The organism is Acinetobacter sp. DL27 (assembly GCF_055810995.1).
Genome location: NZ_CM147947.1, coordinates 2998919 through 3056589 on the forward strand (window position 1 = coordinate 2998919; position 57671 = coordinate 3056589).

The 57671-nt window shown below is 42.8% G+C and carries 55 protein-coding genes and 3 tRNA genes (2 of these 58 running past the window's edge); 31 read left to right on the plus strand and 27 right to left on the minus strand.

Going from position 1 to position 57671, the window contains the following annotated elements:
* Together AC0KVP_RS14450 and AC0KVP_RS14455 are read right to left on the minus strand one after the other, a co-directional pair.
* A protein-coding gene (locus tag AC0KVP_RS14450) for an MBL fold metallo-hydrolase (protein ID WP_473337542.1) crosses the window boundary here: on the minus strand, positions 1 to 623 show its 5' portion. Its footprint begins 433 nt before the window's first position; only the first 623 of its 1056 coding nucleotides appear in the window; the start codon lies at positions 621 to 623; the stop codon falls past the left edge of the window.
* A 70-nt stretch (positions 624 to 693) separates the two neighbouring features.
* Entirely contained in the window at positions 694 to 1632 is a 939-nt protein-coding gene (locus tag AC0KVP_RS14455) for a cation diffusion facilitator family transporter (protein ID WP_279739446.1), read from the minus strand.
* 319 nt (positions 1633 to 1951) lie between these two features.
* Between AC0KVP_RS14455 and hcaR the strand changes: the two genes are divergently transcribed.
* A complete protein-coding gene (hcaR, locus tag AC0KVP_RS14460) occupies positions 1952 to 2851 on the plus strand; it encodes a DNA-binding transcriptional regulator HcaR (RefSeq protein ID WP_473337543.1) in 900 nt (299 codons plus the stop codon).
* A gap of 322 nt (positions 2852 to 3173) precedes the next feature.
* Positions 3174 to 3851 (plus strand): DUF1345 domain-containing protein, encoded by a 678-nt coding sequence (locus AC0KVP_RS14465; RefSeq protein ID WP_114392485.1) that lies wholly within the window; start codon positions 3174 to 3176, stop codon positions 3849 to 3851.
* A gap of 262 nt (positions 3852 to 4113) precedes the next feature.
* Here the strand turns inward: AC0KVP_RS14465 and AC0KVP_RS14470 are convergent, their stop codons facing one another.
* Entirely contained in the window at positions 4114 to 4782 is a 669-nt protein-coding gene (locus AC0KVP_RS14470) for an HAD-IA family hydrolase (RefSeq protein ID WP_428869122.1), read from the minus strand.
* Positions 4783 to 5052: 270 nt separating this feature from the next.
* On the minus strand, positions 5053 to 5991 hold the full coding sequence (locus AC0KVP_RS14475; RefSeq protein ID WP_473337545.1) for an RluA family pseudouridine synthase: 939 nt from the start codon (positions 5989 to 5991) through the stop codon (positions 5053 to 5055).
* A 757-nt stretch (positions 5992 to 6748) separates the two neighbouring features.
* Here AC0KVP_RS14475 and AC0KVP_RS14480 point away from each other — a divergent pair.
* The 5 genes from AC0KVP_RS14480 to AC0KVP_RS14500 all read left to right on the plus strand — a co-directional run bounded on the left by AC0KVP_RS14480 (position 6749) and on the right by AC0KVP_RS14500 (position 12722).
* Positions 6749 to 10231, plus strand: coding sequence for an Rne/Rng family ribonuclease (locus AC0KVP_RS14480; protein WP_473337547.1), 3483 nt, complete (start codon positions 6749 to 6751; stop codon positions 10229 to 10231).
* Between the two features lie 170 nt (positions 10232 to 10401).
* Positions 10402 to 12243: a long-chain-acyl-CoA synthetase gene (locus AC0KVP_RS14485; RefSeq protein WP_473337549.1), complete on the plus strand. Its 1842-nt coding sequence runs from the start codon at positions 10402 to 10404 to the stop codon at positions 12241 to 12243.
* A 130-nt stretch (positions 12244 to 12373) separates the two neighbouring features.
* Positions 12374 to 12449: transfer RNA gene (locus AC0KVP_RS14490), tRNA-Lys, on the plus strand.
* Positions 12450 to 12468: 19 nt separating this feature from the next.
* Positions 12469 to 12544, plus strand: a tRNA-Lys gene (locus tag AC0KVP_RS14495).
* A 102-nt stretch (positions 12545 to 12646) separates the two neighbouring features.
* A tRNA-Lys gene (locus AC0KVP_RS14500) sits at positions 12647 to 12722 on the plus strand.
* Positions 12723 to 12865: 143 nt separating this feature from the next.
* On the opposite strand, the gene AC0KVP_RS14505 is transcribed toward AC0KVP_RS14500, so the two are convergent.
* Positions 12866 to 13510 (minus strand): hypothetical protein, encoded by a 645-nt coding sequence (locus tag AC0KVP_RS14505; protein ID WP_473337551.1) that lies wholly within the window; start codon positions 13508 to 13510, stop codon positions 12866 to 12868.
* Between the two features lie 281 nt (positions 13511 to 13791).
* On the opposite strand from AC0KVP_RS14505, the gene AC0KVP_RS14510 reads away from it, so the two are divergent.
* On the plus strand, positions 13792 to 14067 hold the full coding sequence (locus AC0KVP_RS14510) for a PspC domain-containing protein (protein ID WP_004692583.1): 276 nt from the start codon (positions 13792 to 13794) through the stop codon (positions 14065 to 14067).
* 95 nt (positions 14068 to 14162) lie between these two features.
* Here AC0KVP_RS14510 and AC0KVP_RS14515 read toward each other — a convergent pair whose 3' ends face one another.
* Complete coding sequence (locus AC0KVP_RS14515; protein ID WP_010325819.1) at positions 14163 to 15260, minus strand: HPP family protein; 1098 nt, start codon at positions 15258 to 15260, stop codon at positions 14163 to 14165.
* A gap of 172 nt (positions 15261 to 15432) precedes the next feature.
* Here AC0KVP_RS14515 and AC0KVP_RS14520 point away from each other — a divergent pair, with 172 nt between their 5' ends.
* The 8 genes from AC0KVP_RS14520 to AC0KVP_RS14555 all read left to right on the plus strand — a co-directional run bounded on the left by AC0KVP_RS14520 (position 15433) and on the right by AC0KVP_RS14555 (position 22588).
* Positions 15433 to 15723: a hypothetical protein gene (locus AC0KVP_RS14520; RefSeq protein WP_224467568.1), complete on the plus strand. Its 291-nt coding sequence runs from the start codon at positions 15433 to 15435 to the stop codon at positions 15721 to 15723.
* Between the two features lie 410 nt (positions 15724 to 16133).
* Entirely contained in the window at positions 16134 to 17123 is a 990-nt protein-coding gene (glyQ, locus tag AC0KVP_RS14525) for a glycine--tRNA ligase subunit alpha (protein ID WP_010325817.1), read from the plus strand.
* On the plus strand, positions 17123 to 19192 hold the full coding sequence (gene glyS / locus AC0KVP_RS14530; protein ID WP_473337554.1) for a glycine--tRNA ligase subunit beta: 2070 nt from the start codon (positions 17123 to 17125) through the stop codon (positions 19190 to 19192). The genes glyQ and glyS overlap by 1 nt, the downstream gene beginning before the upstream one ends.
* Before the next feature lie 70 nt (positions 19193 to 19262).
* Positions 19263 to 19982: an adenylate/guanylate cyclase domain-containing protein gene (locus AC0KVP_RS14535; protein WP_473337556.1), complete on the plus strand. Its 720-nt coding sequence runs from the start codon at positions 19263 to 19265 to the stop codon at positions 19980 to 19982.
* Positions 19975 to 20589, plus strand: a complete 615-nt coding sequence (locus AC0KVP_RS14540) for a Pycsar system effector family protein (protein WP_473337557.1) — start codon at positions 19975 to 19977, stop codon at positions 20587 to 20589. The genes AC0KVP_RS14535 and AC0KVP_RS14540 overlap by 8 nt, the downstream gene beginning before the upstream one ends.
* Positions 20590 to 20647: 58 nt before the next feature.
* Positions 20648 to 21037, plus strand: a complete 390-nt coding sequence (locus AC0KVP_RS14545; RefSeq protein ID WP_004978867.1) for a hypothetical protein — start codon at positions 20648 to 20650, stop codon at positions 21035 to 21037.
* 299 nt (positions 21038 to 21336) lie between these two features.
* A complete protein-coding gene (locus tag AC0KVP_RS14550; RefSeq protein ID WP_473337559.1) occupies positions 21337 to 21858 on the plus strand; it encodes a hypothetical protein in 522 nt (173 codons plus the stop codon).
* A 166-nt stretch (positions 21859 to 22024) separates the two neighbouring features.
* The gene (locus AC0KVP_RS14555) at positions 22025 to 22588 is read left to right on the plus strand and encodes a hypothetical protein (RefSeq protein ID WP_473337560.1); all 564 of its coding nucleotides are present in this window, start codon (positions 22025 to 22027) and stop codon (positions 22586 to 22588) included.
* Between the two features lie 50 nt (positions 22589 to 22638).
* Here AC0KVP_RS14555 and AC0KVP_RS14560 read toward each other — a convergent pair whose 3' ends face one another.
* The 3 genes from AC0KVP_RS14560 to AC0KVP_RS14570 form a co-directional block, all read right to left on the minus strand.
* On the minus strand, positions 22639 to 23595 hold the full coding sequence (locus AC0KVP_RS14560; protein WP_428854649.1) for a 2-hydroxyacid dehydrogenase: 957 nt from the start codon (positions 23593 to 23595) through the stop codon (positions 22639 to 22641).
* 124 nt (positions 23596 to 23719) lie between these two features.
* Positions 23720 to 23914 carry a hypothetical protein gene (locus AC0KVP_RS14565; RefSeq protein ID WP_004692607.1) on the minus strand — a complete coding sequence of 65 codons (195 nt, stop codon included), beginning with the start codon at positions 23912 to 23914 and terminating at the stop codon, positions 23720 to 23722.
* Between the two features lie 120 nt (positions 23915 to 24034).
* Positions 24035 to 25321, minus strand: coding sequence for a hypothetical protein (locus AC0KVP_RS14570; protein ID WP_473337563.1), 1287 nt, complete (start codon positions 25319 to 25321; stop codon positions 24035 to 24037).
* Positions 25322 to 25443: 122 nt separating this feature from the next.
* On the opposite strand from AC0KVP_RS14570, the gene AC0KVP_RS14575 reads away from it, so the two are divergent.
* The gene (locus tag AC0KVP_RS14575) at positions 25444 to 26223 is read left to right on the plus strand and encodes a class I SAM-dependent methyltransferase (protein WP_473337565.1); all 780 of its coding nucleotides are present in this window, start codon (positions 25444 to 25446) and stop codon (positions 26221 to 26223) included.
* A 12-nt stretch (positions 26224 to 26235) separates the two neighbouring features.
* Positions 26236 to 26796, plus strand: coding sequence for a hypothetical protein (locus AC0KVP_RS14580; protein WP_473337567.1), 561 nt, complete (start codon positions 26236 to 26238; stop codon positions 26794 to 26796).
* Between the two features lie 58 nt (positions 26797 to 26854).
* On the opposite strand, the gene AC0KVP_RS14585 is transcribed toward AC0KVP_RS14580, so the two are convergent.
* The 3 genes from AC0KVP_RS14585 to AC0KVP_RS14595 are packed head-to-tail and all read right to left on the minus strand — an operon-like array spanning position 26855 to position 29198.
* Entirely contained in the window at positions 26855 to 27265 is a 411-nt protein-coding gene (locus tag AC0KVP_RS14585) for a GFA family protein (protein ID WP_004978849.1), read from the minus strand.
* A 58-nt stretch (positions 27266 to 27323) separates the two neighbouring features.
* The gene (locus tag AC0KVP_RS14590; protein ID WP_473337569.1) at positions 27324 to 28535 is read right to left on the minus strand and encodes a TIGR03862 family flavoprotein; all 1212 of its coding nucleotides are present in this window, start codon (positions 28533 to 28535) and stop codon (positions 27324 to 27326) included.
* Positions 28536 to 28538: 3 nt separating this feature from the next.
* A complete protein-coding gene (locus AC0KVP_RS14595; protein ID WP_473340544.1) occupies positions 28539 to 29198 on the minus strand; it encodes a class I SAM-dependent methyltransferase in 660 nt (219 codons plus the stop codon).
* Between the two features lie 85 nt (positions 29199 to 29283).
* On the opposite strand from AC0KVP_RS14595, the gene AC0KVP_RS14600 reads away from it, so the two are divergent.
* Both AC0KVP_RS14600 and AC0KVP_RS14605 read left to right on the plus strand, forming a co-directional pair.
* Positions 29284 to 29457, plus strand: coding sequence for a DNA gyrase inhibitor YacG (locus tag AC0KVP_RS14600; RefSeq protein ID WP_004692619.1), 174 nt, complete (start codon positions 29284 to 29286; stop codon positions 29455 to 29457).
* A 164-nt stretch (positions 29458 to 29621) separates the two neighbouring features.
* Positions 29622 to 29801: a hypothetical protein gene (locus tag AC0KVP_RS14605; RefSeq protein WP_178927821.1), complete on the plus strand. Its 180-nt coding sequence runs from the start codon at positions 29622 to 29624 to the stop codon at positions 29799 to 29801.
* A gap of 51 nt (positions 29802 to 29852) precedes the next feature.
* Here the strand turns inward: AC0KVP_RS14605 and AC0KVP_RS14610 are convergent, their stop codons facing one another.
* From AC0KVP_RS14610 to AC0KVP_RS14630, 5 genes are all read right to left on the minus strand, one after another.
* A complete protein-coding gene (locus tag AC0KVP_RS14610) occupies positions 29853 to 30497 on the minus strand; it encodes an MBL fold metallo-hydrolase (protein ID WP_473337571.1) in 645 nt (214 codons plus the stop codon).
* 12 nt (positions 30498 to 30509) lie between these two features.
* A complete protein-coding gene (gene hemH, locus AC0KVP_RS14615; protein WP_473337573.1) occupies positions 30510 to 31532 on the minus strand; it encodes a ferrochelatase in 1023 nt (340 codons plus the stop codon).
* Positions 31533 to 31601: 69 nt separating this feature from the next.
* Entirely contained in the window at positions 31602 to 32627 is a 1026-nt protein-coding gene (locus AC0KVP_RS14620; protein ID WP_473337575.1) for a DUF4062 domain-containing protein, read from the minus strand.
* A gap of 131 nt (positions 32628 to 32758) precedes the next feature.
* Positions 32759 to 33628 carry a glutamate racemase gene (gene murI / locus AC0KVP_RS14625; RefSeq protein WP_058868829.1) on the minus strand — a complete coding sequence of 290 codons (870 nt, stop codon included), beginning with the start codon at positions 33626 to 33628 and terminating at the stop codon, positions 32759 to 32761.
* 47 nt (positions 33629 to 33675) lie between these two features.
* Complete coding sequence (locus tag AC0KVP_RS14630) at positions 33676 to 34287, minus strand: DUF1285 domain-containing protein (protein ID WP_159152971.1); 612 nt, start codon at positions 34285 to 34287, stop codon at positions 33676 to 33678.
* A 191-nt stretch (positions 34288 to 34478) separates the two neighbouring features.
* Here AC0KVP_RS14630 and AC0KVP_RS14635 point away from each other — a divergent pair, with 191 nt between their 5' ends.
* Positions 34479 to 36191 (plus strand): electron transfer flavoprotein-ubiquinone oxidoreductase, encoded by a 1713-nt coding sequence (locus AC0KVP_RS14635; RefSeq protein ID WP_004692627.1) that lies wholly within the window; start codon positions 34479 to 34481, stop codon positions 36189 to 36191.
* A 152-nt stretch (positions 36192 to 36343) separates the two neighbouring features.
* On the opposite strand, the gene AC0KVP_RS14640 is transcribed toward AC0KVP_RS14635, so the two are convergent.
* Positions 36344 to 36871, minus strand: a complete 528-nt coding sequence (locus AC0KVP_RS14640) for a hypothetical protein (protein ID WP_473337578.1) — start codon at positions 36869 to 36871, stop codon at positions 36344 to 36346.
* Positions 36872 to 36943: 72 nt separating this feature from the next.
* Positions 36944 to 37201, minus strand: coding sequence for a sulfurtransferase TusA (gene tusA, locus AC0KVP_RS14645; protein WP_004692640.1), 258 nt, complete (start codon positions 37199 to 37201; stop codon positions 36944 to 36946).
* Positions 37202 to 37413: 212 nt separating this feature from the next.
* Here tusA and AC0KVP_RS14650 point away from each other — a divergent pair, with 212 nt between their 5' ends.
* Together AC0KVP_RS14650 and lnt are read left to right on the plus strand one after the other, a co-directional pair.
* Entirely contained in the window at positions 37414 to 38253 is an 840-nt protein-coding gene (locus tag AC0KVP_RS14650) for an HlyC/CorC family transporter (RefSeq protein ID WP_004978829.1), read from the plus strand.
* Entirely contained in the window at positions 38250 to 39809 is a 1560-nt protein-coding gene (gene lnt / locus AC0KVP_RS14655; protein WP_473337582.1) for an apolipoprotein N-acyltransferase, read from the plus strand. Before AC0KVP_RS14650 ends, lnt begins: the two co-directional genes overlap by 4 nt.
* Before the next feature lie 66 nt (positions 39810 to 39875).
* Here lnt and AC0KVP_RS14660 read toward each other — a convergent pair whose 3' ends face one another.
* From AC0KVP_RS14660 to gspF, 4 genes are all read right to left on the minus strand, one after another.
* Positions 39876 to 40214 (minus strand): tRNA-binding protein, encoded by a 339-nt coding sequence (locus tag AC0KVP_RS14660; protein ID WP_004978826.1) that lies wholly within the window; start codon positions 40212 to 40214, stop codon positions 39876 to 39878.
* Between the two features lie 159 nt (positions 40215 to 40373).
* Complete coding sequence (locus AC0KVP_RS14665) at positions 40374 to 40709, minus strand: hypothetical protein (protein ID WP_473337585.1); 336 nt, start codon at positions 40707 to 40709, stop codon at positions 40374 to 40376.
* 283 nt (positions 40710 to 40992) lie between these two features.
* Positions 40993 to 41430: a type II secretion system major pseudopilin GspG gene (gspG, locus tag AC0KVP_RS14670; RefSeq protein WP_062035123.1), complete on the minus strand. Its 438-nt coding sequence runs from the start codon at positions 41428 to 41430 to the stop codon at positions 40993 to 40995.
* Positions 41431 to 41463: 33 nt separating this feature from the next.
* Positions 41464 to 42669, minus strand: a complete 1206-nt coding sequence (gene gspF, locus AC0KVP_RS14675) for a type II secretion system inner membrane protein GspF (protein WP_058868820.1) — start codon at positions 42667 to 42669, stop codon at positions 41464 to 41466.
* A 152-nt stretch (positions 42670 to 42821) separates the two neighbouring features.
* On the opposite strand from gspF, the gene AC0KVP_RS14680 reads away from it, so the two are divergent.
* The 7 genes from AC0KVP_RS14680 (at position 42822) to AC0KVP_RS14710 (ending at position 50345) form a co-directional block, all read left to right on the plus strand.
* On the plus strand, positions 42822 to 45044 hold the full coding sequence (locus AC0KVP_RS14680) for a primosomal protein N' (RefSeq protein ID WP_473337588.1): 2223 nt from the start codon (positions 42822 to 42824) through the stop codon (positions 45042 to 45044).
* Between the two features lie 82 nt (positions 45045 to 45126).
* Positions 45127 to 46968: a monovalent cation:proton antiporter-2 (CPA2) family protein gene (locus AC0KVP_RS14685; RefSeq protein WP_348924151.1), complete on the plus strand. Its 1842-nt coding sequence runs from the start codon at positions 45127 to 45129 to the stop codon at positions 46966 to 46968.
* A 50-nt stretch (positions 46969 to 47018) separates the two neighbouring features.
* Positions 47019 to 47894, plus strand: a complete 876-nt coding sequence (gene hslO / locus AC0KVP_RS14690; protein WP_004692657.1) for an Hsp33 family molecular chaperone HslO — start codon at positions 47019 to 47021, stop codon at positions 47892 to 47894.
* Positions 47895 to 48094: 200 nt separating this feature from the next.
* Positions 48095 to 48547 (plus strand): DUF2147 domain-containing protein, encoded by a 453-nt coding sequence (locus AC0KVP_RS14695; RefSeq protein WP_126038458.1) that lies wholly within the window; start codon positions 48095 to 48097, stop codon positions 48545 to 48547.
* Between the two features lie 143 nt (positions 48548 to 48690).
* Positions 48691 to 49644 (plus strand): DnaJ C-terminal domain-containing protein, encoded by a 954-nt coding sequence (locus AC0KVP_RS14700; protein WP_010325791.1) that lies wholly within the window; start codon positions 48691 to 48693, stop codon positions 49642 to 49644.
* Positions 49645 to 49654: 10 nt separating this feature from the next.
* Complete coding sequence (locus AC0KVP_RS14705) at positions 49655 to 50011, plus strand: chaperone modulator CbpM (protein ID WP_004978810.1); 357 nt, start codon at positions 49655 to 49657, stop codon at positions 50009 to 50011.
* A 73-nt stretch (positions 50012 to 50084) separates the two neighbouring features.
* Positions 50085 to 50345 (plus strand): HP1242/YdcH family protein, encoded by a 261-nt coding sequence (locus AC0KVP_RS14710; protein WP_004692664.1) that lies wholly within the window; start codon positions 50085 to 50087, stop codon positions 50343 to 50345.
* 120 nt (positions 50346 to 50465) lie between these two features.
* Here AC0KVP_RS14710 and AC0KVP_RS14715 read toward each other — a convergent pair whose 3' ends face one another.
* From AC0KVP_RS14715 to rpsO, 3 genes are all read right to left on the minus strand, one after another.
* On the minus strand, positions 50466 to 51701 hold the full coding sequence (locus AC0KVP_RS14715) for a magnesium transporter CorA family protein (RefSeq protein WP_473337594.1): 1236 nt from the start codon (positions 51699 to 51701) through the stop codon (positions 50466 to 50468).
* 142 nt (positions 51702 to 51843) lie between these two features.
* Positions 51844 to 53931: a polyribonucleotide nucleotidyltransferase gene (gene pnp, locus AC0KVP_RS14720; RefSeq protein ID WP_171057586.1), complete on the minus strand. Its 2088-nt coding sequence runs from the start codon at positions 53929 to 53931 to the stop codon at positions 51844 to 51846.
* Positions 53932 to 54191: 260 nt separating this feature from the next.
* Positions 54192 to 54461, minus strand: coding sequence for a 30S ribosomal protein S15 (rpsO, locus tag AC0KVP_RS14725; RefSeq protein WP_004692669.1), 270 nt, complete (start codon positions 54459 to 54461; stop codon positions 54192 to 54194).
* Between the two features lie 251 nt (positions 54462 to 54712).
* On the opposite strand from rpsO, the gene AC0KVP_RS14730 reads away from it, so the two are divergent.
* Positions 54713 to 56011: a serine hydrolase domain-containing protein gene (locus AC0KVP_RS14730; protein WP_473337597.1), complete on the plus strand. Its 1299-nt coding sequence runs from the start codon at positions 54713 to 54715 to the stop codon at positions 56009 to 56011.
* 688 nt (positions 56012 to 56699) lie between these two features.
* On the opposite strand, the gene recD is transcribed toward AC0KVP_RS14730, so the two are convergent.
* Positions 56700 to 57671, minus strand: partial view of an exodeoxyribonuclease V subunit alpha gene (recD, locus tag AC0KVP_RS14735; protein WP_473340548.1) — the 3' portion only. The gene runs 804 nt beyond the window's last position; the window shows 972 of its 1776 coding nt (coding positions 805-1776); the start codon falls outside the window, past its right edge — the gene reads right to left on this strand; the stop codon is at positions 56700 to 56702.

Here is a 57671-nt window from a genome sequence, read left to right on the forward strand (position 1 = left end):
TCATGCAGACGTGCCGACTGCCACCAATCCATTTCCAATACTTGTAAGTGCTTGGGTAAATACCATCCATTGCCCAAACCCGTATAAATGGGCATGGCGAAACGCTCATACAACCAGTTCAGACTGGCAATATCCATATGGTCATAGTGGTTGTGGCTCAAAAGCACTGCATGGATGGTCGGTAAATCTTCCAAGGCAATGCCAGCAGGCATAACACGGCGAGGTCCCCGCCCTTGCTTCGGACTGACATGTTCCGCCCACACAGGATCGGTCAACAAGTTATACGGCCCAATCTGCAGTAATACCGTGGCATGACCCACAAACCACACCTGCCAATCATTTAAATCGGCATGGGGCCGATCTTGCGGCAGGCTTTTTTTATCGGCATGAAAGTGCGCATACTCTTGCGCCACATCCACATTCCATGTCGAGGATTTACGCTTAATCAACCATTTCAGCAAGTCGCCTCGGCTACGGCCCTCAGGTCGACGAACCGAATTGACAAAGCGAGTCCCGTTATAATGGTCGGAGTGTAGAAACTGAAATTCGGGCTGCCGCCATGTATGGGACATGGTATTTTCAGTCGGAATTTGATAATGGAGTTCAGTTGATTTTGGCTTCATTTAACGTCGTTATCTTTATTGCAATACACCAGTAACAGGACCAGTTTTGAAAACTGACCTCTACCTTAACCTATTCCAAGCGTCCTTGCATTCGCTCTAACCACACTTTTTTTGATTGTGGCTTCACAAAGAGTGCCACAATCTCAGGATGATTTTGTTTAATTTTTGCTTCAATTCGATTGACACATGCTTCTATCTCATCGGTAGTGAGGTGATCTTCAAACTCCACACTCAACGAGGCTAAAACCTGTTTGGCGCCCATTTGCTCTGTCAGTAAACCGTTGGCCGACAATACACCTTCATCCTCTTGGGCAATTTTTAAGATATTTTGCCGTACATGCAGGTCTGCGGTTTCACCAAGCAATAAACCTTTGGTTTCTCGTGCCAGTAGAAAAGCAGATACCGCCAGAACCAGTCCAATCAGAATGGACGCCACCCCATCCAGTGCAGGCATATTTAAACGATGCGCCAAATAAATACCCAGAAAGGCAATCAATAGACCAATTAACGCAGCGGAATCTTCAAACAGAACGGTAAACGTGGTTGGGTCTTTACTGCGTCGAAAAGCTTCGAAATAACCCTGCTGACCTTTGGCTTTACGAAACACTTTCAGAGCAACACACCATGAAGTCCCTTCACTTATGAATGCAAAGCCAAGCACAACATAATTGATGGTCGGATTTAAAATCGGTTCAGGATGCAAAATGTGCATGATCCCATTGTACATAGACACCAATGCCCCTAAGGCAAAGACCATGAGGGACACAATGAAGGCCCAAAAATACAGCTCTCGCCCGTAGCCAAAAGGATGATTAAAATTGGCAGGTTTATTCGACTTCTTCAGTCCATATAACAGTAAAATTTCGTTTAAGGTATCTACAACAGAATGAATCGCTTCACTCAACATGGCAGAGCTGTTGGTCAGATAAGCCGCAATAAACTTTACCAGCGCAATGGCTAAATTACCCAACAGCGCGGCATAGACCACCAGCTTATTTGAATCTGCCATATCGATTTTTAGCCCATATGTTCAATTAAATTATATTTATGTTTTTTATCATATCCAATTTCAGCAAAACGCAATTGTATTTTTATGTAGTTCACCTCACCCGATTTTCAGGTGATTGGAATGAACTATTTTCAATATTTAATTAATACCTTTTAGCAATTATTAAACCAGTTATTTCATATACGAAAGTCTCAAAAACCAACCCAAGATCATTTATTTTCTAAATAATTGAATCATCTTCACGGCATCATTGTTTATCGATTATACTTTACCGCAGTCATGGTAAGACATTTTTTGGATTAGTCAGTGGGTTATTTATATGGAACTTAGACACCTTCGCTATTTCATTACTGTTGCTGAAGAACTGAACTTTAGTAAAGCAGCACTGAAACTTTATACCGCCCAACCCTCTTTAAGTCAGCAAATCAAAGACCTTGAAGAAGATGTCGGCGTACAGTTACTGTATCGAACCAAGCGAAAAGTTGAACTCACAGAAGAAGGCGCTGTTTTTCTTGAACAAGCGCGTCTCACCTTGGCTCAGGCAGATAAAGCGGTCGCTATGGCACGCCAAGTGTCGCAAGCCAAACAGCAGATGCTGCGCATTGGTTTTGTCCCTGTTGCGGAAATGAAAATCTTTCCTTATGTACTGCCCAATTTACGAGTACAAAACCCAGAGTTAAAAATTGAGTTATTCAGTATGAACAATACTGAGCAACTACGTTTGCTGAAAAAAGGTGAATTGGACATTAGCTTTACACGAAATAATGTCCATAGTGATGAAATCGAAAGCCAGTTTGTACTGCGTGAACCACTCATTTTCCTATTGCCGAAAGACCATCCTTTGGCCCAATACGAGCGAATTCCTGTTAAAGCATTAGATGGCATTGATTTTATTATTCCCGCAGCCGAGCAGTCACAGACTTTACACCAGACCATTTTAGAATTTGCCAAAACTCACAATATCAAATTCAACATTGTGCAAAAAGCCGACAATATTCTATTCAATATCAATGCGATTGGCTTGGGGCTCGGCTGTACAATTTTACCCGGTTATGTTGCGCCACTTAGCATGAACAACACGGTAATTCGCCCACTTGAGGTTGAGCTGCCGTATTTGGATCTCTATGTGAACTATCGTAAAAATAACAGCTCACTGGCAGTGACTAAATTTTTAGAATTACTAACTCGGGTATTTTATTTGGATATTAACCGCGAATAACTCCGCAGTGAGTTCTAATTACTCATCTCATTCGGCGCGCCACTATTTTCTGAATAAATAATTACGCGCCTTTCTCATAGAACTATACGTTGTAAGACAAGCGTATTTTCACCCTTTTGTTTTTAAGCGATGTCGATGACATCTCGCTTTTTCATTTGTATTCTTTTTAAGCTAGGATAGGCTAATAAAACTGGCTTTTGTCTGGTTCCCTACAACTGAAGTCCAAATACAAACTAATCCTGAAGAAGTAGGTACTGATACTTAAATAGGCACTGCAATTTTAGCTGCACAGAAAAACAATAAAACAGAGAAGGAGAAAATTATGCCAATGCCCACTTTGCAGCGTTTAAAAACAGCAATGAAATTTCGCCCCTTCTTTTTCATTAGTTTTTTGCTGACTGCTGTTTTTTATACGCTGCTGAATACATTTACCGACTGGTCTTGGTCGACCAATTTATTGATCAGTTGGAATATTGCCGTCTCAAGTTATTTAGTCAAAACCATGACTACCCTGTGGTCTGTTGACCATCGGCACATTCTGCAACATGCACAGCAGCAAGATGCCAGCAAATGGATCATTCTACTGTTGGTGATCATGACTTTGCTCATGTGCTTAATTGCGATTGTATTAGAGTTGACACATCTCCCGAATGACCCCACCATCAAATATGGGCATTTGGCGCTGTCCTTACTCACCATTATTAGCGCATGGTTCTTTATGCATACCGTGTTTGCCATTCATTATGCGCATGATTATTATCTGGCTCTCGCCGATCAACAAGATGCAGGCTTAGACTTTCCCAAAACGGCTCAACCGACCTATCCCGACTTTTTATATTTTAGTTATGTGATTGGCACTTCTGCACAAACCGCGGATGTTTCCATTACCTCACGTTCGATGCGTATTCTCAATATTCTGCACATTATTTTAGCTTATGGTTTTAACACCTCAATTCTCGCCATTAGTATCAATGTCGCGGCAGGTTTTATCACGCTTTAAACATCTTATTTTTCATTTCTTGGTCATCCTCTCAAATGACAACCATCCAATATGAAAGCGATGGTTGAAGTCATTTCGAGGAAAACATCACAACAAAAAAAGCCCCTTCAAAGAGCTTTTTCAAATCACAAACCCAACAATTAAATCAACCGTTCATCAGCCTTAAAGCATACTAAAAACAAAAGCTTTAAAGATGATCGCCCCAAAACAGGCCGGCTCACTCTTACCATCATCCACAGGCCATATGTTTAGACTACTCAAGTTAAATCACTTGTTTAAGGTCAACATATTGTAATAAATGCTGCTGCAAGCTCGGCACATCATCCGCGATGGCCAAAGGTTGATATTGTCTGAGCGTTTCAGATGTATGCACCCCGTAGCTCACCCCGATTCTTGGCATGGCAATATTACGTGCCATTTCCAAGTCATAACTGGTGTCACCCACCATAATCGCGCGTTCAGCAGATACACCCGTTTCAGTTAAAATTTCTTCCAACATCAAAGGATGCGGTTTAGATTTAGTTTCACTGGCTGCACGTGTTGTCACAAATAGTGCTTGGCTCTGTGTTTGCGCTAATACTCGATCTAAGCCTTTACGACTTTTACCTGTCGCCACCGCCAACTGTAAACCCGCTTCACGTAAGCCATTCAACATATCGGCTACGCCGTCGAACCAGACATCACCTTTCGAGTTCGCCACATAATGCTCGGCATAGCATTGCAAAATCTCAGTATGTAGCTCAGGCACTTGAGGAAATAATCGCTGCGCGACCTCTGGCAAACCTAAACCAATAATACTTTTTGCTGCATCAGCAGTTAAAGGTTGTGCAAATTGCTGCGCGGCAAACAATAAACTTGCCACAATCTGCCCCACAGAATCAAATAAAGTCCCATCCCAATCAAAGATAATCAGTTCTACAGGTTTGTTCATGCTGGGGTTCCAATATTTACTTTTATGAAGACAATTTACACGATGCATTTGCTACGCGATGGCGAAAAGGATGACGCCGTTGAGCTGACTTGCACTTCGCTTTAGAGCATTGCTTAAAGCACGTTCGGGATGTTCCATCAGCTCAACAAAAGATTTTTGTTACTTTGCATCTTTAAAAATAAAGATAACCAATACAGCATCATTTTAAATTAATCACAACCAACAAAAGTCATGGCTTTATCACCTCTCCTAAAATGAAAGGGAAAAGACTTAATCCTTCTTCTGCGCTCTTAACTGCGCCACAATACTCTGCATATCTTCAGGCAAAGGTGCTTCAATCGGCGCATAACCAGGGATGTCTAAACGCATTGCATGCAGACATAAACGACGTGGCTTCGGCCCTTTATATTCCGTTTCATGACCATATTTATCGTCACCTACCAGTGGATGACCGATGCTTAAACCATGTACACGAATTTGATGGGTACGCCCTGAAAGTGGCGATGCATAAACTAAGGTTGCATGCATAAAACGCTCAGCCACATTCCACTGCGTTTTAGACTCTTTACCTTCGCTCGATACACGCACACGACGCTCACCGTTAGCCAGTTCATAACGGTGCAAAGGTGCATCAATTAACTGCTTGTCTAAACTCACCACACCTTTGACTACAGCAGCGTAAGTTTTCTTAATTTTGTGTTCACGCAACATGTCTTGCAAACTTTTTAACACACTACGCTTTTTAGAAATCATCACCAAACCTGAGGTATCACGGTCAATACGATGAATCAGTTCTAAGTATTTTTTACCTGTTGCCGCACGTAAGCCTTCAATCAGACCATAAGCCACACCACTGCCGCCATGTACGGCAATGCCAGATGGTTTATTGACAACCATCAAGCCTTCATCTTCATACACCACACGGCTCAGTAAACTCTGTGCTACTTTGTCAGAAATAGGCGCCGCATTTTCATCTTTTTGTTCATAGCGAATTGGTGCCACACGAATCTGGTCACCAATGGACAGCTTAGTTTCTGCTTTTATACGCTTTTTATTCACGCGAACCTGACCTTCACGAATCAGGCGATAAATACGACTTTTAGGCACCCCTTTTAAACGGCTAAATAAAAAGTTATCAATCCGTTGCCCTGCTTGATGCTCGTCCACTTCAAACCACGTCACGTTTTGCCATTGTTGGGTAGAATTCATACAGTTACTGCGACCTAAAAAATACGGAATTTGAATAAAAAATGACCATTTAGGCTATGCTTTACACAAGAAAGACTAGCTTAGCCCATAGGCAGATGGTACAAGGTTTGATATAGTCAGCGCACGGATACCACCATAAGTGAGTCAAAAGCTTAATCATTTCAATTTTAAATTGAATAGTTAAGAAAATAACTCAACTCAGCTTGGAACGGTCCCAAAAGAATTATGCCGACGCCGAAGGCTTATTATATCGGCAAAACAGCAAACTGTTAGGTTTAATTGTGCATCTGCACATAAATCAGTTTGCCCCAAAAAAATATGTGACCAACGAAGGTTGGTTTTTAAACGTAAACTGATATACATCAGATTAGTCGCTCCCTGATGTCGTATTCAGGCCACAGCGTTGATGCATATGGATCTGTTCAGTTGTAAAGGTACGATGATAATTCCGTATCAAGACGCCCTATCCAAAAAGAAGGGTTGCTCTTCGAGCAAATGTGACAGTGAAAGTTACTTACATCCAATGCACCGCTTGTCCGCCAGTGAAACGCGCAGGAGACTTTAATCGTTTAAAGATTGAAGCCGTATTGCCATCATCAATATGTGAATCAAAACCGAAGCCGATCAAAAAGGCAGGTAATAAAACTCAGACCACAATCGGTTTATTTGAGATCTGAGCAAAATTGGTCCGTGATGTTTGATGTTCGCTACGTGTTTAGCGATAGTTTGCTGTGTATCACTATTAGGTGTTACACCCATGAAACGTATGTTGATTAATGCAACACATGCAGAAGAGATTCGCGTTGCACTTGTCACTGGGCAGCGTCTTTACGATTTTGACTTAGAGAATCGTACCCGTGAACAAAAAAAATCCAATATCTATAAAGGTCACGTGACTCGCGTTGAGCCTTCTTTAGAAGCCGTCTTTGTTGAATATGGTGCGGGACGTCAAGGCTTCTTGTCTATGCGCGAAATCGCAAATTCATATTACCAAGCAGACCCACGCCAAACTTCAAACATTCGCGAATTGATTACTGAAGGCACAGAGCTTTTGGTTCAAGTTGAAAAAGAAGAACGTGGTAACAAAGGCGCTGCCCTTTCTACCTTTATTTCGCTAGCTGGTCGCTATTTGGTGTTGATGCCAAATAACCCGAAAGGTGGTGGTATTAGCCGTCAAATTTCAGGTTCAGTACGTGAAGAATTGAAAGAAATGTTGGCGTCGTTAAATGTACCTCGTGGCATGAGCGTGATTGTACGTACTGCGGGTATCGGCCGCTCTCAAGAAGAATTACAACTCGACCTACAGCACTTACTTGATCTTTGGGCGCAAATCCAAAATACAGCAAGTTCTGGTCCATCACCAATGTTGGTTCACCAAGAAGCAGGCGTGGTGACGCGTGCGATTCGTGATTATTTACGTGATGATGTTGCTGAAATCTTAATTGATTCAGAGCAAGCCTATAACGAAGCCTATAACTTCGTAAAAGCAGTCATGCCTCGTCAAATCGACAAGCTAAAAACTTATACGCTAAATGAACCGTTATTTGCGCATTTTGGTATTGAAAGCCAAATTCAAACTGCTTATGAACGTGAAGTTAAACTTCCTTCAGGCGGTTCAATCGTTATTGACCAAACCGAAGCATTAGTGTCTATCGACATTAACTCTGCAAAATCAACCCGTGGTAGTGATGTTGAAGATACAGCGCTCAATACCAACCTTGAAGCGGCAGAAGAAATTGCACGTCAACTGCGTTTACGTGACATTGGTGGTTTGGTCGTGATCGACTTTATCGACATGACCAAAGACCGTAACCAACGTATGGTTGAGGCGAAACTTCGCGAAGCAACACAAAGCGACCGTGCCCGTATCCAATTCGGTCAATTGTCTCGTTTTGGCTTGATGGAAATGAGCCGTCAACGTCTACGTCCTTCACTTGAAGAAGCAACAGGTTATGTCTGCCCGCGCTGTCATGGCACAGGTATGGTTCGTGACTTACGCTCACTATCACTTTCAATCATGCGTAAAGTAGAAGAAATTGCGCTGCGTGAACGTCATGGTGAAGTTCAAGTACAGGTTCCAGTTGAAATTGCTGCATTCTTATTGAATGAAAAGCGTCACACGTTGGTTTACCTCGAACAAACCTCAGGTGTTCGTGTGACTGTGCTTCCGCACCCACACTTAGAAACCCCGCATTACGAAATTTCGTATAACCCTGAAGGCTTTGCACCAACCAGCTATGAACGCACAGAAGCAACACGTTCAAGCGAAAAAGAGTTGGGTTACGAGTCATCAGAATGGCATTTAGATGGCGCAGATCATGTGCATCAACATGCCGCTCCTGCGCCTGCACAACAAGAAAAAGGCAACAAAAAACCTCGTAACAACGCGCCACAACAACAAGTCGCTCAACAAGCCCCTGCTCAGACTGTACCTTCAAGCAGCCCATGTGCATGGTTAGAAAACTTGTTTGTACAAAAACAAGCTGCGACTGTCGATCAATCACGTTCTGCAAATAATGCTGCTGCTGCCATTGAGCAAATGGTAAATGGCGGTGCAGTGAGCCGTGGTCAGTTTGGTCAAGTTGGCACGCCTGCTGCGGCACCAGTTGCACCAAGCAACAATGTCTACATGAGCGCTGCACCTATTCATGCAAAATCTGAACACCGTGAAGATAAGCATGTAGAGAAAGAAGAACGTGGTACACGCCACAACAAAAAGCGCCCTAATAAGCACAAAGAGTCACGTGAGCAAAATGCGCAACATGACAACCAAGTTCATGAAGAAATTGTGCAGGTCTCTCGTCAAGACCAACAGCGCCAAGATCGTTATGAACAACGTCCTGAACGCAATGAACCACAACGCCAAGACCGTCATGAACAACGTTCTGAGCGCAGTGAACAACAACGTCAAGACCGTCCAGAGCGCAGTGAACAGCAACGTCAGGAACCGCGTGAAAACAAGCGTTCATCACGTCGCCAACACGGTGAGCAACAGCAAAACACTGATGTTCAAAACGAACAGCAAAATGCAATGCCACGTCGTGACCGTCGTAACCAACCTCGTCCAGAGCGCCCAAATCGCCACCGCGATCCAAGTGTACTGAATGAGCAAGCGACTGAAGCTGCGCCAGCTGTGGTTCAAGAACCTCAAGTTAAAGTTGAGTTGATTGAAGCACCGCGTCAAGAAATGATCACAACAGCCCATGTGGTCAATGTCGATCAAGCGCAAAGTGAAATCGTGGCATTAACTCCGCCTGCACACACTGCAACCGAAACCAAGCCTCAGCAAGCGGCTGTTGCGAAAGCAGAAGTTGAAGTAAAAGCTGAGAAAGTGGTACAGGAGAAAGCAACTGAAGTTGTAGCAGCACCTGCTGAACAACAAGCAGAGCAAAAACCACGTGAAAGCGTAAAACGTGCCAGCAATGACCCACGCCAACGCCGTCGCCAACAACGCGCTGCACACACACAGCAAACTGAAACACCTAAACTCACACCTTCACAGGTGCCAACTTTAGGTCAGTACACCATCAGCAGCTTGATTCGCCATGTCTATGGTGAAGACTGTTCAGTGCTGATTGAGCAGTTTGGTTTAATTCCAACCTTCAACCGTGCCCTTCAGAAATTTACTGAAGAGTATGCAGCAACGTTAAGCAAAACTGTGACAACGCCTGCTGTTGAAGCAGAGAAAAAACCGGTCACCCGTGATGTTGAAATCACAAAAGCGCAGCCTGAAGCAGAGCCAGTTCCAGTATTGGACCTGACACCGCCTGCACCTGTGTCTGAACAACGTGTTGCAAATGACCCGCGTGAGCGTCGTCGTCTAGCTAAACTTGCTGCTGAACAAGCTAAACAAGCACGTGAAACAGCACCTGTTGCTGAATCGTCTGCGCCTGAAACAGCGATTGTTGCAGAAACGCCTGCTGCTGAAGCTGCGCCTGCTGTAACTCCAGAGGAAAACGAGCCTGCTCTTGTAACAGAAAGCGAAGCGCCTATTGCCGTTGAAAGCAGTGACGTGAAAAGCTTGGCTGATGTAGCTGCGGTTGAAGAAGTGGAAGTTGTTGTTGCTCCAGTTCAAGCCAAAGCGCCTAGAGCGTCAAAGCAAGCTGAAAAAGTAGAAGTAACTGAAACTGTAGCGGAAACAGCTGCGGATGAGTCAGACAAATCAGACTCGGACAAGCCAGTTCGCCCACGTCGTCCACGTGGTCGTCCACCGAAAAAAGCGAGCCCGACTGAGTCGTAATTCGCCCTAGAGTTGTAAATTTTAAAAACCTAGTCATGTCAGTGGCTAGGTTTTTTTGTTATTTTCGTCAGATTAGGTTGATTGCACTAGACCGAAACGATTAAAAGAACAAGTGTAGAAACTGAGCACTATTCAAACGCATTGGATTGCATAAAATAATTAGGATTCATATGAGCCAACACCCATCACATGACCTCATTGGTATTACCGACGTTGCAGCAAAACTTCCTCAATTCATCAGTAAAGTTCCCAACTTACTCAGTGGATTAAAACAAGCATATTTACGGACCCCAAACACCCCAGCAGGTCTCGGGATTGCTTTTGAAAAAGCAGTGAAGCGCAACCCTCACGGTATGGCCTTGCTTTTTGAAGATCAAAAATTTAGTTACCAAGCCCTCAACGAATGGGCAAACCAAATCGGGCATTATTTTTTATCCATCGGGGCAAAAAAGGGGGATGTCATCACAGTGATGATTGAAAACCGTCCTGAATTGGTTGCAACCGTGATTGCACTTGCCAAAATTGGCGTTACTGCGGCTTTAGTCAACACCTCTCAAGTCGGTAAAGTGCTGGCGCATAGTATTAATCTAGTCAAGCCCATCGCAGTCATCGTGGGTGAAGAATGCCGTGCCGCAGTTGATGAAATCCGTCATGATTTAAATCTCTCTGCGGATCGTTTCTATTGGTTTGCTGACCAAGAAACCCAAAAAGATGCAGACCTTGCACCGCAAGGTTTTAGTAATCTTGCTGAAAAAATTGATGCCTTTGCCAAATTCAATACCCCAACCACACACAGTGTGTTGGGTAAAGATGGCTTATTTTATATTTATACCTCAGGCACAACCGGTCTACCTAAAGCCGTTATTTTCACACATAGCCGCTGGACGTTGGCTTATGGAACCTATGGGCATGTGCTGAACCTCGGTAAAGACGATGTAATGTATGTCACCCTGCCGCTGTACCATGCAACGGGCATTGTGGTGTGTTGGTGTGGCGTGATTGCGGGTGCGGGCACCTTGGCTTTGCGCCGTAAATACTCCACCTCTGCTTTTTGGAAAGATGTGCAAAAGTTCGATGCCTCTGCGATTGGCTATGTCGGTGAATTATGTCGCTACCTCATGGATGCATCACCTTCAACGTTAGAAAAAGGCCACCGTGTCACCAAAATGATTGGCAATGGCATGCGTCCGAATATTTGGGACAAATTCAAACAGCGGTTTGGTATTGAAGAAATTTTAGAGCTTTATGCATCGAGCGAAGGCAATGTCGGCTTTAGCAATGTATTTAACTTTGACAACACTGTCGGTTTTTCACCTACGCCTTATGCCATTATCCAGTTTGATAAAGAAAAAAATGCGCCTGTTTATGATGCCAAAGGTGGCTGTATCAAGGTCAAAAAAGGCGAAGTTGGTTTATTGATTGGTAAAATTACCCGCCGTTCTCCATTTGATGGCTATACCGATCCTGAAAAAAATAAATCAGTGATTCTTAAAGATGTCTTCAAATCCGGCGATGCTTATTTCAACACAGGGGACCTAGTCCGCGACATTGGCTTTCGTCATGCCCAATTCGTCGACCGCTTAGGCGATACCTTCCGCTGGAAAGGCGAAAATGTGTCCACGACTGAAGTTGAAAACATGGTTAGTGAATATGACAAAATCACCGAAGCTGTAGTGTATGGTGTTGAAATTCCAAACACCAATGGTCGTGCGGGAATGGCTGCGATTACACTGGCAGATGGCGCTGAACTGAATGAGCAGGATTTAGCTCAAATGCTCGTGAGCTTTAAAAAATGTCTGCCTGCCTATGCTGTACCCGTTTTCTTACGCGTACAAAAGCAAGTTGAAACTACGGGAACGTTTAAATACCAAAAGAACAAGCTCAAAGAACAAGCCTTTGACCCGAAAAAAACGGATGAACGCCTGCTGGTTCTGTTACCCAACAGCAGTGCCTATGCAGATTTAACGCAACAAGTCTTTGATAACATTCAAGCCTATCAATATCGCTTCTAAACTCGAATTGCTTGTTTTTTAGCTACCTAATCGCAAATTTGTTGTATTTATAATCAAACATCAACAAGTTTGCGATTTTTTACTTGCGCTCGATGCATATCTTGCTACAATACGCTCCATCAAATGATATGGGTCGTTAGCTCAGCTGGTAGAGCAGCGGACTTTTAATCCGTTGGTCCCGCGTTCGAATCGCGGACGACCCACCATTCCTTTGATACCCTTGATGGGTCGTTAGCTCAGCTGGTAGAGCAGCGGACTTTTAATCCGTTGGTCCCGCGTTCGAATCGCGGACGACCCACCATCTTTCTTGTAAAATCTAATTTTACAAACCTGCTCAGGTTCGAATGCTTTAAAAATTTCTTTTTTAAACTTTCAGCGAATACTCTTTCGCACACCTTGCTCAGGGTCGTTAGCTCAGCTGGTAGAGCAGCGGACTTTTAATCCGTTGGTCCCGCGTTCGAATCGCGGACGACCCACCATTTATTTAAATCCTCTTTAATTGCATTGATATGACATTTATTTAGCGACACGCTATTTAAGTCATAAAATTCGCACGCTGTTCATTTCTTCACTATTATTATTCTTCAGTCTTATTCTGTTGCTTTGCCCAATTCCATTTTAACTATGAATTAGGCTCACGCTTTAATGTATACGCACGCTCTAATTTCGGAAAACCTCGTGCATACAATTTTTGGTTAGTGGCATCTAGATTATTACTTTTATCCAAATCCATTTGCAGCGTTTGCGAATCCACCACGCGATAATAAAAATTAATCCCCTCTTTACGATGCACAATCAACTCTGTTCGCTCTTTATTCATGGTCCATGTATCACGGCGATAACTTAAGTTTGAAAAGCCAGGGCGTTGTTTTTCTGAAAAGACCTTACCCAAACGCACAATGCTGCGATGCACCGTACCATCAGGTAAAAAATTGAGAATAAAATCAGCCTTCCCTGTTTCACAAGGGAAAAAATAACCATCACATTGAATTTGTGTGCGATAACGCCCAATAAACTGCTGTTCACTAATATCAAGCGTACGAGGTGCATACTCCGAATCATCTTGCATGGTTGCCCGTCCTGCCACCTCAGTCAGCTTCTTCCCCGACTCAGCCGTAACAGCCGCGTCCTCTACCGTGCTATTTTCATGTTGTTGTGACGCCTCCGACAACCCACCATCACAGCCAGCTAACGATACACCGATTAGCCCCACCGCTCCTTGCAGTAATGCGCCAATCAAACCCTGATGTCTTCGCTTCAACTTCATTCCACACTCACTTCCTGCACGTGATTAATCTCCATAACCATCACGAATATTCCATCCTGACCTCTGGTTTTTTCTCGGATTCAAATGACTTGCTGACTTTAAGCAGCGGGCTCAACGCCAAATAGAGCACATTTTAGTCCCGATCAAAACCCCAGCTTTTATCTCTTTACATAACTTTACTTTTTAATTAGCTCCGTCACCTTTAAAAACTTAATTCCATCTCCATTTTTAAATTATGAGTGCATAAAGCCACTCAGATTTTAAATTTTAAGGAGACCTAGATGGCCAATGTTGGTTTATATCGCTCAAACCGCTCAAACATGATTGCTGGTGTGATGGGTGGTATTGCTGAACGTTTTGGTTGGAACGCAAATTTACTTCGTATTGTTTTCATCACCATTTCACTGTTAAGTGCAGCATTCCCCGGAATTTTGGTTTACCTGATTCTTTGGTTGGTGATGCCGAAACAAAAAGACCAAATCGAGCATTCTCCACAGGCCCGATCGGGTTATAGCAATACGATGCGTACTGTTAATCCAGATCATCGCAACCCATAAGCGCACATCTTTCGTCTCAAAAAGTTTCTTTTTATGCTACGACCACTTCCCCCAAAGTGTCGTAGCTTTTTTTTGGCCTACGACACTCACATGACTTAACGATGTTGTAACAGACGATACAATGCTGCAATCATATCGGCACGGCTAATGATGCCGACCAACGCCTTATTCTCAACCACAGGGATATAGTTAAAAGAACGTTCAACAAAGTACGGGATCAAATCTTGTAGTTCTTGATCCGGCTGTACCGTGACCACCTGACGTTTCATAATGTGCTTGACTTGATCTTGCCAAGAGGTACGCAAATCCGTCGCCTTTTGGAACCACTCCACCACTTCATATAAAGCCAAGGTGCCGCATACTTGTTCAGCTCGATTTAACACAGGTAAACTCATCAAATTGACCTGTTTAAATTTTTCCACAGCGACTTGAATGTCTTCATCTTCATATAAACACAGGACATCTTTACTCATAATGTCCCGACAACGTAGGTCTATATGAAAGCGAGTATCTGCCTGCGCTTGGGCTTTTAAAATCAGTTTTTGTAAATCATATTCACTGATGTCGAGCAACTGTGTTTCTTGGGCTAAAACTTGATGAATATCTTCAGGTTGGATCGTGACCTTCTGGGTTGGGGTCGGGTCGGTGCTACGCGTATTGACTTGCGCCACGGTTGGGTATTGCTTCCCGAGTAAACGGTTGAACACAATCGCAATCACGAGAAGCAAGATCGAGTTGAGTAAAACAGGATAAAACACAAACTGATAACCTAACTCGTGTACCGTCTCGCCTCCCAACACCGCTGTAATCGCCACAGCACCACTCGGTGGATGCAAAGAGTCTGTCGTCATCATCAAAATAATCGACAAAGCCACAGCAACACTAAACGCTTCAGTTAAGTTGGAAATATAGAGTGCGCAGGTCACCCCAATGACGGCTGCAATCGTATTCCCAATCACAATATTCCATGGCTGAGCCAAAGGACTGGCTGGTACGGCAAAAAGCAACACAGAGGACGCACCCATCGGGGCGATATACCACGCATTGATCCCACCCAAAAGCCACCAACTTATGAGTGAAGACAGTGCTAATCCCAACAATGCACCTAAACCACAGAGCATTCTTTCCTTTAGCGGTAACACTTTAAAATTTGGTTTTAAGGTATTTAACCATTCAAGTTGCATATGAAACACAGCCGCCCTTCTACTTTTTCGCACTTAACCAGTGCAAAATTATACGCGGTCTCAGCAATAAGATGCATCTATTTTACATCTTAGAGATATCAATTTTGTTATTTCAATTGTTATCAGCAAAGTCTATATTTAGCGCAAGAGTTTCATTTTTATAAGAAGAAAGGTACACGTCTTGGGAAAATTCAAATATGAAGATCACCTTGAAACTTTAGGTTTATGTGAATGCTTAATTCCCCTGATTCAATTTGAAGTGAAACAAGGCAACAATATCTCTGGTTACGATGCTCATGGACAGTGGCCTAAAGAAGAAAGTCATTTGATTTGTCTAAAACAATCTCTGCATTTAAAAAATCTTAATTTCCCCCAACACCCAAATGTTCAAGCACAGGTTAATCGAGATATGCATTCTAATTGGCATACAGATGCTTACTGCACCGTACATCATCACCTTATTATTGGATAATTTCTGAAAAGTATAGAAAATGACTGAAAAACTTGAAATCTGCGACTGCTTAAATGAATTATTAACACTTGAATTGTCACTTGGAAATTCAGTTTCCCACTTTGACAATCATGCCAAGTGGCCTTATCCCGAGACCCATTTTGTTATGTTAGCCCATGATCTTCATACTCATTTAGAAACATTGACATACTCAAAAAAATATTTCCCACCAAATATGCAAAGATATTCATTATGGTTGGCATGATGAATGTTTATGCGAAATTCATCATGACTTACTGTGTGCAAGTCGTACTAAGCCATTTTAGCGAATATAAAATTAAGTGCTGAAAAATAAATAGAGCCTTTGCCACTCCCACCTAAAATCCTTATACTTAGAACCAATTTTTTCTTATATTTATAATGGATGCTGCATGAGTCGCGCCATATCGCATATTGATACATTCCAAGGCTTAATTCTTGCCTTACAAAACTACTGGGCTGAACAAGGTTGTGTCATTTTACAACCTTACGATATGGAAATGGGTGCAGGGACATTCCACACTGCAACATTCTTACGCGCACTTGGGCCTGAAACATGGAACGCAGCATACGTTCAACCCTCACGTCGTCCTAAAGACGGTCGTTATGGTGAAAACCCAAACCGTTTGCAACACTATTACCAGTTCCAAGTGGTACTGAAACCGAACCCAGACAATATCCAACAACTTTACCTAGACTCGTTAAAAGCCATTGGTATTGATACCCTCACTCACGATATTCGTTTTGTAGAAGACAACTGGGAATCTCCAACACTCGGCGCTTGGGGTTTAGGTTGGGAAGTTTGGCTCAACGGTATGGAAGTGACTCAGTTTACTTACTTCCAGCAAGTGGGCGGTGTTGAATGTTACCCAGTAACAGGTGAAATCACTTACGGTCTTGAACGTTTGGCAATGTACTTACAAGGTGTCGATTCTGTTTACGATCTTGTTTGGACCAAAGGTCAGTTTGGTACAGTGACTTATGGTGATGTATTCCATCAAAACGAAGTTGAGCAATCAACCTATAACTTTGAATACGCACCAGTCGACAAAATGTTTGAATTATTTGACTTCTATGAAGCCGAAGCATCTCGTTTAATTGAAGCAGAATTACCACTTCCTGCCTATGAACAAGTCATTAAAGCATCACACAGCTTTAACTTACTCGATGCACGTGGTGCGATTTCTGTAACCGAGCGTCAACGCTATATTTTACGTGTTCGTACTCTGGCACGTTCAATTGCACAAAGCTATGTGGCGGCTCGTGCCAAGCTTGGTTTCCCAATGGCAGAACCACATTTACGTGATGAAGTTTTAGCTCAATTGAAAGCTCAGGTTGAAGCAGAAGCGGCTCAAGCAGAAAAATCAGCGGAGAACAAATAATGTCTAAACATACAGTTTTATTTGAACTTGGCTGTGAAGAACTTCCACCAAAAAGCTTAAAAACTTTACGTGATGCATTGCAAGCTGAAACAGAAAAAGGCTTAAAAGATGCAGGTTTAGCTTTTGATTCTATCGAAGCCTATGCAGCGCCTCGTCGTTTGGCATTGAAAATTATCAATGTAGATGGTGCTCAAGCAGATACTCAAAAACGTTTTGACGGCCCTGCTGTACAAGCTGCTTATGATGCTGAAGGTAAGCCAACCAAAGCACTTGAAGGCTTTATGCGTGGTCAAGGCATTACTGCGGATCAAGTTTCAACGTTTCAAGCAGGTAAAGTTGAAAAAGTTTGCTACTTAAAAGATGTCAAAGGTCAAAGCCTTGATGTTTTACTGCCACAAATTTTACAAACTGCCTTGGATAACCTTCCAATTGCAAAACGTATGCGTTCTGCGGCAAGCCGTACCGAATTCGTTCGTCCTGTAAAATGGGTTGTGTTGCTTAAAGACAATGATGTGGTTAATGCAACTATTCAAGATCACAAAGCAGGTAATGTGACTTATGGTCATCGTTTCCATGCGCCTGAAGCCATTATTTTAACCAATACAGATGCATATTTAGATGCGCTTCGTGCTGCAAAAGTTGTAGCGAATTTTGAAGAGCGTCAAGCCATCATCGACCAACAAGTCAAAGCACTTGCTGATGAAGTCAATGCGATTGCGATCGTTCCTGCTGATTTACGTGATGAAGTGACCGCATTGGTTGAATGGCCAGTTGCGCTTCGTGCAAGCTTTGAAGAACGTTTCCTTGCTGTGCCTCAAGAAGCGTTGATCACGACCATGCAAGACAATCAGAAGTATTTCTGTTTGGTAAATGCTGACAATAAACTTCAACCTTACTTCATTACTGTTTCAAATATTGAGTCTAAAGATCCAACTCAAATTATTGAAGGGAATGAGAAAGTTGTACGCCCTCGTTTGTCTGATGCTGAATTCTTCTTCTTACAAGATCAAAAGCAACCGCTTGCATCTCGTAAAGAAAAATTAGGCAATATGGTTTTCCAAGCACAGTTAGGTACGCTTTGGAATAAATCTGAACGTATTGCTAAATTGGCTATGGCTTTATCTTCAATCACAGGTGCGAATCCTGCAGATGCTGAAAAAGCAGCACTGCTTGCAAAGTGTGATTTAACCTCTGAATTGGTTGGCGAATTCCCAGAACTTCAAGGGATTGCGGGCACTTACTATGCACGTCTTGAAGGCGAGAATGATGAAGTTGCGGAAGCTTTAGGTGAGCAATATTTACCTAAATTTGCAGGTGACGTTTTGCCTCAAACTAAAACTGGTACGACGATTGCGCTTGCAGATCGTTTAGATACGCTCACAGGTATTTTCGGTATTGGTCAAGCGCCTACAGGTTCTAAAGACCCGTTTGCTTTACGTCGTTCTGCGATTGGTATTTTGCGTTTAGTGACTGAAAACAATCTTGATGTTTCAATTGAAGAACTCATCAAGCTTGCTTTGGCTGCTTATGGCGATGTATTAAAAGACCATGACAAGACTTTGGCGGATGCGGTTGCATTCCTTGAAGGTCGTTACCGTGCAAAATACGAAGACCAAGGTGTTGCTGTTGATGTGATTCAAGCAGTTCAAGCGTTATCTCCAAAATCTCCTTTAGATTTTGATAAGCGTGTAACTGCAGTGAATCATTTCCGTAGTTTGCCTGAAGCTGCTGCTTTGGCTGCTGCGAATAAGCGTGTTGCGAATATCTTGGCGAAAGAAGCTGCACCTACGGGTGAAATTGTCGAATCTAAGTTAGTTGAAGATGCTGAAAAAGCACTTTATGCAGAGATTCAAACTATTCTGCCTGTGGTTCAACCGCTTTTAGCTACCAAAGACTATACGGAAGCGCTGTCGAAACTTGCTGCTTTGCGTGCGCCAATTGATGCTTTCTTTGATGGTGTAATGGTCATGGCAGATGATGTGGATTTGAAAGCAAACCGTTTACGCTTACTGGCTCAGTTACGAGACTTGTTTACCAGTGTTGCGGATATTTCGGTGTTGCAGCACTAAAGTCTTAGTTGCTTGAGTTTTAAACAAAACCCCGCTATAAATTAGTGGGGTTTTGTTTTGAGAAGAAATAATGCAAGCAAATCATAAAGCATATGATTTTGAAAAAAGTCGTGAAAGAATGGATGAAATATTAGATTCTTCTGATAATAATTATCAAGAAAACAATAAAGTACCAAGTATTGACGATTTAACTTATACCAATGGCTATCATATAAATTGCTCAGCATTATTTATTGATATGCGCGGTTCAAAAGAACTTGCAACAAAACATCAAAAAAAGGTTTTAGCAAAAATATACAGAGTCTATATTTCTGAAATAGTTGCACTACTTAATGGAAACCCTAATATTCAACAAATCTATATTGAAGGAGATTGTGTTTGGGGAGTTTTCAATACAGAAACAAAAGATCAAATTGATCGGGTTTTCCAAACAGCCTTCGAAGCAAACTCATTAATCCAAACATTAAATATAAAATTAAAAAAGAAAGCATACACTCAGCTTAAAGTTGGTATAGGGCTTCACTATGGTCAAGCTTTAGTTATCAAAGCTGGTTATAAAGGTAGTGGTATCAATGAAGTTACTTGGATTGGTGAACTCATAGGGAAAACTGCCCAATACTGTAACAACGCAAATAAAGGATACCGTAAAACAATCATCCTTTCTGATGTATTTTATTCAAATTTGAATGACCATAATAAAAGTTTATGTCAAAAAGTAAATTATACTGACTATTATGAAGGTGATGTCATAAGTATCTTTATGAACCAATGGGTTCAAGAAAATGGATAAATTTGAATTTCTTCACTCTGCCATTCAAGACACCCAACAAAACATAAGAGCAATCGACTTTAAAATCGGTGCATTACTAGCAGGCTGTATTGTTCCTTTTCCACAAATAAGGGAGATTTTTAAATTTTTAACTTTAAATGAACTATGGTGGCAACAAGCTCTAGCCACAATCATTTTAGCTATTTGGTTATTAACAGTAGTCATTTTACTTTTAGCACTTTCGGTAATCGACAGCCCTAGTAAGCATATTAAGGATAGTACAGATCAAAAAGGTCTATATTTTAATGCTGGTTTATTCAAATTTAATTTATTCAATATTTTTTGGAGAACCGATAATTTCTCTAAAAAATCAGTTCAAGACTATAAAAATGAAATTGAAGATACAACTTTAGATATCTCAAAAGAATTAGCTTTCGAACATTTAAAGTTAATCTATATTCGTGACCTAAAAATTTTCCGCTTGAGGCATGCCGTAGTTCTTATTTTCATACTGATTATAGTCGGATCAATCAGCTTTATCGCTATACCAAATACAAAAAAAGTAGACGTCGTAAATCAACACATACAGCTCCTTCATCCTAAACAATATTTAGACTATTTGTTATAGCCAATAAACCACCAAGCCCCTATACTCAACCTAACAACTCGCAACAAGAACGAACCTTATGAAATTAAAAACTGTACTTTTCGCTACTTTTGCTGCCCTTTCTATTACAGCATGTACATCTCAACCAACGATTCCACAGTTGACAGCGGGTGTATTACAAGAAGTCCAAGACATTGAAGTCTATCCGGACACAACCAATAACAAAGCAAAACTGACCAAATTTGAAGACAAATGCGTCATCGAATTTACCGGCAACCTCAAAGCAGGCAAAGTCGTAGAACAGTGGGCGTTCCGTGACTACACCCTCATCACAGGTGGCTCAGCAACCTTTGCACTCGATGGCACAAGCACAGCAACCAAATTTGAATTACACGATGCAGAAGTACAGAAAAACTTCCTCGCACTACGTAATCACTTTGCAAAAGAAGCCTTAGCTCAATGTAACTAAGCAAATCGTCATCACTGGTGCAACATCAGTGATGACTTTCTCTCAAATGCCTTTCGCTTCATGTCCTTTACTTCAATACCAGTCTCCATATTCTTTACATTTAAAACAACGACCACGCATAAACTTACATAATTTTAATGAATTAACTGAACGACACAATTTTCAGCCCATTGTTCATGCGCTGTTGCCGCATTGTGCGACTTTCATATCAAACGCTATTTTTAAGCTCATTTCTGTCTATGATGACTGCTGTTCTGAACTCCTCATCGGGTTCTGTCATAAGAGGTAGAAAATTAAAGATGAAAGTTTTAACAAAAACACTCACTGCTTCGGCTTTAACCACTGCACTTTTAGCCTCCACTTCCCTATTTGCAAATACCGCAGCCAATACATCGGCCAATGTTCAAGTTCAAACCTCGCAGCCAAGCGTATTGCAAAACTTAAAACATGATGTCAAACATGCCGCGCATGCGACAGGTGAAACGGTTGAGCATGGTGTCGACAAAACCAAAGCATTCAGCAAAGAAAAATGGCAAGACACCAAAGAATTTTCAGCTGAAAAATCTGCTGTCGTAAAAGATAAAGCTGGTGACGTTAAACACTCTGTTGAGCATAACACCAAAAAAAGTGGTCACTATATAGCGGATAAAGCGAAACAAGGCCAACAAGCGACCAAACAAAAATGGCAGGAAACTAAGCAGGCTGTCAGTGGTCAACCTAAACGTGCTGGCGTAAATGGGCAAGCCCAAGTGGAACTAGATACACCTGTTGCTAAAGCTAAAGTCGGTTCATCTGCGGATGCTGCCGTTGGCGCGAAGTAAAAGTTAAACTCCTCCAGAGTTGAGAGAGCCCACATGCTGGGCTCTTTTTTAGCTATATACGTTTGCACACGACGCTTGTTTACAACCAAGCACATGAAATTCACACAAAGAGGCTTTATGCTAAAACGCTGATTTATGCACGATAGCCCAAGAGGTACACTGCTCTATGAACATGATGAAAACAACACTCTTCTGCACTCTTTTAATGACTACAGCAGGTGTATGGGCACAAACAGAAACCACTACTCAGCAAGTGCAAAAGCCAATTACGCCTTATGGTAAAAATCCCAACATCTTTCATGTCTGGGCTTATAAAACGCAAGAAGGTGTGATTAACACGGCGGAAAAAGTCGGGACTGCAACAGAAAAAGGCATCCAAAAAATTCGCCCTTCTGCACACCAAGCCTTGGACAGTGCAAAAACCATCACCAACAACACCGCAGAACAAGCCAAAGAAACAGGACAGCAAGTCACCCAAAATGTGAATAAAAAGCTGCATGAAACCAAGCAAGTGATTACTGGTCAAACCGATCAACCTGCCCCCATTTACCAAGGCAGTTTAAGTCAACCGTCATCTACACCCTTAGATGCTCCTGAGGTTCAAACACCGTCAGTCTCATCTGCACAGCCTGTCGCACCCCAAACAGTAAATGAGCCCACGATTACCCAAGCACCGTCTTCCTTTACACCTGCTCAAGTAGAAGAAGAAATTAAAGTGACTAAACTTTAATAGCAAAAAAGCCCATCAATTGATGGGCTTTTTCGTTGTCAACATTTGCTTTAATTCACCCGACGGATTGGCTGCCCTGCTTGAAAAGCTTGAGCATTTTCCACCAACTGCTGCACCATGCGCTGACGTGCGTCGACACTGCCCCACGCGCTGTGTGGTGTGATGATTAAATTCGGCAGACGAGCCTCCAATAAAACATTGCCTTCTTTAGGTGGCTCAGCGGTTAGTACGTCGGTTGCTGCGCCTGCAATCTGACCCTGTTTTAACGCGTCTGCCAAAGCTGCTTCATTGACAATTCCACCCCGTGCACAATTAATTAAAAAGGCACTTTTTTTCATTTTTGCGAAAGCGTGAGCATCGATCAGGTCACGCGTGTCATCGGTTAATGGACAATGCAGACTGATAAAATCTGATTGTGCCAGCAAGTCATCAAAGCCGACTCGTGTTGAGTCAGCATGTGGACGGTTCGGCAAATTACCCACCAAAATCCGCATACCAAATGCTTCAGCGAGTTTGACCACCGCCTGCCCCAATTCGCCATAACCTAAAATGCCCAAGGTCTTACCCGAAAGTTCAATAATTGGGTAGTCCAGTAGGCAAAACTGCGAAGCTTTATTCCATTCGCCCTGCTGCACCGCGCGGTCATATTGCAAGCAGGAGGTTGCAAGGTTGAGCATCAACATCAAAGTGTGCTGTGCCACCGCTGCCGTGCCATAACCCTGACAATTACACACCACAACACCTTGTGCTTTGGCTTGCTGCAGATCAATGTTATTGGTGCCTGTGGCAGAGATTAAAATCAACTTTAACTGAGGGCATTGTTTTAAGGTATCGGCATCCAACATCACTTTGTTGCTAATAATCACATCTGCGTCTTGCACGCGCGCAACGATCGTCTCAGCATCGGTACTTGGGTAAAGGATCAGCTCATCAAAAACAGCATGCAGTGCTTGAAAGTCCAAATCATTTTGATCTAAGGATGCACAATCTAAAAATACGGCTTTCATTGCTCACGTCCTGTTGTTCTGCATAATGATAGAACGCTTATTTAAACCAACTCAGCTCCATTTTTCAACGTAAACACTGTCTTGACCACCTAAAAATAGCCGCTACATACAGAAAAAAAGCCCGCTATTTAACGGGCTTATTACGATGAATACGAATAGAAATACTGATTTGTTTAATCACATAAAACGTCAGGATCAGCAGGAGAATGAGACCACCACCGAATGTCAGATAAGCTGGGTCTAAACTTTGTGCCAGTACGCTTTGTGATGTTGAAATAAACAGTAATGTTATAAATACAGCCGACCAATGTCTTTGCATTGCTTCCACCCTATTTGATCTTTATCCGTATTGTTTAAAAGATAAACAATACTTTCATATTAAACCAAATAGGACGGAAAACAAGCGCTTGGCCTTAGACCAAAGCCCTATATGAATAAATCACATGAACACATCTGACTCAGCATCGCTTGACACCAAAAACTGCGCTGTTTCTGGAATATCCTCGACCAAATCAAAGCCACCATATTCATCACAGCTAAAGTTAAACTGCTTATAACTAATCAGATAATAATCACTGTATTTTTTCATTAATAATGGATGCATCCCAGCGCTCAATTCGGCTTGTTCATGCACCAACTTCATAATCTGACGGTCATTCATCACCACGGTATAGCGCATGTCATTATAGTAAATGTGGACCAGTCCATTACCCTTGGCAAAGATCGGCAACAGAAACTTATGATTCAGTGCAATGGCATCTGGTGCATAGCTTTCAATCTTTTGACTGATCATATTGAACACTAAACCATGTCCAAAACTATCCATTAACTGACAGCTATTTTCTTGCGGCAAGTTGACCTGAATACCCAATTTCAGCAGATCCGTCTGGCTCACTTGTCGATTGCTGAGTAACTCGCGGATAATGCTTTGTTTTAGCTTGGCATCAAAAAATTGACCGTCTAACTCAAGCTCATTATTTTTCAGAATTCGCCCTAAAGAAAAGCGATGACGCGGCAACAAGTTTTCGATCACTTTACGGTAGTAAAACTTGCTATTCTTTTTCACTTCACGAATTTTTTTATAAAAATACGGCGCATCAAACTCATGACGTAAAAAATCGTGCAACAAATCTGAACTGGCCAAAACCGCAATCGCATCATGCCCTGTAAAAGGTAAGTTCAGGGTATTTAGATTCGGCACGACCGTTTGTAATTTTTCATAATGCGCACGGTCTTCAGGGCAGTAAGGGTCATAAATAACAATGTATTCACACTCTGCCGAGACATCCTTCGGCTGTACCTGCATGTCATGGTTCAGCTCAGGCTGATAGAACATGTTATAGCGGTTATCCGTCACCTGTTCAGGGTCAATCGAATACTGCGGCACCAAGGCCACTACGCGCTTAAACTGGAGCAGCTTAGAGTATTTAATCGCGGCATAACCACCCATTGACCCTGCATAGGCAATACGGGTTTGAAAGGGGGCAATCCAAGCGCGTATCGCCTCTAACATCGCCAACATTGAAGACTCTGGAAACCATGACTTTTGTTTTGGCATAATGCCAACCACATTGAAGCCAAACTTCGCTAGCGACTTTTCTGCATTGATCGACGTTCCCTTGGCGCGAGTAATCAGATCGCCAAAAGAGAAAATAAGTTCGTCCGATGAACCCTGTAAAAAAATGACACGAATCTGTTCGTCTTCAAAAATAATTTGTTTCGCCATGTCCATGCTGAGAGATTTCATTCCTATAAAGTGAGGTCATGTTCGTTCCATACAGCATAAGCGATTTCATCGAACCAAATGTGTTATTTTATAGATGCAGAGCAGATAAAAAAGCGCAAAATATGACACAATTACTCCATCCTGCAGCACAACACGGGTTTAGCGCAGCTGCTGAACTTTATCAACAAGTGCGTCCAAGTTATCCACAAGAGATCCATGCTTGGCTCACCGAGCAACTGCATTTAAGTGCAGATTCTCATGTGATTGATCTTGCCTCGGGCACAGGTAAGTTTCTGCCTTATCTGATTCCACATAGTGGACAGCTCACTGCCATCGAACCTGTCACCGAAATGTTGGCTCAACTCAAACTAGCCTATCCACAGGTGGAAACTTTACAAGCTTTTAGTCACCATCTTCCCCTGCCATCGCAAAGTATCGATGCAGTTTTATCTGCGCAGGCCTTCCACTGGTTTGCCAACATGGACAGTTTAAAAGAAATCCATCGTGTCTTAAAACCGCAAGGGCATTTGGGCTTGGTCTGGAACCAACGCGATACTCAAGTCGACTGGGTCAATGCTCTGGCAGAACGGCTCGCTCCTTTAGAAAGAGATACCCCGCGTTATCATAGTGGGCTATGGCAAAAAGTCTTTGAACATCAACACTTATTTCAGCTCAAAAGCCTGCATCAGTTTGCACAGCAGCAAACAGGTACAGTAGAACAAGTGGTCTCAAAACGTCTCCTTTCGACCAGCTTTATTGCCTCAATGCCTAAGGCGCAACAGCAGGATTTAAAACATCAGTTTGAACAAATTGTGCAGCAGTACACGGGCAAACAGCCACAAGACGAAATCAGTTTTCCTTACATCACCTATGCCTATCACTTTCAAAAAATAGCAGAATAATAGGACACCGATATGAACCCACATACTTTTTCATTGAAACAGGTTCTACTGCCGCTTCTTTTAGGTGGCAGCTTAATCCTGACAGGCTGTAATAAAGCCAATGAATCTGCTGAGCAAGACACGCTTTCGAACGATGATAAAATTCTGCAAGAACTCAGCTCTGAACCTGTCAAAAGTTTTGCAAAAACAGCCAATGATCCACACGATATTGCGCTCTTGGTCGACTATGACCAGCGCTTTAGCAGCATGAGTGATGAAATGGAAGATGAACTCATGAAGATGCGTGAGGCAGGAACACTGACAGATGAATTTGCAAAAACACGTCAACAAGACAATATTCAGTCTGCACTGAATATGCTGAAAGAGCTGGATTTAAAAACAGAACAAGGGCGCTACATTCAAACTTTGATGTACCAATATTGGGATAACCAAGCCAAAATCATCCAAGATAAAGCCGCAGCACCACATGACAAAGTGAAAGGCCTCGGTGAGCTCATTCATGCTCAAGAGCAGCTTGAACACTGGCAGTCGCAGTATCCTAAAGCTCAAGATACGATGTCGACAAGCTACTAACTCAATCGCAGACAAAGAAAAGGGATCCGATGATCCCTTTTACTTAAATCTGTTCTAACTATGGGCGTTCAGCATATTGTGGTAATGCATCACAAATGTTGTCCCACTCGGCTTGAGACGCCACAAAAATATGCTGCGTCGGCTTTTGCTGTAACGGGGTATCTAAAGTGCCGATCCGCAAACGGTAAAACTCAGGTGTTTCAGCTTTAATACTGACAAGAGGTGAACCACAGTTGCCACAGAAACAGCGCTCTGTGCCTGCACTCGACGCATATTTTTTCACAACGTCCTGACCAGAGGTCAGTTTAAAATCTGCCTTAGCAATCGGTGCATTGGTTGCATATGCCGTTCCATTGGCCTTGCGACATTTTTGACAATGGCATTGAATAATATCGCCAATCGGCCCATCAATTTGATAAGTCACTGCACCGCATAGGCAGCTGCCCACATACTGCTGAAGATCCGACATGATGATGCTCCTTGAATTTTTTATTCAAATTAGCATAGCTGATTTTCAGTTGCATCGCTTACGGCGTTTTTTTTGCCACATTCAAATACTGTATCACACCCTCACCCGCGGCGCGTCCAGTTGCAAAACATGCCGTGAGTAAGTAGCCCCCTGTGGGTGCATCCCAGTCCAACATTTCCCCACATAAAAAAACGGCAGGATTGGATTTTAATTGTAGCTGCGAGCTTAGGCCTTTACGGCGCACACCGCCAGCACAACTAATGGCTTCTTCAATCGGACGAAAACCAGTTAAAGGAATCTGTAATTGCTTCACCTGCTGCGCCAATTTTTCAGGGTGATTCCAGTGATCTTTTGCAACCAACTCTCGCACTAAACTTGCCTTGGCTGCATCTAAACCTGCTTTACGCCAAATATTACTTAAAGACTGTTTTTTTGTCGGTTTCAGACGCGCAGCCAATTCTTGAACCGTGACATCAGGCAGTAAATCAAGCGTTAACACTAAAGGTTGGAGCTGTTTTTGCTGCGCACGCAGCGCTCGACCTTGCTTATAGATCAAACCACTTTCTAGGCCATAATGGGTGATGACGATATCGCCCATACTTTTTTCCGCATCGCCCACCCATGCTGCGATACGTTTCAGTGGCTGACCAAAGACGGGTTGCATGTAGGTTGACCATTCATGTTCTACCCCAGCATTGCTGGCTTGAAAAGGCTCAATTTCATCGGCCTCCAACCAGTTCTGCCATGTGCCATCACTACCGAGCTGAGACCATGACACCGCTCCGCAAGCCAAGACGATCGCATCATAGCTCTGGCTATGCACTTGATCACTAATCAAAGATTTAATTTCAAGTATATGCTCTTTGAGGCTGAGGCATTGATGACGATAGTAAAACTTGACGCCTGACTCAACCAAGCGTTTCAACCATGCACGTAATAAAGGCGCGGCTTTCATTTCAATCGGGAAAATACGCCCAGACGTTCCGACATAGGATTCAATGCCTAAACCTTTCATCCATGCTTGAATCCATGTGGCATCCCACTTACGAATCCAAGGTGCCAACCATTCAGCTTGATCATAGCGACCAATAAACTGCTCCACAGGTTCGGCATGAGAGATATTCAGTCCTGTTTTACCAGCCATCAGGAACTTACGTGCAGCAGATGGTTTTTGCTCAAACACATCGACCTGAACATCATATTGGCTCAACACTTCTGCCGCCATCAAACCGGCTGGGCCAGCCCCAATAATTGCAATACGCTTTGGCATGATTTATTCAGCTTGATCTGAAGATTGCGCCTGTGGTTGCTGACCTTGCAGGGCCTGAAACGCATCAAAACGCGTGCAATAACCTTCAGGTTTCGTGATGATCAACTGTTGGCAGAGCTCGCCTCGTTCTAAATATTTAATTTCAAAATGCGTCCTCGCTGAGCTATCCGCAATGCGCTCTTTCACAAACGGTAACTTCCATACATCAATCAACTGTTGCTGTGCTTCTTCGATATATTCAGGAATATTACTGGCTAACGTAATTTGTCCGCCCACTTGTAAACGTGAAATCAGAAACTCAAAAAACGGCATATTCAACCAGCGCTGCGCAGGATTATGCGGTTCAGGGTTGGGATAAAGAATAAAGAACTGCTCAACCTGCTGCGGTTGCAAGGCATGTACCACCCACGGTAAAGCATCGGCATGTACCAGCTGTAAATTCTGCTGACCTTCTAAGCCATGTTGTTTCTGCATTGCCACAAACTTTTCACGGGTACGCTCAACTGCAATCAGCTTTTTCTCAGGGTGATGGGCCGTAAACAATAAAGCATGTTTACCCTTGCCCGCCCCAATTTCCACACACAGTAGATCAGGACTGATCATTTGAAAATCACGAGGCGCATGCATACGCTGGGCTTGAAATTGACGAATCGGCATAATCAGATCAAACTAAGAAAAAACCGCATCAGTCTAACAACTGCCAACGTTTTTGCCTATTTCAATCCGAAAATTTTATCTGGAGTCGATCATGCCACACACTTTCCCTTGTCCCCGTTGTGGAGAAATGAGTCAATGGGAAGACAACGCCTTTCGTCCTTTTTGTTCTGAACGCTGCAAACTGATCGACTTAGGTGCATGGGCCAATGATGAATATCGCCTCCCAACGCAAGATGCACCGCAGGCAGAAAATTCAGAAGAATAATATATTTAATCTCATGATATTTTTCATATTTTAAGAGAAATTGTTCATTATTTAATGTCTTAATATTCGCTTAAAAAGATCATTCGTCGACTATACTCCCCCAAAATTGGTACATGCTCACAGCATGATCAAGTGACAAAAATAACATCCTAAAGGGGGATAAGATGAACATCCTGAGTAAGACTATTGTTTTAATTGGCGTTTTACTTGCGATCTGTCTATTCAGTTTTGGCATCTATATGCAAGATCTGTTGATCCTCTCGGTTGGACTATTAGTGGTCTTATTCTCTATCGTGTTTGCTCTAGAAACCCAACACATTTTGCATAATCCATTTCGCAAATAAAAAAGTCAGCAGCTGCTGACTTTTTTATTTTTCAATGAGATCACAAAGCGCTTAGCCTGCTTTCCCTGCCACAAAGGGATTATGTTGTTTTTCAAAACCAATCGTACTGATTGGCCCATGTCCTGAAATAAACTGCGTCTCATCAGGTAAGCTAAAGCATTCACGCTGAATAGAGTCAATCAGCTGCTGATGATTGCCACGTGGAAAGTCGGTACGACCAATTGAGCCTTTAAACAACACATCGCCGGTCCACAGCAAACCATAGTTTTTGTTATAAAACATCACATGGCCCGGAGTATGTCCAGGGGCAAAACGCACTTCAAACGCTTCATCTCCCAGTTTAAGGACTTCGCCACCTTCAAGCCATGTCGTGACATCCACTTTTTCAGGAATAGGAAAACCATAACGCTGCGAGATTTCTTGGATCATATCCAACCAAAAGGCATCTTCTTTATGTGGGCCAATCACAGGGACATCCCACAGTTTTTTTAATGCCCCGACTGCTCCAGCATGATCTAAATGCCCGTGCGTCAGCCACAGCGCTTTTACCGTCAAACCCAACGCTTCGATTTCTGCTTTAAGTTTTTCAGGTTCTCCACCTGCATCAATTAAAATTGCTTCTTTACTGTCACTGTCCCAAACAATAGAACAGTTCTGCTGAAATGCCGTGACAGGCACAATTTTAACTTGCAACATAGAGTGTCAACCTCAATTCGTTTTGCTGGCTAATGTCTGTTTTAAGGCATCAAGATTAGCCTGAACCAGCGTATTGAGCAATTGCAAATGATCTCCGCGGCTGTTTAAGGCTGGAATATATTGATACCGCTCTCCACCTTGAGACAAAAACAATTCAGCATTCTGAATCGCCAGTTCCTCTAAAGTTTCTAAGCAATCCGCTGAAAACGCAGGACTCATAATTTGCACCGATTTCACACCCTGCGCCGCCCATTCGGCCAGTAAGGCATCAGTATAGGGTTTCACCCACTCTTGCTTGCCAAAACGGGACTGGAAACTGATTGCCCATTCATTCTCTGCCAGTCCTAATTCGGCTGCCACCAACTGTCCTGTGATACGGCAACGGTCGGCATAGGGATCACCTTTATCGGCATAAGGCTGTGGAATACCATGGAAAGACATTAACAGCTTTTCAGTCCCCCCATGTTCAGCACGGAAATCACGCACACTTTGCGCCAAAGCCTGAATGTATAAAGGGTGCTGATAATAATCGCGAATAATGCTCAGCCCTGGCAAGTTTCGCTGCTTTGGAATCCACTTCGCGAAAGCATCATATAAAGGCGCGCTAGATGTTGCAGAATACTGCGGAAACAAAGGAAAAAGCACAATATGATCTTGAGGGTTTTGACTCAGCTCAGCAAGTAAAGACTGAATACCTGGATTGCCATAGGTCATTGCAGGGACGATATTCAGCTCAAACTCAGGGTATTGCAAAATCAACTGTTGTTGTAACGCAGCCACTTGAGTCAGTAAAATCTCTCGCATTGGCGAGTCATTACCCCACACCATTTCATAAGCATGGGCAACACGCTTCGGACGAAACGGCAAAATAAATAAACGAAGAATAATCTGCCAAAGCGGTTTGGGAATTTCAATCACACGCGAATCAGATAAGAACTGATCCAAAAAGCGACGCACTGCTGAAGCTGTCGGTGCATCAGGCGTTCCCAAATTTGCCAAAATAACAGTAACTTTTGCTTTTGTTGCAGTAGACATTCAGCCCTCGTGGCTCGTTTTCGAATGTCTCTACTGTAACAGTTTTCAGTGCATTATCTAAATGGATAACTACGAAGATTTAAATTGAAAAGGCCGATCCTTTTCCAATAAATTACTCTCCAAAAGTTTCGTCGCCTTCGGGGTCAACTGCCAAAGCATGCGCTGACGATCATCTCGACCCGACTGAACAATCCAATCATTTTGACGCATTTGCATTTTGATACTGTGCAAAGCACGAATATTAATTTGTGAGCGCGCAACAGCATGGGCACGCGGCATTTCTAAGCGTGCATCATTTAAACCAGTTTCGTTTAAATATTCATTAATGCGTTTGGAGAAATACTCTTCAGGAGTGGGGTGAATAAAAGTTGTCCCCAAAACCGAGAGTAATTGCGCCCAAGTCATCTGCTTTTGAATTTTCAGCTCTTTAAAATTGCCATCTTGATAGGCATGCATCCGATAATCAAATGCAAAAAATTCATGCATAGCCACTTTGGGTAAAGACAAAAATGGATCGACTTCACGTTTACCCGCTTCAGTTTCCAATTGCACCAATTTGGCTTTGAGTTTATCAATTTCGTCATGCAACACTTGGGTGTTCTGCGGACGTACCCAACCCGATACAGGATAGCGCTCTAGCATTTGCGTCATATTCAAGCGAACGGCCATTTCCAAGTCACGCATGGTGCGATAAGTGAAAACCTGATCGACTTCGTTTTGGAGTAGTTTTCTAAACTCTTTGAATTTTTCACGCAGCTCAGCTTTGTCGTCATGTAAACATAACTCACGGGCATCAGGATCATCATGCATAAATACAATAATCGGCTTTTGTTTGGTGACTGCATAAATGTATTCGAGATGCATATAGCCCACACCCGATACAGACTGTTCCCCATATTTGCTGCCCAGCAACAATATGACATAGTCACAGTCATCGATCTGACGACGTGCAAAAGCCGTTGAAAGTGGTGTCCGTTGTTCTAATCCCCAAGAAAAAAATCCCATGCCCACTAAAGTTTGGGCCAAAATGATCCTCTCTGGCTGCATCTCGCTTCCAGAGGTGGTTATAAACACTTGATAACGCTTATCGAGCATCGGTTATCCTCATTATTCTTCGCAGCGTCCCATCCCCCAAGTTCCATTAGATAGACACTGTGACTAACTCAAGCATATTAGGTTGCATTTTTTGACTATATATCAAAATACTCGACTTATTTGTTTAAAAATTAATCAGATATGTTTGAAATAGTCCAATTTAGTTCTGGTTCAAGCAAAAGTTGTAAGATAGGTCTCAAACTTTCTGCATTATTTCCACTGACATAACATTCAATTCGAACATCACCATCATGATTTTGTTCAAATAATAACTCATTTTTGATTAAAATACGGGCTGTTTGTCGTGCAACTGCCAGTCCAGAGTCAATTAATGTCAGTTTCTGACCAAAAATAGATTGTATCGCTATTTTCAAAAAAGGGTAATGGGTACAGCCTAAAACTAAGTAATCTGCACCCTGATCAACAACCGGTTGTAAAATATCTTTTAACGTGGCTAAACATGCCGCACTCATCTGCGCGCCGCTCTCAACAAAAGGCACTAAATCTAAGCAGGTCACTGGAATCACCGTGACTCCCGAAGGCTGTGCAAACTTATCAACCACGTCTTTAATTAGCTGCCCGCGAAAGGTCGCAGGGGTCGCTAGAACAGCCACAGTCTTGGATTTGCTTTGCAATACCGCAGGTTTTAGGGCAGGAACAAGGCCGATAATCGGAAAATTGTCGCCATAGTGCTCGCGTAAATAATCCAAACTAAAGGCTGAAGCGGTATTACAGGCCACAACTGCAACCTTACAGCCTTTACGGTAAAGCCACTCAATCGCTTGTGCAGTCAATTCTCGGATATTTTGATCATTGCGCGGCCCATAAGGCACATGTGCGGTATCGGCAAAATAAATAAATCGTTCATGCGGTAAATGCTTGGCAATTTCCTGAGCGATGGATAAGCCGCCTATCCCCGAATCAAATATCCCGATTGGCGCATTGGCTGTCGCTTTTGGCATGGGGTTGATCAGAGGAAATAAGGGCTGAATGGCACTCATGAGAACTCGTTGCGGTATAAAGTTAAAAGATCAATCAAGCTTAAACCTCAGGTGCCTAATTGCAATAGCAAATCACCACTTTGTAAGCACAGTTTGACCTGACCCTCCGCATCGTCGCTTAGCTCACCCATTTCCACCAAATGAAAAAAAGCCGCACGTTGAATCAGTGCATTGATGCCAAAGCGGACATGCACATAAGGGCGTAGCTCCCCTTGGAAGGCACGCATAAAAATGGGATGGTCTTCATCAACAATCACCACATCATGCGTGGTCGTGGTCAGCTGTAGGTAGATTTTTCCTGCAATTTCGACTTGATCGACCTGATTGACAAATAAAGGCTCATCTTCAACCTTGATTTCAATCTGCTCGACCGGAGTTTTGAGATAAAACTTATCTGCTTCTTTCCAAAGTACCGTTGCAAACAACTCAATCATGGCTGGACGTTTGATCAATTGACCTTCGTGCCACCATTCTCCATTGGCCAAAACCTTCAAATCCATTGCGCCACAATGCTTTGGGTGCCATTGATCTAAAGGGGGGATTGACCTTTTGTGACCGGACTGTCCATCTTTTATGTATTGTGCAATATCGGTTAAGTTTTTATTATCAGCAATAGCTACTTTTTTCGTCGGATTTGCTGAGTTGTGCTGCTTATCCATAAAATTCATGCCTGTCTGACGGAAAAATAATATGATTCAGCCAATTGGCTAGAACTCGGTTTAAACCTATACTAGCTCACAATATAAAAGACACGATGATAAATTTTGTGTCTGGGAACTAAGAACACTCATGGCAGCACCGTTCTTTGAGTCAAAACGGTTGCCACCTTTAACCATATGAGGAGTCCTACATGGAACACATCGAACGTGAATCGATGGAGTTTGACGTAGTCATCGTTGGCGCAGGCCCTGCTGGCCTTTCTGCTGCGATTAAAATTCGTCAACTTGCAATTGAAAACAACCTTAATGATCTGTCCGTTTGTGTCGTAGAAAAAGGCTCTGAAGTTGGTGCACATATCCTTTCAGGTGCTGTGCTCGAACCGCGTGCGATCAATGAGTTGTTCCCAAACTGGAAAGAAGAAGGCGCGCCTTTAAATGTTCCAGTAACTGAAGATAAAACGTATTTCTTAATGTCTGCTGAAAAGTCACAAGAAGCGCCACACTGGATGGTTCCTAAAACCATGCATAATGATGGCAACTATGTGATTTCACTCGGTAACGTGGTGCGTTGGTTAGGCCAAAAAGCTGAAGAATTAGAAGTTTCTATTTTCCCAGGTTTTGCTGCATCTGAAATTCTTTATCATGCCGATGGTACGGTTAAAGGCATCCAAACCGGTGATATGGGGATTGGTAAAGATGGTGAACCAACACATAACTTTACCCCAGGCTATGAACTACATGCCAAATACACGATTTTTGCGGAAGGCTGTCGTGGTCATTTAGGTAAGCGCCTGATTGCCAAGTTCGATCTAGATAAAGATGCAGACCCTCAACACTATGGTATCGGCATCAAAGAACTGTGGGAAATTGACCCTGCAAAACACAAACCAGGTTTGGTGATGCACGGTGCAGGTTGGCCTCTAGCTGAAACCGGTTCTTCTGGTGGTTGGTGGTTATATCACGCTGAAAACAACCAAGTTACTTTGGGTATGATCGTAGATTTATCTTACGAAAACCCACACATGTATCCATTTGCAGAAATGCAACGCTGGAAAACGCATCCACTGATTAAACAGTATCTTGAAGGCGGTAAGCGTATTTCTTATGGCGCGCGTGCTGTTGTCAAAGGCGGTTTCAACTCTCTGCCGAAGTTCACCTTCCCAGGTGGTTCTTTAATTGGTGATGATGCAGGCTTCCTAAACTTCGCTAAAATTAAAGGCTCACATACGGCCATGAAATCGGGCATGTTGTGTGGCGAAGCGGTATTCGAAGCGATTCAAGCTGGCGTTGAAAAAGGTGGTGACCTTGCCATTGCACGTGTGCTTGAAGGTGAAGACTTCTTTGCAAAAGAGTTAACCGCTTACACAGACAAGTTCAACAACAGCTGGTTAAAAGAAGAGTTATATCGTTCTCGTAACTTTGGCCCAGCAATGCACAAATTTGGCACGTTCGGTGGTGGTGCATTTAACTTCATCGATCAAAATGTATTTAAGGTCCCGTTTACACTGCATGACTTAGTGCCTGACTTCAGTACACTGAAAACTGTAGATGCAGCAACAGTGAAACCGAACTATCCAAAACCAGATGGTAAGTTGACCTTTGACCGTTTATCTTCAGTATTTGTATCGAATACGGTGCATGAAGAAAATCAGCCAGCACACTTGAAACTGACCGATGCTTCTATTCCTGTAAATGTAAACTTACCTAAATGGGACGAGCCAGCTCAGCGCTACTGCCCTGCTGGTGTTTATGAAATTATGGAAGAGAACGATGGTTCGAAGCGTTTCCAAATTAACGCGGCTAACTGTGTCCACTGTAAAACGTGTGATATTAAAGATCCATCTCAGAACATTACTTGGGTAACTCCTGAGGGTGGTGGTGGTCCGAATTACCCGAATATGTAATTCCTTGCGACACGGCAAAGCGGTTGCTTTGCTAACCGTGTCTCATACCCGAACATGTAATGTTAAAACGGGCTTGCGATGAAGTACATTTCCGAGCAAGTAATCGCTTTTAGATTAAAAAAATCCCTTCAGCACTGAAGGGATTTTTTTAATTAATAGGCATCTGACTTTTTGCTAAAAACCATCACCGTTGGCCCTATCGCAGTATGCCCAACCCCATGATCTTGATAAATTTCAATCCGATAATCGTCACACTGATAGACATATTTATTTTCAGCTTGTTTCCAGCCGTTTTGCACCACCTGAAAGCGTTTTAATACTCGACTTTTAAAAACATCTAAATCCGTTTCATACGTCGCAAGCGGCCCATCTAGAAAACTTAAACTGTATGAAATAATCATTTTAGAATGCGGATCGTAACGAATATGCTGAACCCAGCTCACACCTGCTTTTTTAATTTGTGTATCCACACCTTGTGCAAATTCAAACTGATAATTATCGCCCCCTAAAATAACCGTTTTTGCGGTGGGATGATGCTGTTGAAATTCACGAATATGCTGTCCAATTTTTAAACCTGCAACATTCATCGTGCCTACAGGAACTTCACAAGATTTTGCCCAAGAAATTGAACAAAATAATGCAAAAATATGAGCCCATAAGAACATATTTATTCTTTTCATTCTGATTTCCTTGGATGAACTTGATTTCTTTTTCTTTACTCAAGTACATTTTAAAAGGCTAAGACAAATGTCCTAACCCTTTTTAACTAAATAATGAAATTCTTTATTGCCATTTTCGTCTAAGCGCTCTTCTTGCAGCAAAAGTTCATGCCCAAGATGCATACAAAATTTAGGAATATCCCATGAAGTTGAATTGTCCGTTGCAAACACCTCCACTACATCTCCCGATTTAGACTTGCGAATGGCTTGATGCAACATCATCACAGGCTCTGGACAGCGTAAACCACGGGTGTTTAATTGGATGCTTGGGCTCACTTCCAAATCAGACATATATAAACTCAAAAATTTAAAAACTTGCCAATTTTAACACAACTGCCCATTTCGCATATCTGTTTGCATAGCTTGATGGCAGATGAACCTCGTATTTAAAAGTATTGATCTAATCATTCATGCAATCACTGCTTAATTACAATAGACAACTGTGTTTTCTACGGTATGATAAAATTAAGTTTTTTAGATATTAAGAGTCTTTAGGAAAGATCATGCACGAGGAATCAGGCCCGTCGTGGGGAATGCGTGGCTTACGCAAATGGTTAGGTACCGCGCCAGAAACTCGCGATGAACTGTTAAAGTTAGTTCAAGATTCACGTCGTTTTTTAGAACCCGACACTGTTGCGATGTTAGAAGGCGTATTAGACCTTCCAGCAACCAAAGTCCGCGAGGTCATGACACCGCGTACATCGATGATCAGCCTACAAGAAGATGATGAGTTACTCGACATTTTGCATACCTTGGTTGAGTCGGCACATTCACGTTTCCCTGTCTTTTCATCAGATCAACCAGACAATGTCGTTGGCATTTTATTGGCCAAAGACTTATTGCCTTTCTTGACTGAACCAAACAATAAAGTGGATATACGTGCGCTGATGCGCCAACCTTTATATGTACCTGAAAGCGCACGCTCAGACCAAGTGCTTCGCATGTTGAAAAACACCCAAACGCACATTGCGGTGGTGATTGATGAATATGGCACGACCTCAGGTTTAGTGACGTTAGAAGATATTTTGGAAGAGATCGTCGGTGAAATTGAAGATGAACACGACAAGATCGATGAAGAAGCGGAATATATTATTCCCGACAATGACCCTACGACCGCAAATACGTGGCTGGTTCAAGCACTTACACCAATCGAACACTTTAACAATCTTTTAGATGCAGACTTTTCTGATGATGAGGTTGAAACTGTGGGCGGTTTATTGCTTCAAGAAATTGGTTTAGTGAGTGATTTACAAGGTCAGGTGATTGATCTTGAAAATTGGGAATTTACCATTGTAGAAGCAGATGCACGTTCTATTCATCTGATTCGAGCCGTTCGTAAATGAGAGCTTACTTTGACAAACTGTTAACCCCCAATCCACAACAAAAACAGTTACCTTTAATTTATCCGCTTCTAATTGCCTTATTTTCAGGGGCTGTCTTTAGTTTTGCACTCGCCCCTTATCATTATTGGTGGTTGGCAATCTTATCCCCTGCACTGCTCTATGCGACTTTACGCAGGCGCAGTGCAAAGCAGGCCTTTGGTATTGGTTGGGCCTATGGTTTTGGCCTATGGTTCGTGGGGGCTTTTTGGCTCTACACTTCCATCCATGTCTATGGCGATACCAACAGTGCCTTAAGTGTCGGTATGATCGGCATTATGGCCTTGGTCATGGGCTTATTCACGGCTGTCCAAAGCTTTATTTACCGCCGTTTTTTCCCTGAAACGCCACTAACCTTCGCTCCGCTTTGGGTGCTTTTTGAATGGGCAAAAACCTGGGTCTTCACAGGCTTCCCATGGCTGTTTGCAGGCTATGCCTTTACCGAACGTTTACTGGATAGTTATGCACCATTATTTGGTATCTTCGGGGTATCGTTTGTAGTCTTGGTGTTGGCCTGCGCACTGGTCGAAGTTTTAAACCGCCGCGTCTTCTGGATCATCCCCTCTGCTTTATTGGTCCTTGGCGCATGGGGCGCATCAAAAATTGAATTCGTCTCCGCAAAAAATACCCCACCATTATCGGTTTCTTTAATTCAGGGCAATATCCCACAAGACTTAAAATGGCTCACTGAGTATCAACTAAAAACACTTGGAATCTATGCTGATTTAACCAAAACAGAATGGGGACGAGACCTCATTGTTTGGCCTGAATCCTCTATTCCGATGTTCCAGAGTGATATCGAACCCTTTTTAGCTGCAATGACGGCACAAGCCAAGAAAACCAACACAGGATGGGTCACCGGTATTCCATACTGGGATATTTCAGGCTCTGAAGCGGCAGGTCGACCACTGTACTACAACAGTATTATGGCCAATGGTGCTGAATCCGAAGGACTCTATAAAAAGCAACGTTTAGTGCCTTTTGGTGAATATATTCCACTATCCGGTTTACTGAAATGGGTGTTGCCTGCCATGCAGAATGATCCGTCGATGAGTGGTTTTTCACGTGGTGAACAACAGCAACAACCGCTTTCTATTCATCAGCAGCATTTAGGCGCGGCCATTTGCTATGAAGTAGCTTATCCAAACTTAACACGTCGTAATGCCAGCCAAAGTGATTTCTTGGTGACAGTTTCCAACGATGCATGGTTTACGGGAACTGCAGGCCCTTTACAACATTTACAGATGGTTCAAATGCGTGCCAAAGAAAATGGACGCTGGTTTATCCGTGCCACCAATACAGGCGTGACGGCGTTTATTGACCATCAAGGGCATATTGTCAAACGTGCCCCACAAGATGTGGCAACCGTGCTTCGCGGCGAACTGCCTGCTATGCAAGGTCAAACACTCTATACCCGTTTAAGTGACTGGCCAATTTTAGGTTTCTCAGTTTTTTTACTGATCTTGGGCTGGATCTATCGTCCACGTAAAGTCGATGTATCGTTTAAGTCTCGTCGATAGTTGCTATTGTTGGATCAGACTGTTCCAAAGAAAAACCCAAGCTGAGCTTGGGTTTTTCTTTTTCAATTATAGTAGCTTGGTACCTACTGGAACATCTGTATCAGGCACACAAAGTACCACGCCTGCGTCTGAATCATGAAAGCCAGTCACTAAGCACTCAGACTGGATGGGACCAATTTGTTTGTTTGGAAAGTTAACCACTGCCACCACCAATTTACCTAACAACAGTTCAGGTTGATAACGCTCAGTAATCTGTGCACTCGATTTCTTAATGCCAATTTCATGGCCAAAGTCGACATGTAAAATATAAGCAGGCTTACGTGCCTGCTCAAACACTTCGGCCTGAATAATTCGCCCGACTCGGAGCTCGACTTTTAAAAAATCTGCCCAATCAATCTGTTCCATATTTCACTCTATATTTATATTTTCTACAGTATAGGGAGCGAACACTAGGATCATATACGACGAAACAGACAAGCGATCCTATCTTTCCGCCATTCTTCATGACGCAATAAAAAACCGAGCGTATGTGCTCGGTTTTTATCACAACTATAAATGTCAGTATTAAATTTGACTGACCAAATAGGACACCATACCGGCTAAAAAAAGCATCGGGGTATAACGGTAGAACATGACCACTTTTTGTTCTAATGCTGTAATCTGTACTTGATCGAGTGTGAGTACGGTTGCTTTTAACGCAGACCAAAAGCTCAAAACCGCCCATGTGCTAAACAGACTGATTGCAAAGAAACCCACCATGATTTGGCTGCTGCCTTCAGTCGACTGCCACACACTTAAAACCCCTTGAGCAACAGGAAGCATACTCAAAATCAAAAGAATAGATTTGAGCATCGACCAATGGAATTGGCTAATTTCATCCAACAAGGTTAATGCTTTCATTCTATTCTCCTCAGGAAAATCAGTTGCCATTGAGAATATTATGCAAGGATTTAAATAAATAAAAAGCCTATTTTTATCCATAATTTACATTATTTGTAATCAATAAATATGGGAATAATTCTTATTATAAATCTCAGCTGATGTTTATTATATTTAATATATTAAAATCATAATCTTAGATATTAGTTTTAAATTAAGATGTATTATCATTACAGTCCACATTGACATAACCTATGCACTGTAATGATATATTCAATTAAACCCAATATATAATAATTCTCAATTAAGGTTGATACTGAATATCAGCATCGGCTTCTTCGCCACCTTGCTGTCCATCTGCGCCAAAAGAATATAAATCAAATGGTCGTCCATCAGTCCCAGGTGCAACATATTGAATGTCATTATCCCAACTGTCTTTCGGATATCCACCTTTCACATAACCGCCTGGTAACCAATTTTTTGCAGACTCAGGTTTATTGACCAAAGCATCAAGTCCACCCTCTTGCATCGAAGGGTATTTATCATTGTCCAATTTATATTGATCCAATGCCGCAGCAACACCTTTGAGGGTAATGACAGTGGTATCCACTTTGGCTTTTTCACCGCGTCCCATCACATTGGGTACAATTAAGGCTGCCAACACACCTAAAATAACAATCACCACCATGACTTCAATTAAGGTAAAGCCTGAAGCTTGGCGTCTATAGATTTTTGATTGCATGTGAATTTTCTCTTCCATCTTATATTTTTAAAATTAAATCATGTTGTTCATGTTGACGATTGGTAGCATCACGGCAATCACAATCACCAAGACAATGCTTGCCATCAGAACCAACATCAGTGGCTCAAGTAAAGCCAGCAAGGTCGATATGAGCGTTGTCACTTCTCGGTCTTGCATGGTCGATGCGCGCTCCAACATCCGATCCAATTCACCCGACGTTTCACCACTTTTAATCATTTGTACCATCATCGGTGGGAAATAACCACTGCGCTCCAGCTGGGTCGCAAGGTTTCCACCTTCAGTCACTTTTTCTGCGGCATGATTGACTGCATCGCGAATCACCCAGTTATTACTCACCGCCGCGCCAATTTTTAACGCATCCACCAAGGGCACACCGGACTGGGTCAAAATCGATAAGGTACTGGCAAAGCGTGCGGCATTTATACCACGTGAAAGTTTACCGAATAATGGCAGTTTGAGCGTTAAACGATCAAAGGCATAATGCCCTGCTGTGGTTCTTAAAAATCGCAGTAATAAGCCGATACCTAGTACACTGCCCACCAATAAAAATGGCCATGCTACTCGAATAAAATCACTGGCTTTCATCAAGGCAACGGTAATCCATGGCAAGGCATCTTTGCTTTGGTCAAAGGTTTTGACAATGTCAGGCACCACATAAGTCATGAGCCCCATCACGATGGCAAAAGACATCAGCATTAAAATAATCGGATAAATCATCGCGCCTTGGATTTTCTTTTGCATTGCAAAGCGATTTTCGGTGTAGTCTGCCAGCTGATCTAAAATTAAGTCTAAATGTCCTGAACGCTCGCCAGCGGCAATCGTAGCAATGTACAACTCTGGAAAACGTCCAGATTGCTGTAAGCCTTGCGCCAATGAGTGACCTTCTAATACTTTAGAACGCACTGACATCAATAGATTTTGTACATGTGTTTTTTCTGACTGCTTTCCAACCGCACGAATGGCTTCTTCCAACGGAATGGCCGCCGCCACAAGTACCGAAAGTTGACGTGTCAATAAAGCCAAATCATAGGCGGTAATTTGTTTTTGAAACCATGTTTTACTGCTGTGCTTATCTTTTTGTTCAACAGGATCAACCGAGACTGGGATCAGCGCTTTATCACGAAGTTGTTGCCGAATTTGACGCGCTGAATCCCCTTCGAGCACGCCTTTTTGCTGCTTTCCTGCGGCATCGAGTGCGGTAAATTGATATGCTGGCATGTTTACGCTTTCTAATTGTCCATTTAGTCATTTGGCGCTGTTGCATGTCGGCACCAAAATCATTCATATTCTAAGTTATAAATTATGTCATCACTCTAACACAACTCATTCATCGCACAACGACAATTTCATCAGGACATTTTGAGCTTTTTATGCCAGAAAATACACTTTCCACCACACCAAGCTACCGTATCCGCGTGGCTGTTCCCGTTTATCTATATGACTGTTTTGACTATAGTTTAACGACTGAACAATACCACCAAGCTGAAGTGGGTGCACGTGTGGCTGTCTCATTTGGTCGCCAAAATGTGGTCGGTGTCATTGTTGAGAAACTCACCGATGAGAAACCACTCGATTTAGGCTTTAAACTTAAAGCCATAACTGAGTTGCTCGATGACAACGCTATTCTAGATGCTAAAGTTTTAAGTTTATTGACATGGTCAGCGCAATATTACCAATTTCCCATTGGTGAAGTGATGCATGCTGCTTTGCCCAGTTTTTTACGCCAAGGCAAACCTTATAATTTACTGGCGCGGATGTGGAAGCTGATCGATAATCATGCCGAAGACAAATTGAAGCGTTCTGAAAAACAACAAGATGCCTATAAAATTTTAAAGCTGCATCCCACAGGAACGTCTGAAAACATTTTAAATTTGGCTGGCATTGAAACTGCGACCTTAAAAGCCTTAGAAAAAAAGCAAATCACCCAGTGCATACTTGAAGCCCAAGACTTTAAACCGCAAACCATGACACTGGCGCAAATGCCTCTCACGCCCAATGATGAACAAAAGCGTGCCATTCAAAACATTCTCAAAGCTCGTCATAGCTACCATGCTTTCTTACTGGATGGTTTAACCGGTAGTGGGAAAACAGAAGTCTATTTGCAAGTCATGCAAGAGGTTTTAAAACAAGGCAAACAAGTCTTGGTATTAGTGCCTGAAATTGGTCTCACCCCACAAACAGTGAGCCGTTTTCAGTCACGTTTTCACTGTCATATTGCGCTACTACATTCAGGTTTAAATGATTCTAAGCGCCTTCAAGCATGGCAAAGCGCACAAACGGGCAAAGCCTCGATTGTGATTGGCACACGTTCTGCCATCTATACCCCCCTTCCGCATTTGGGTTTGATTGTCTTAGATGAAGAGCATGACTTATCTTTCAAGCAACAAGAGGGCTTCCGTTACCATGCTCGTGATGTGGCTTTATACCGTGCACACTTAGAAAACTGTCCGATTATCCTCGGTTCTGCAACGCCAAGTATCGACAGTTATGCACTGGTTGAACAAGGTAAAATGACCCGTTTGGAGTTGGACCAACGTGCAGGTGTGGCCGTGATGCCGAAAATGCATGTGATCGATCTGAAAGTAGCACAAAAACAAAATGGCATCAGCCAACAGCTGATTCATGAAGTACAAAAGCGCTTAGACAAAAAAGAACAGGTGCTGATTTTCTTAAATCGTCGTGGCTATGCGCCTGTGTTGATTTGTGAAAGTTGTGGCTGGCAGGCCAAGTGCCCCCACTGCGATGCCAATTTTACCGTACATCGACAGCCCTACCAGCATTTGCACTGTCACCACTGCGGCACCATTCACCGCATGCCTGAACACTGCCCGCAATGTCAGCATAGCGAACTAAAACCAATTGGTTTAGGCACCGCAAAAGTTGAAGAAAACCTACAAGAACTGTTCCCCAACTTTGAAGTAATTCGGGTGGATCGTGACTCGACCAGTCGAGTCGGCAGCTGGCAAAAAATCTATAACAAAATTCAGAAAAGTGAACCCATCATTTTGCTCGGCACCCAAATGCTGGCCAAAGGACATCACTTTCCTTATGTGACTTTGGTGGCAATTTTAGACATCGACTCGGGCTTACTCAGTGTAGACTTTCGTGCCACAGAACGTACCGCACAACTCATCATCCAAGTCGCGGGACGTGCAGGGCGCGGCGAGAAAAAAGGCGAGGTCTATTTACAAACTTTACGTCCAGACCACCCTTTGCTGAATACCCTGTTGGAGTCGGGCTATCGCAGCTTTGCCAAGCAAACGTTGAAAGAGCGTAAAGCTGCATGGATGCCACCTTATCGCTATGCGGCTTTATTGCGCTGTGAATCCAAAGACCAAGAACTGAACCAAAGCTTTTTACAAGAGCATGTACAAGTACTGCGCCAAGCCTCAGAAAACAGTATTGATATTTGGGGGCCCATTCCTGCGCCGATGGAACGTAAAGCAGGCCGCTATCAAGCGCATATGGTATTACTGTCCAAAGATCGGGCGCGGATGCATTTTTACATTCGTCAGTGGTGGCAAAATGTCTGGCATAACAAACCGCATGGCATGAAATTGAGCCTTGATATTGATCCACAAGAGTTAAGTTAAGGCTCGACGTGAATAAGGTTTAGACCTGAGTCGCGTTCTCCCTTAAACTTCCAACATAAAGAAAAAAATTTAGGACAGGGCAATGTCTCTACTGCTTCAAATCACCCTCTTTTTGGCTGCGGCACTGATGATCGTTCCGTTGGCCAAACGGCTGGGGATTGCCACGGTACTCGGCTATTTATTTACAGGCATCTTACTCGGTCCCAGTGTATTAAATGTCGTCCATGACCCTGAAGACATTCATAAACTCGCTGAGTACGGCGTGATTTTCTTGATGTTCATTATTGGACTAGAACTTCGCCCACAACGTTTATGGGAAATGCGTAAATCCATTTTTGTGATGGGCAGTTTACAAGTAACGCTCTGCGGCGTGCTACTGGCGTGCATCGTCTTTTTTGCCCTGCAACAGCAGATTGCGGCCAGTGTTGTGATTGGTTTTGCCCTTGCCCTCTCCTCCACCGCATTTGTGTTGCAACTGCTCAGCGAAAAACAGCAGCTCAATACCACTTTTGGTCAGCAGTCCTTTTCCATTTTACTCTTTCAAGATATTGCCGCGATTCCGCTGATTGCGATTATCCCCCTGCTTGCGGGAACAAACTCAACCCATCATGGCGTGGCCTACTTTGCAGCGATTGTTGCTACCTTTACAGGCTTGTTTTTATTTAGCCGTTATCTCATGCGCCCTTTTTTCCGCTTTGTGGCCAAAAGTGGCGCACATGAACTGATTACCGCAGTCGGTTTGTTTATTGTCTTAGGCGTGGTCGCGCTTATGGATGTCTTAGGTATCAGTACCACCTTGGGCGCATTTTTAACTGGGGTGTTACTTGCTGACTCTGAATTCCGTCATGAGCTGGAAGCCAGTATTGCACCATTTAAAGGTCTACTTCTCGGTCTATTTTTCATGACCGTCGGGATGAGCACGCAAGTTTCGCTCCTGTGGGAAAGCCCAAGTCTGATTATTGGCGGTGCATTATTGCTGATGTTGGTCAAACTGCTGGCGTTAACGGCCATCGCTCGCTACTTCGAGTTTTCATGGCGCAATAGTTTGATGCTGGCCACTTGTTTGGCACAAGGCGGTGAGTTTGCTTTTGTGGTGCTCAATGTTGCCATGAGTGAACACGTGATTACGCAAGCCATTTTAGAGCCGATCAATTTGATCGTGACATTGTCGATGATTCTAACGCCTATTCTGTACTGGCTGATGAGTTCGTGGATGGTGCCTCTATTCGAGAAAGAAACTACACCTGTCTATGATGAGATTCCTGAACAGCATAACCCGATGATCATTGCTGGCTTTGGCCGTGTCGGACAAATTGTGGCACGACTAGTTCACTTACAGCACCAAACCTTCACGGCGATTGACAGCAATATCGACAAGGTCGATTTCGTTCGCAACTATGGCGGCAAACTCTACTATGGTGATGCCACTCAACCCGATATCCTGCGTGCAGCCGGTATCGAACATGCCAAAGTGTTTGTACTAGCCATCGATGATATTGAAGACTCCATGAATGTGGCACGCCATATCCGACTCAATTATCCAGATTTAAACTTGCTGGTCCGTGCCCGTGACCGACATCATGTGCATTTGCTGCGTGACTTGGGGGTGGAGCATATTTGGCGTGAAACCTATTTATCGTCTTTAGGGATGGCTTATTTTGCCCTGCGTAATTTAGGCATAGCAGAACAAGATGCTTATAAGAGCATTGAGTTATTTCGCGATTATGATGAAAAACTGCTCGCACAGCAGCAAAGTATTTATAACGATGAACAGAAGGTCTACGAAACACATCGTAATGCTTTGGCCGAATTAGAACACTTATTTGAAAGTGATACGCAGCTCCGTCAGAGTCCTGTCGGCGTTGACCTACAACGCGAGTTACAACATGACCGAATAGATGTCACACGGGATGAAGTAAAATGACTTGTGTTTTACAATATCGTCACCATTAAGACAGGATATTGGAGAAATTTATGTCTGATTTGCGTCAACGCTTTTATATTGAAGATAGTCCTGTTCGTGGTGAAGTGGTTCATCTAGAAGAAACCCTACAAACCATCTTGGCGCAGCGTGATTATGCACCTGCAGTACAAGTGCTGTTAGGTGAAATGCTCAGTGCCACGGCATTACTTGCCAGTACTTTAAAAATTAAAGGCCGTATTAGTTTACAAATTCAGGCTTCAGGTAGTTTCAAATGGGCCATGGCTGAATGTAATCACCTTGGTGAAGTGCGTGCCTTGGCGGATTATGAAGCGGATCCACGCTTTAATGCTGCCGACAGCAGCAGTACGGTATTGAGCACCCTCATTAGCCCTGTACTCTTTATTAATATTGAGCCCGAATTTGGTGAGCGTTATCAAGGGATTGTGGCTTTAGACAAGCCAAATCTTGCGGGTTGTTTAATGCAGTACTATGACCTGTCTGCCCAAATTCCAACGCGTATTGTTTTGGCCAGTTCATCCCAGCGTGCTGGCGGTTTACTCATTCAGCTGTTACCACGTAACAGTGAAGAAGAACAAGAACGTGTCGACCAAGACTTATGGCCACGTCTGACCATGTTGACTGAAACGCTCAAAATCGAAGAGTTAACCGATTTAGAGTCCAGTGAAATTCTTTACCGTTTATACAACGAAGAAGAAGTACGCTTACCTGAAGTTGAAGTACTGAAATTTGGCTGTACCTGTTCGAAAGAACGTTGTGCTCAAGCGCTTGAACAAATTGGCGCTGAAGCCGTTCGTGAAACGCTAGAACATCAGAACCCAATTACCATGGACTGCCAGTTCTGTAACACGCAATACAGCTTTAGTGCAGAAGAAGCCTTGGGTTTATTTGGTGAACACTTAAGCTAAGCACATCATGTGCAATAAAAAAAGAGCAGCTGAACTGCTCTTTTTTTATGCCTTTATTCTCATAAAAGCAAGATAATTCAAATGATTCATCACTTTTATTCATAGATATTTCACTGGTCACACCGCATAAATTTCGTTATAAATAAACCCATAATTTTTATATGTCTTTATTTTTCTCTTCCATTTGGGGTTTTATCATCATGAAATTTTCTTGCAGTCTTTTCGTACTCAGCAGTTTATGCGCCTTCTCCAGTTTTGCAGCCACCGATCCCTTGGTCGGCAAATGGAAAACTATCGATGATAAAACAGGATACTCTCTCAGTGACGTCATGATTGAAAAAGACAAAAACAATAGCTATAAAGCAGTCATCGTAAGTACGCGTGAAATTCCAGGTGCGGTAAAAATAGAAAACTGTAGCAAGTGTGATGGGGTCAATAAAAATCAGCCCATCGTCGGCATGACAACGCTCAGCCATTTGCAGTTAGACAATGCCAAAGATTCGACCTATAGCCATGGACAGTTCCTCGACCCTTTCACAGGGCTACGTTATGATGCGTATGCACGACTCAGCAACAATGGTAAGCACTTACGAATTCGAGGAACGTCGACCGAAAATGGCGGTGGGCGCAACATCACATGGGTCAAATATTAAGTATTCCTCATCCATCAAAGCCCCTTTCATCGGGGCTTTTTTCTTGTTATGTTTTGAAACAATAAGGAACATATCTTTACTGTTGAAATCTGCTGAAAGGCTGAATAATGATTAAAACTTAATCAATTTATTTAATCTTATTTATGCCGAAGAACCATTATGAAATACTCGGTTTAACGCGAGATGCGACCGCCGAACAAATTAAAAAAGCCTATCGAAAATTGGCACGTAAGTATCATCCCGATGTCAGTAAGGAGCCTGATGCTGAGGCACGGATGCAAGAATTAAATGTCGCCTACGACACCTTAAGTAATGAAACAAAAAAAGCTGAATATGACTTTGAACTCGATCATCCACAAGGCTCACAGCAATTCAACCCCAATGCAGGCTTTGGCGGTTTTGAAGATGCATTTCGGAACGCCCAAGGCGGGCAACAGGCACATGATTTTTCAGGGTTTGAAGACTTATTTGGCCGTTTTGGTTCAGGTTTTGGAGGATCAAACTATCAATATCAACGCCAAAATAGCACTCGCCATAAAGGCGAAGACCAACATGCGCGTTTAGAGGTCGATCTTGAGGTTGGGTTCCACGGTACCACCCAAACTATTACCTTACAAATTCCTACTTTAAATGCCTATGGTGAAGCGGAAATTCAGCGCAAAACGCTGGAAGTTAAAATTCCCAAAGGCATGAAAGAAGGGCAACAAATTCGCTTAAGTGGTCAAGGACAGTCAGGTATTCAGGGTGGTGAAAATGGCGACCTGTATATCGAAATTTATTACAAAGATACGGAGACCACACGCATTGAAGGAGTTGATGTCTATCACCAACTGAATATCAGTCCTTGGGAAGCTGCTTTGGGGCAAAGCATCACCGCCGCGCTACCCAATGGTCGGACATTACAAATTCAAATTCCGAAAAATGCCAAAACGGGGCAGCAACTCCGTTTAAAAGATCAGGGGATTCCAGCCAAAACGGCAGGACATTTATATTTAATTTTAAACATTGTTCAACCTCCTGCGCAGAGTGAGCAAGAACAGCAAGCCTACCAAGCCTTTGCTGAAGCCTTCCCTCACTTTAAGCCGCGTCAGTCTTAAGGAGAAAATTATGACGACTATTCAATATCGTGAAATTATTTTAGACGGATGTCGACACGCTGAAATTGTTGATGAACAACATAGCTTTGACTTAAAGCATTTTGCTGAAGCCTGCGGACAAAGTCCTGAATGGGTTTTACAGCTGTTGGAATATGACATTCTGCCTAACCGACCCGATAACCGCATTCACCAATTTTTTGGTGATGATGTCTCACGTGCACGACGAGCCTATCGCTTACAACGTGACTTTGATGCCAGCTTTACTGCAGTCGCAATGATGCTGGATTTGATTGAGGAAGTTCAAAAACTTCGTCGTGAAGTAAAACATTTACATCTCACTGACCCAGTTCAAACGACTCAACACTAGTTCTATAAAGAAAGATTGGCGCGTGCCTTTCTTTCTTTTTTTTATTTTTGAATAAGAGGATTAGACGGCAACCATGAAACTCAAAGTTTGTAATAAAAAGACTAAGCTCATGTTTCCTGAATACCGAGACATGATTCAACAGCTTAGAGAAGACAATCCGCATTTTTCTAAAATGTTTGACGACCATGAAGCTCTCGATCAGGAAATTTGTTTACTCGAACAAGACCCTGTCAGGATTCATCGTGGAGAGATTGAGCCCCTCAAACGCAAAAAGCTGTTCATTAAAGATCAGCTTTACCGGATTTTAAAAGGAGCCCAGTTAAAAACCTCTTAAATTAAATCTCCCTGCGACGCCCACATATCCGAATAATAAATTGAACAAGGATAGCGTCAGCATATAAAGAAACACCTTAAAGCCCATTTGCTTTAATGGTCTATGCGGAAAATCACCGAATTATTTTAATTTGGTGATTTTCTCTAAATCTTTGATGGTGCCCTTCACGGTTTGCTTGATCGGCTCATAATCGATAAACCAAAACAAATTCATATGTTGGTCCGCATGCTGTTGTGCCAACATATCAATGACACTTTTTTCGCCACGCCCGACCAAATGACGTCTATAAAAATAATACAGCAGAATCAATGTCGTCATTAACATGATGCCCAACATGATCCAAAACCCTGTGGGAGACTTCAGCCCCGGAATAAACTCAAAGTTCATACCATACACCCCTGTCAGTAAGGTCAGTGGTGCAAAAATCGCGGTAATAATGGCTAAAATCCGCATGTTTTCATTGGTTTGATTGGCTATGGCAGAAAAATGTAGATCGATAGCTGCTTGCACTGCATTTCTCAAGCGAATGGTATGCTTTTGAATACGTTCAATATGACTGGTTAAATCATCGACACGTACCAGCATGATGTCTTGTTTTTCGCTACGCTTTTTCCCTTTCAAGTGCGAATAATTATCGACAATTTCATCGCGTAATTCCTGCAAAGTCTCGATTTGTTCTTCGCACAAATTTTCCACTTGTTGGAAAGCCATATTCTCTTGCAACAGTTGATGCCACTTGGTAAAACGACGATGGCCTTGTAAAAGCTCTTGCTGCCAAAACTCCACTCGACGTGTCAGCGGCACACGTAAATCAAGATAACCATCTACCATATTATTGAGCAGCCTCAAGGTCAAATCTAAAGGCGTTGCGGGTAATTTTCGTGGTTTATTATGTTCTTCAATCGGACGGCTCAACACCGTTTCCATACGCTGAATATAGCTTTCAACTTCTTTATTGCCCTGCTCTCTAACCGTAATCAAGACTTGCGGCGTGAGCATAAAGCTAATCGGGGTCGTCGCCAGACCGAAAACCCGTTCATGTTTTTCAGCCGCTTGAGTATCAAGCTTGATTTGATCATCAGGTGTGATCAGCTTACGAAAGATCAGCAAGTCATAATCTTCCAAAGTGTCAAAGGCACAAGGATGTTCTAAATTTAGAATGTCACGCAGATGATATTCATTCACCCACAGTCCCGTTGCCGCATAAATGTCCTGCTGCCAATGTTCTGCCCGATTAACCACATCGTCACGGCTACACTCCACCCAAATAAACTCGGCTTCCTGCTCTGCAATTGGCTGTTTCTGCACATAGGTATGCTGTGCGGTGGGATGTTGATAGAAATAATAGCTTTGCATATCTCATTTATTATTGTCTGTCTTAGCCAGCATGATGCCATAAAAAAAGCCCTGAGCAAGCCAAAGTTTAAATTGGCCAAGCTCAAGGCTTTTCTAAGACAACTCAATTCACATGGTAAATACCATGTGAATTGACAAGAGATTAAACTTGTTCGATGTCTTTCATCGTCAATTTGATACGACCACGGTTGTCTACATCCGCAACTTGTACCTTAATTTCTTGACCTTCTTTCAACACATCTGCCACGTTTGCAATACGCTCGTTCGAGATTTGTGAAATGTGAAGTAAGCCATCAGTACCTGGAAGGATGTTTACAAACGCACCGAATTCAACGATACGAATGACTTTACCGACGTAAATTGTACCTGGTTCAATTTCAGCAGTAAGTGCTTGGATTTTTGCAACCGCAGCAGCAGCAGCAGCTTTCGTTTCACCAAACACACGAACAGTACCGTTGTCTTCAATATCAATAGCCGCTTTGGTTTCTTCAGTAATAGCACGAATCGTCGCACCACCTTTACCAATCACGTCACGGATCTTGTCTGGGTTGATGTTGATCACTTGGAATGTAGGCGCATGCATTGAAATTTCAGGACGAGCGCGTGAAATCACTTGGTTCATTTCATTCAAGATATGCATACGGCCTGCATACGCTTGGTTCAATGCCGCTTCCATAATCTCTTCAGTGATACCTTCAATCTTGATATCCATTTGAAGTGCAGTAATACCGTTCGCAGAACCAGCTACTTTAAAGTCCATGTCACCTAAGTGATCTTCGTCACCCAAGATGTCAGAAAGAACAGCGAAACGCTCACCTTCTTTAACTAGACCCATTGCAATACCTGCAACTGGTGCTTTAAGTGGAACACCTGCATCCATAAGTGATAATGAAGCACCACATACAGAAGCCATTGAAGATGAACCGTTTGATTCAGTAATATCTGATACGATACGAATTACATACGGGAAGCGATCAGCCGCAGGAAGAACTGCTTGAACACCACGACGTGCCAAACGACCATGACCGATTTCACGACGCTTAGGACCAGATTCACGACCCGTTTCACCGACAGAGTATGCAGGGAAGTTGTAGTGCAACATGAAGTTGTCAGTTTTAGTACCAGCTAGGGTATCAACCATCAACGCATCACGGGTATTACCTAAAGTGGTAGTTACCAATGCTTGAGTTTCACCACGTGTGAACAATGCAGAACCGTGTGCACGGCCTAATACGCCCACTTGAACATCAATGGCACGAACAGTTTTCGTGTCACGACCATCAATACGTGGTTTACCAGACAAGATGTTGTCACGTACCGTACGGTATTTCAAATCTTCGAATAATTCGTCAACTTCAGCAGCAATACCAGTTTCATCTTCTTCAGGAACAAACTGAGCAACAGCTTCAGCGTGAAGCGCATCTAATGCTGCATAACGGTCTTGCTTAACAGCAATTGTGTATGCTTCAGAGATTTTCGCTTCAAATGCTTCTTTCAATTTACCAAGAAGTTCTTCATTTTTAACTGGCGCAACCCAAGTTGATTCAACCGCACCCGCAGCAGCAGCAAATTCTTTAATCGCTTGAATTGCGATTTGCATTTCGTCATGACCGAAAAGTACAGCGCCTAACATTTGGTCTTCAGAAAGCTCTTTCGCTTCAGATTCAACCATCAATACAGCAGCTTCAGTACCTGCAACCACAAGGTCAAGATCAGATTCTTTAAGCTGTTCTAAAGTTGGGTTAAGGATGTATTCACCGTTGATTAAACCAACACGTGCGCCTGCGATTGGGCCTGCAAATGGAACACCAGCAATTGACATTGCAGCAGAAGCACCCAACATTGCAGCGATATCGCCTTCCATGGTTTTGTCAGAAGAAATAACAGTCGCTGTTACTTGGATTTCGTTGTAGAAACCTTCTGGGAACAATGGGCGGATTGGACGGTCAATAAGACGTGAAATTAAAGTTTCAGCTTCAGACTGACGACCTTCACGCTTACCGTAACCACCTGGGATACGACCTGCAGCATATTGTTTTTCTTGGTAGTTAACAGTCAACGGGAAGAAGTCTTGGCCTGCTTTTGCTTTTGGTTGAGCAACGATTGCAACAAGAACCTGTACACCACCCATCGTGATCACAACAGTGTTTGCTTGACGAGCAACACGACCAGTTTCTAAAACAACCGTGTGTTGACCATATTGGAATTCTTTACGAATAATATTAAACATAGACATGTATTTTTCTTTCCTGATTTTTATTCTAGTGGAGACCCCTAAGGTTTGGCATTCACATCGCCATTTCAGGCAACTGTATAAATGACAAAGCTTAGAAGCCGACCTCACCAGAGACTAAAAATATGATTTTAAGACACAAAGAAGGAGCGAAACATTCGCCCCTTCCCCATTACCTCACAGAAGCAAGGTAGACTTTCTTTTTCAGTAATAAAGCATTCAAAATGCGATAGTCCGAAAATAAAAGTTTAATCGAATTAACGACGTAAACCTAAAGCAGCAATCAAGTCGCTGTAACGAGTAGCGTCTTTACCTTTAAGGTAATCAAGAAGCTTACGACGTTGGTTAACCATACGGATAAGACCGCGACGGCTATGGTGGTCGTGTTTGTGCTCTTTGAAGTGACCTTGTAAATCATTGATTTGAGCAGTTAAAAGAGCTACTTGAACTTCTGGTGAACCAGTGTCGTTTTCAGCGCGAGCAAATTTAGCAATGATCTCTGCGCGATCTGCGTTTGTTAAAGCCATTCGATTTCTCCGAGATGCTTATAAGTTACATTTGATACAAATCAAATTGATTCTTCAAAACCAAGTTGACTGCCGTGCATCACTACAGCAAGGCATTATTTTAAGGGATCTAGCGCTATATTGCAAAAATGTTTTATGTTCGCAGTCAATTCGGCAACTGACGGCTTTGCACAAATCATGCACAATAATGACAATTCTGATTTTCAGTATCAGACTCAAATCCAATAAAAACGAAAAATAGAGAGAAATTTGTGAAAATTTTATCTGCCAATACCTGTTACGTCCCGCATGACCTCAACCACGTGATTCGTTCTAAGGATGAGGTCTCCGCTACCTTGGGGGGCATGAATGACGCGCAAATTCAAAGCATTTGGGCCAGTGTAGAGTCCCTATATAAAACAGGAAACTACCCTTTCATCAGTCTCTGTTTACGTCGTCAGGGACAAATATTGTTAAATCGCAGCATTGGTTATGCGCAAGGTAATTCACCCGATGGTTTAGCGGCAGATGCGAAAATTGGCACACCCGATACCCCAGTTTGCTTATTTTCCGCCTCTAAAATAGTCACAGCCATGCTGATTCATATGTTGGATGAACGCGGCGTTCTAAATTTACTCGATCCGATTAGCCACTATATTCCCGAATATGGCGTAAACGGTAAACGTCGTGCCACCATTTTCCATTTGCTCGCTCATCGTGGTGGCATTCCTCGCATTGACAGTAAAGTCACGCCTGAACTGTTGTTTAATCAAGATCAAATTTTAGAACGTCTTTATGCGGCACAACCCGTTTCAGCTTCGGGCACACATCTGGCGTATCACGCCGTGACGTCAGGTTATATTTTAGGGGAAATTATCAAGCGGGTAACAGGTCAAACGGCCCGTGAATTTCTTGCCGAAAATATCGAAAAACCCATGGGCTTAGATTACTTTAACTATGGACTAAAACCTGAGTATCGAGCGGATGTCGCTTTAAACTATGCCACAGGTCTACATCCACGTTTAGGCACAGATCATTATCTCAATCGGGTACTGGGCGGTGGTTTACAGTTGGCCGTCGATGTGACCAATGATGCGCGCTTTATGGACACGATTTGCCCAGCGGGCAACATTTATACCAGTGCGGAACAAGCTGGACGTTTCTTTGAAATGCTCTTGAGTGGTGGCGAATACCAAGGCAAACAAATCATGAGTGCCCAAACGGTATTTCGCTCGACATTGGCCACATCAGGAGTCAGTTTAGATCGGACATTATTAGTTCCGATGCGTTATGCCTTAGGCCCAATGTTAGGTAGCAATCCTATTGGGTTATTTGGACCCATGACTGGGCAAGCCTTTGGACATCTCGGGTTTTCCAATATTCTCTGCTGGGCCGATCCAGAACGTGATATTAGTGTATCGCTGTTAACCACAGGAAAGTCTGTCGTCGGGACCCACTTACCGGCTTTAGCGAAAACGCTTTATCAAATCTCAAAGCATTGTCCCAAAATCTTAAAGCACCAACGTCGCTCCTTATTTGCAACCGATCGAAGCGAAACAGATTTAGTCTGAGCATAAAAAAAAGCCCAAGTAAACTTGGGCTTTTTTGCGCTGTAGTGTTCTTTTATTTTTGTTCTTGTTGTTTTGGTTATCATTATAATAATGCGCTTTCCCGCGTCTTCTATTAAACATTCCATGTTTAATTATTTACGTCCTTATGTGACATATTTTGCCACACAGAGCTGAAGAGAAAAGTCGCATTTTGCTCGTCTCTATGTAAGCGATTGCTTACATTAAACTCTCAATTTCTCCACAATTGAACCTAAAGTACATTCTAAAACTCAACAATAAAAATTTAAAGTAATAAAAAACAAATGCTTAAAACAAAAACTAAGAATTACAAACCACAATATATTGCACCAATATCTATTCGACATTTCATATATTAATGTATTTGTGTTCCGATAAATGATTGGCTATTTTTTGTCATATTATGCCAATCCAGCAGATATAAAAAAGCCTTGTAGTCTCTCCCAAAACTACAAGGCTTAGCGGCTGTAAGTTTCCTCTTTCACCTACTTCACTGTAAGTTCGCTGTCTACTGACGTTATTATTATCTTTTTGCGATTATACTCAACATTCCGTGTTGAGCTCTTTATGTGAAGCCATCTTCTCAAAATCCTCAGCAAAGCTCTATGCGCAAATCTCCTGAATCCCTGTAAGCCATTTCGTACAAAGCCCATATTTGTTTATTAAATCTTCACAATTGAATTTGTTGATTAATTTTTCTTGATAGACCACTTTCTCGGGTAGTTCGAGTCACCATAGCATGTACGAATGCATCGGCATCGACCAGTAAACTGACAACTTTTTTCGCCCGCGTAATTGCGGTATAAATCAACTCTTTACTGAGTAATTTTTCAGCCTGCCGATCTAACACCGCCGCGGTATGGGTGAACTCAGAGCCTTGAGATTTGTGAATAGTCAGCGCAAAAGCCGTTTCAATATTTTTGGGTAACCGTGTCGCGACTACCCATTTATCCAGACTAGGGAAATACACCTCAAACTGCAATTTACCTTGTTGTATACGATGTAAACACAGGCCAATATCGCCATTCGACAAACCCAACTGATAGTCGTTATAGGTCATCATCACTGGACGGCCCAAGTACCATTCGCCTTGTTTAATTTGTTTTGACTGTTCTAATAGGCGCTGCTCGATTTGCAGATTGAGCTGTTTTAAGCCGAAATGGCCGTGACGTATGGCGGCTAAAATACGGTAATCATCAAAATGATGAATCACTTTGGGTACAAGAGACTCATTAGGATTTTGCTGATATTGCTTTAAAGCCTCGACATAGCCCTGAAAGCCAAGCATCAGCAGATCATAATAATGCTGCAACTGCTCCGCAGATAAAGCCTGCTCAGGCAACAATTCGAGTTGTAGATAATCGACCTTGACCTGATCCAACTCAACCGCCTTCAACGTCGTGGCATTTACCACTTGCTGTTGAAAAGTATGCAATACGCTCTGTTTTTCGGCAGGATGCGTCGTTAAGTCAAAACACGGCTGCTGTTGAATAAATTGTGCCAACTTTCCAATCCGTGCATCTGATTTGAAACGACGGCTATTGACCAAATTGACTCTATTTTCAGCCAAAGCTGGAACCTGTTGTAGATCAGCGAGTACAGAGCCGACATCGACCGAAGCCAACTGATCGGCATCTCCCAA

Bases quoted from the DNA above. Each gene is read 5' to 3' on its own strand.
- AC0KVP_RS14540 (WP_473337557.1), top strand. From the start codon at position 19,975: ATGGATAAATTTGAATTTCTTCACTCTGCCATTCAAGACACCCAACAA.
- tusA (WP_004692640.1), bottom strand. From the start codon at position 37,201: ATGTCTGATTTGGAAGTGAGCCCAAGCATCCAATTAAACACCCGTGGT.
- AC0KVP_RS14610 (WP_473337571.1), bottom strand. From the start codon at position 30,497: ATGTTGCAAGTTAAAATTGTGCCTGTCACGGCATTTCAGCAGAACTGT.
- AC0KVP_RS14630 (WP_159152971.1), bottom strand. From the start codon at position 34,287: ATGGATAAGCAGCACAACTCAGCAAATCCGACGAAAAAAGTAGCTATT.
- AC0KVP_RS14700 (WP_010325791.1), top strand. From the start codon at position 48,691: ATGCCGAAGAACCATTATGAAATACTCGGTTTAACGCGAGATGCGACC.
- AC0KVP_RS14475 (WP_473337545.1), bottom strand. From the start codon at position 5,991: ATGAATTCTACCCAACAATGGCAAAACGTGACGTGGTTTGAAGTGGAC.
- hemH (WP_473337573.1), bottom strand. From the start codon at position 31,532: ATGTCTACTGCAACAAAAGCAAAAGTTACTGTTATTTTGGCAAATTTG.
- AC0KVP_RS14650 (WP_004978829.1), top strand. From the start codon at position 37,414: ATGCACGAGGAATCAGGCCCGTCGTGGGGAATGCGTGGCTTACGCAAA.
- AC0KVP_RS14505 (WP_473337551.1), bottom strand. From the start codon at position 13,510: ATGAAGTTGAAGCGAAGACATCAGGGTTTGATTGGCGCATTACTGCAA.
- murI (WP_058868829.1), bottom strand. From the start codon at position 33,628: ATGAGTGCCATTCAGCCCTTATTTCCTCTGATCAACCCCATGCCAAAA.
- AC0KVP_RS14620 (WP_473337575.1), bottom strand. From the start codon at position 32,627: ATGCTCGATAAGCGTTATCAAGTGTTTATAACCACCTCTGGAAGCGAG.
- AC0KVP_RS14635 (WP_004692627.1), top strand. From the start codon at position 34,479: ATGGAACACATCGAACGTGAATCGATGGAGTTTGACGTAGTCATCGTT.
- AC0KVP_RS14575 (WP_473337565.1), top strand. From the start codon at position 25,444: ATGACACAATTACTCCATCCTGCAGCACAACACGGGTTTAGCGCAGCT.
- hcaR (WP_473337543.1), top strand. From the start codon at position 1,952: ATGGAACTTAGACACCTTCGCTATTTCATTACTGTTGCTGAAGAACTG.
- rpsO (WP_004692669.1), bottom strand. From the start codon at position 54,461: ATGGCTTTAACAAACGCAGATCGCGCAGAGATCATTGCTAAATTTGCT.
- glyS (WP_473337554.1), top strand. From the start codon at position 17,123: ATGTCTAAACATACAGTTTTATTTGAACTTGGCTGTGAAGAACTTCCA.
- AC0KVP_RS14485 (WP_473337549.1), top strand. From the start codon at position 10,402: ATGAGCCAACACCCATCACATGACCTCATTGGTATTACCGACGTTGCA.
- AC0KVP_RS14560 (WP_428854649.1), bottom strand. From the start codon at position 23,595: ATGAAAGCCGTATTTTTAGATTGTGCATCCTTAGATCAAAATGATTTG.
- AC0KVP_RS14590 (WP_473337569.1), bottom strand. From the start codon at position 28,535: ATGCCAAAGCGTATTGCAATTATTGGGGCTGGCCCAGCCGGTTTGATG.
- AC0KVP_RS14605 (WP_178927821.1), top strand. From the start codon at position 29,622: ATGAACATCCTGAGTAAGACTATTGTTTTAATTGGCGTTTTACTTGCG.
- pnp (WP_171057586.1), bottom strand. From the start codon at position 53,931: ATGTTTAATATTATTCGTAAAGAATTCCAATATGGTCAACACACGGTT.
- AC0KVP_RS14535 (WP_473337556.1), top strand. From the start codon at position 19,263: ATGCAAGCAAATCATAAAGCATATGATTTTGAAAAAAGTCGTGAAAGA.
- hslO (WP_004692657.1), top strand. From the start codon at position 47,019: ATGTCTGATTTGCGTCAACGCTTTTATATTGAAGATAGTCCTGTTCGT.
- gspG (WP_062035123.1), bottom strand. From the start codon at position 41,430: ATGCAATCAAAAATCTATAGACGCCAAGCTTCAGGCTTTACCTTAATT.
- AC0KVP_RS14585 (WP_004978849.1), bottom strand. From the start codon at position 27,265: ATGTCGGATCTTCAGCAGTATGTGGGCAGCTGCCTATGCGGTGCAGTG.
- AC0KVP_RS14710 (WP_004692664.1), top strand. From the start codon at position 50,085: ATGAAACTCAAAGTTTGTAATAAAAAGACTAAGCTCATGTTTCCTGAA.
- AC0KVP_RS14640 (WP_473337578.1), bottom strand. From the start codon at position 36,871: ATGAAAAGAATAAATATGTTCTTATGGGCTCATATTTTTGCATTATTT.
- AC0KVP_RS14705 (WP_004978810.1), top strand. From the start codon at position 49,655: ATGACGACTATTCAATATCGTGAAATTATTTTAGACGGATGTCGACAC.
- AC0KVP_RS14455 (WP_279739446.1), bottom strand. From the start codon at position 1,632: ATGGCAGATTCAAATAAGCTGGTGGTCTATGCCGCGCTGTTGGGTAAT.
- AC0KVP_RS14580 (WP_473337567.1), top strand. From the start codon at position 26,236: ATGAACCCACATACTTTTTCATTGAAACAGGTTCTACTGCCGCTTCTT.
- lnt (WP_473337582.1), top strand. From the start codon at position 38,250: ATGAGAGCTTACTTTGACAAACTGTTAACCCCCAATCCACAACAAAAA.
- AC0KVP_RS14600 (WP_004692619.1), top strand. From the start codon at position 29,284: ATGCCACACACTTTCCCTTGTCCCCGTTGTGGAGAAATGAGTCAATGG.
- glyQ (WP_010325817.1), top strand. From the start codon at position 16,134: ATGAGTCGCGCCATATCGCATATTGATACATTCCAAGGCTTAATTCTT.
- AC0KVP_RS14695 (WP_126038458.1), top strand. From the start codon at position 48,095: ATGAAATTTTCTTGCAGTCTTTTCGTACTCAGCAGTTTATGCGCCTTC.
- AC0KVP_RS14685 (WP_348924151.1), top strand. From the start codon at position 45,127: ATGTCTCTACTGCTTCAAATCACCCTCTTTTTGGCTGCGGCACTGATG.
- AC0KVP_RS14715 (WP_473337594.1), bottom strand. From the start codon at position 51,701: ATGCAAAGCTATTATTTCTATCAACATCCCACCGCACAGCATACCTAT.
- AC0KVP_RS14665 (WP_473337585.1), bottom strand. From the start codon at position 40,709: ATGAAAGCATTAACCTTGTTGGATGAAATTAGCCAATTCCATTGGTCG.
- AC0KVP_RS14465 (WP_114392485.1), top strand. From the start codon at position 3,174: ATGCCAATGCCCACTTTGCAGCGTTTAAAAACAGCAATGAAATTTCGC.
- AC0KVP_RS14680 (WP_473337588.1), top strand. From the start codon at position 42,822: ATGCCAGAAAATACACTTTCCACCACACCAAGCTACCGTATCCGCGTG.
- AC0KVP_RS14660 (WP_004978826.1), bottom strand. From the start codon at position 40,214: ATGGAACAGATTGATTGGGCAGATTTTTTAAAAGTCGAGCTCCGAGTC.
- AC0KVP_RS14550 (WP_473337559.1), top strand. From the start codon at position 21,337: ATGAAAGTTTTAACAAAAACACTCACTGCTTCGGCTTTAACCACTGCA.
- AC0KVP_RS14480 (WP_473337547.1), top strand. From the start codon at position 6,749: ATGAAACGTATGTTGATTAATGCAACACATGCAGAAGAGATTCGCGTT.
- AC0KVP_RS14570 (WP_473337563.1), bottom strand. From the start codon at position 25,321: ATGGCGAAACAAATTATTTTTGAAGACGAACAGATTCGTGTCATTTTT.
- AC0KVP_RS14555 (WP_473337560.1), top strand. From the start codon at position 22,025: ATGAACATGATGAAAACAACACTCTTCTGCACTCTTTTAATGACTACA.
- AC0KVP_RS14510 (WP_004692583.1), top strand. From the start codon at position 13,792: ATGGCCAATGTTGGTTTATATCGCTCAAACCGCTCAAACATGATTGCT.
- AC0KVP_RS14545 (WP_004978867.1), top strand. From the start codon at position 20,648: ATGAAATTAAAAACTGTACTTTTCGCTACTTTTGCTGCCCTTTCTATT.
- AC0KVP_RS14470 (WP_428869122.1), bottom strand. From the start codon at position 4,782: ATGAACAAACCTGTAGAACTGATTATCTTTGATTGGGATGGGACTTTA.
- gspF (WP_058868820.1), bottom strand. From the start codon at position 42,669: ATGCCAGCATATCAATTTACCGCACTCGATGCCGCAGGAAAGCAGCAA.
- AC0KVP_RS14565 (WP_004692607.1), bottom strand. From the start codon at position 23,914: ATGCAAAGACATTGGTCGGCTGTATTTATAACATTACTGTTTATTTCA.